The 57,671-nt window shown below is 46.3% G+C and carries 49 protein-coding genes and 1 pseudogene (2 of these 50 cut by a window edge); 20 read left to right on the forward strand and 30 right to left on the reverse strand.

What is annotated here, in order from left to right; genetic code table 11:
• The 9 genes from tkt to EZMO1_RS03805 all read right to left on the reverse strand — a co-directional run.
• Nucleotides 1-606 carry the start of a transketolase gene (tkt, locus tag EZMO1_RS03765; protein WP_034879755.1) on the reverse strand. 1,401 nt of this gene lie to the left of the window's left edge, so 606 of the gene's 2,007 nt are visible here — the first part of the coding sequence; its start codon is at nt 604-606; its stop codon lies beyond the left edge, outside the window.
• A 110-nt stretch (nt 607-716) separates the two neighbouring features.
• Nucleotides 717-1,670 (reverse strand): transaldolase, encoded by a 954-nt coding sequence (tal, locus tag EZMO1_RS03770; protein ID WP_034879757.1) that lies wholly within the window; start codon nt 1,668-1,670, stop codon nt 717-719.
• 74 nt (nt 1,671-1,744) lie between these two features.
• Complete coding sequence (locus tag EZMO1_RS03775) at nt 1,745-3,394, reverse strand: signal transduction protein (protein WP_034879759.1); 1,650 nt, start codon at nt 3,392-3,394, stop codon at nt 1,745-1,747.
• A gap of 53 nt (nt 3,395-3,447) precedes the next feature.
• A complete protein-coding gene (locus tag EZMO1_RS03780) occupies nt 3,448-5,037 on the reverse strand; it encodes an FGGY-family carbohydrate kinase (protein ID WP_034879761.1) in 1,590 nt (529 codons plus the stop codon).
• Nucleotides 5,038-5,546: 509 nt separating this feature from the next.
• Nucleotides 5,547-8,774 (reverse strand): galactose-binding domain-containing protein, encoded by a 3,228-nt coding sequence (locus tag EZMO1_RS03785; protein ID WP_034879763.1) that lies wholly within the window; start codon nt 8,772-8,774, stop codon nt 5,547-5,549.
• A gap of 104 nt (nt 8,775-8,878) precedes the next feature.
• Entirely contained in the window at nt 8,879-9,835 is a 957-nt protein-coding gene (locus EZMO1_RS03790; protein WP_051790759.1) for an ABC transporter substrate-binding protein, read from the reverse strand.
• Nucleotides 9,836-9,920: 85 nt separating this feature from the next.
• The gene (locus EZMO1_RS03795; RefSeq protein WP_222842188.1) at nt 9,921-10,910 is read right to left on the reverse strand and encodes an ABC transporter permease; all 990 of its coding nucleotides are present in this window, start codon (nt 10,908-10,910) and stop codon (nt 9,921-9,923) included.
• A complete protein-coding gene (locus tag EZMO1_RS03800) occupies nt 10,910-12,403 on the reverse strand; it encodes a sugar ABC transporter ATP-binding protein (RefSeq protein ID WP_034879768.1) in 1,494 nt (497 codons plus the stop codon). Before EZMO1_RS03800 ends, EZMO1_RS03795 begins: the two co-directional genes overlap by 1 nt.
• A 275-nt stretch (nt 12,404-12,678) precedes the next feature.
• Nucleotides 12,679-13,329 carry an L-fuculose-phosphate aldolase gene (locus EZMO1_RS03805; protein WP_034879770.1) on the reverse strand — a complete coding sequence of 217 codons (651 nt, stop codon included), beginning with the start codon at nt 13,327-13,329 and terminating at the stop codon, nt 12,679-12,681.
• Nucleotides 13,330-13,551: 222 nt separating this feature from the next.
• On the opposite strand from EZMO1_RS03805, the pseudogene EZMO1_RS27980 reads away from it, so the two are divergent.
• The 5 genes and pseudogenes from EZMO1_RS27980 to fucO form a co-directional block, all read left to right on the forward strand.
• Nucleotides 13,552-13,719 (forward strand): annotated as a pseudogene (locus EZMO1_RS27980) (DeoR family transcriptional regulator); the annotation flags it as partial.
• A 9-nt stretch (nt 13,720-13,728) separates the two neighbouring features.
• Nucleotides 13,729-14,301, forward strand: coding sequence for a DeoR/GlpR family DNA-binding transcription regulator (locus EZMO1_RS03810; protein WP_236632097.1), 573 nt, complete (start codon nt 13,729-13,731; stop codon nt 14,299-14,301).
• Nucleotides 14,302-14,349: 48 nt separating this feature from the next.
• Complete coding sequence (fucK, locus tag EZMO1_RS03815; RefSeq protein WP_034879772.1) at nt 14,350-15,768, forward strand: L-fuculokinase; 1,419 nt, start codon at nt 14,350-14,352, stop codon at nt 15,766-15,768.
• Between the two features lie 36 nt (nt 15,769-15,804).
• Nucleotides 15,805-16,236 carry an L-fucose mutarotase gene (fucU, locus tag EZMO1_RS03820; protein ID WP_034879773.1) on the forward strand — a complete coding sequence of 144 codons (432 nt, stop codon included), beginning with the start codon at nt 15,805-15,807 and terminating at the stop codon, nt 16,234-16,236.
• 15 nt (nt 16,237-16,251) lie between these two features.
• A complete protein-coding gene (gene fucO / locus EZMO1_RS03825; protein ID WP_034879862.1) occupies nt 16,252-17,400 on the forward strand; it encodes a lactaldehyde reductase in 1,149 nt (382 codons plus the stop codon).
• 100 nt (nt 17,401-17,500) lie between these two features.
• On the opposite strand, the gene EZMO1_RS03830 is transcribed toward fucO, so the two are convergent.
• Nucleotides 17,501-18,514 (reverse strand): LacI family DNA-binding transcriptional regulator, encoded by a 1,014-nt coding sequence (locus EZMO1_RS03830; RefSeq protein ID WP_152557075.1) that lies wholly within the window; start codon nt 18,512-18,514, stop codon nt 17,501-17,503.
• 135 nt (nt 18,515-18,649) lie between these two features.
• Between EZMO1_RS03830 and EZMO1_RS03835 the strand changes: the two genes are divergently transcribed.
• The 4 genes from EZMO1_RS03835 (at nt 18,650) to EZMO1_RS26515 (ending at nt 22,450) form a co-directional block, all read left to right on the forward strand.
• Entirely contained in the window at nt 18,650-19,714 is a 1,065-nt protein-coding gene (locus EZMO1_RS03835; protein WP_034873259.1) for an IS701 family transposase, read from the forward strand.
• Nucleotides 19,715-20,717: 1,003 nt separating this feature from the next.
• Nucleotides 20,718-21,221: an HNH endonuclease gene (locus EZMO1_RS03845; RefSeq protein ID WP_051790763.1), complete on the forward strand. Its 504-nt coding sequence runs from the start codon at nt 20,718-20,720 to the stop codon at nt 21,219-21,221.
• A gap of 98 nt (nt 21,222-21,319) precedes the next feature.
• On the forward strand, nt 21,320-21,790 hold the full coding sequence (gene tnpA / locus EZMO1_RS03850; RefSeq protein ID WP_061509261.1) for an IS200/IS605 family transposase: 471 nt from the start codon (nt 21,320-21,322) through the stop codon (nt 21,788-21,790).
• Nucleotides 21,791-22,291: 501 nt separating this feature from the next.
• Nucleotides 22,292-22,450, forward strand: coding sequence for a hypothetical protein (locus EZMO1_RS26515; RefSeq protein ID WP_160173990.1), 159 nt, complete (start codon nt 22,292-22,294; stop codon nt 22,448-22,450).
• Here the strand turns inward: EZMO1_RS26515 and EZMO1_RS03855 are convergent.
• The 9 genes from EZMO1_RS03855 to EZMO1_RS03895 form a co-directional block, all read right to left on the reverse strand.
• The gene (locus tag EZMO1_RS03855) at nt 22,447-22,842 is read right to left on the reverse strand and encodes a hypothetical protein (protein WP_145912458.1); all 396 of its coding nucleotides are present in this window, start codon (nt 22,840-22,842) and stop codon (nt 22,447-22,449) included. The two genes, EZMO1_RS26515 and EZMO1_RS03855, sit on opposite strands and share 4 nt — an antisense overlap.
• Nucleotides 22,820-23,083: a hypothetical protein gene (locus EZMO1_RS27190; RefSeq protein WP_034872260.1), complete on the reverse strand. Its 264-nt coding sequence runs from the start codon at nt 23,081-23,083 to the stop codon at nt 22,820-22,822. Before EZMO1_RS27190 ends, EZMO1_RS03855 begins: the two co-directional genes overlap by 23 nt.
• Before the next feature lie 14 nt (nt 23,084-23,097).
• Entirely contained in the window at nt 23,098-23,490 is a 393-nt protein-coding gene (locus EZMO1_RS03865) for a hypothetical protein (protein ID WP_145912459.1), read from the reverse strand.
• A gap of 381 nt (nt 23,491-23,871) precedes the next feature.
• On the reverse strand, nt 23,872-25,440 hold the full coding sequence (locus EZMO1_RS03870) for a nuclease-related domain-containing DEAD/DEAH box helicase (RefSeq protein ID WP_034872262.1): 1,569 nt from the start codon (nt 25,438-25,440) through the stop codon (nt 23,872-23,874).
• On the reverse strand, nt 25,441-26,979 hold the full coding sequence (locus tag EZMO1_RS03875; protein ID WP_034872264.1) for a hypothetical protein: 1,539 nt from the start codon (nt 26,977-26,979) through the stop codon (nt 25,441-25,443).
• Nucleotides 26,976-28,181 (reverse strand): AAA family ATPase, encoded by a 1,206-nt coding sequence (locus EZMO1_RS03880; protein WP_034872266.1) that lies wholly within the window; start codon nt 28,179-28,181, stop codon nt 26,976-26,978. Before EZMO1_RS03880 ends, EZMO1_RS03875 begins: the two co-directional genes overlap by 4 nt.
• Complete coding sequence (drmB, locus tag EZMO1_RS03885; protein WP_051789197.1) at nt 28,174-30,003, reverse strand: DUF1998 domain-containing protein; 1,830 nt, start codon at nt 30,001-30,003, stop codon at nt 28,174-28,176. Before drmB ends, EZMO1_RS03880 begins: the two co-directional genes overlap by 8 nt.
• A complete protein-coding gene (locus tag EZMO1_RS03890) occupies nt 29,996-33,202 on the reverse strand; it encodes a helicase-related protein (protein ID WP_034872268.1) in 3,207 nt (1,068 codons plus the stop codon). Before EZMO1_RS03890 ends, drmB begins: the two co-directional genes overlap by 8 nt.
• Before the next feature lie 135 nt (nt 33,203-33,337).
• Nucleotides 33,338-33,610: a hypothetical protein gene (locus EZMO1_RS03895; protein ID WP_034872270.1), complete on the reverse strand. Its 273-nt coding sequence runs from the start codon at nt 33,608-33,610 to the stop codon at nt 33,338-33,340.
• A 336-nt stretch (nt 33,611-33,946) separates the two neighbouring features.
• Between EZMO1_RS03895 and EZMO1_RS03900 the strand changes: the two genes are divergently transcribed.
• The 3 genes from EZMO1_RS03900 (at nt 33,947) to EZMO1_RS27195 (ending at nt 35,935) form a co-directional block, all read left to right on the forward strand.
• Nucleotides 33,947-34,597: a hypothetical protein gene (locus EZMO1_RS03900; protein ID WP_034872271.1), complete on the forward strand. Its 651-nt coding sequence runs from the start codon at nt 33,947-33,949 to the stop codon at nt 34,595-34,597.
• A 105-nt stretch (nt 34,598-34,702) separates the two neighbouring features.
• A complete protein-coding gene (locus EZMO1_RS03905) occupies nt 34,703-35,632 on the forward strand; it encodes a DDE-type integrase/transposase/recombinase (protein ID WP_201772121.1) in 930 nt (309 codons plus the stop codon).
• Between the two features lie 123 nt (nt 35,633-35,755).
• On the forward strand, nt 35,756-35,935 hold the full coding sequence (locus EZMO1_RS27195) for a hypothetical protein (RefSeq protein WP_201772122.1): 180 nt from the start codon (nt 35,756-35,758) through the stop codon (nt 35,933-35,935).
• A 98-nt stretch (nt 35,936-36,033) separates the two neighbouring features.
• Here EZMO1_RS27195 and parE read toward each other — a convergent pair whose 3' ends face one another.
• Nucleotides 36,034-37,926 (reverse strand): DNA topoisomerase IV subunit B, encoded by a 1,893-nt coding sequence (gene parE / locus EZMO1_RS03910; RefSeq protein WP_034872273.1) that lies wholly within the window; start codon nt 37,924-37,926, stop codon nt 36,034-36,036.
• A gap of 238 nt (nt 37,927-38,164) precedes the next feature.
• Here parE and EZMO1_RS03915 point away from each other — a divergent pair, with 238 nt between their 5' ends.
• Nucleotides 38,165-39,655, forward strand: coding sequence for an AMP-binding protein (locus EZMO1_RS03915; RefSeq protein ID WP_051789198.1), 1,491 nt, complete (start codon nt 38,165-38,167; stop codon nt 39,653-39,655).
• Nucleotides 39,656-39,723: 68 nt separating this feature from the next.
• On the opposite strand, the gene EZMO1_RS03920 is transcribed toward EZMO1_RS03915, so the two are convergent.
• The 4 genes from EZMO1_RS03920 to focA all read right to left on the reverse strand — a co-directional run bounded on the left by EZMO1_RS03920 (nt 39,724) and on the right by focA (nt 43,728).
• Nucleotides 39,724-41,121: an MFS transporter gene (locus EZMO1_RS03920; protein ID WP_222842189.1), complete on the reverse strand. Its 1,398-nt coding sequence runs from the start codon at nt 41,119-41,121 to the stop codon at nt 39,724-39,726.
• 369 nt (nt 41,122-41,490) lie between these two features.
• Nucleotides 41,491-42,108: a YqiA/YcfP family alpha/beta fold hydrolase gene (locus EZMO1_RS03925; RefSeq protein WP_034872274.1), complete on the reverse strand. Its 618-nt coding sequence runs from the start codon at nt 42,106-42,108 to the stop codon at nt 41,491-41,493.
• A gap of 14 nt (nt 42,109-42,122) precedes the next feature.
• Nucleotides 42,123-42,668: an LOG family protein gene (locus tag EZMO1_RS03930; RefSeq protein ID WP_034872275.1), complete on the reverse strand. Its 546-nt coding sequence runs from the start codon at nt 42,666-42,668 to the stop codon at nt 42,123-42,125.
• A 208-nt stretch (nt 42,669-42,876) separates the two neighbouring features.
• A complete protein-coding gene (focA, locus tag EZMO1_RS03935; protein WP_034872276.1) occupies nt 42,877-43,728 on the reverse strand; it encodes a formate transporter FocA in 852 nt (283 codons plus the stop codon).
• A 335-nt stretch (nt 43,729-44,063) separates the two neighbouring features.
• On the opposite strand from focA, the gene EZMO1_RS03945 reads away from it, so the two are divergent.
• Entirely contained in the window at nt 44,064-44,603 is a 540-nt protein-coding gene (locus tag EZMO1_RS03945) for a hypothetical protein (RefSeq protein WP_145912461.1), read from the forward strand.
• A gap of 227 nt (nt 44,604-44,830) precedes the next feature.
• On the opposite strand, the gene EZMO1_RS03950 is transcribed toward EZMO1_RS03945, so the two are convergent.
• Nucleotides 44,831-46,261, reverse strand: coding sequence for a S41 family peptidase (locus EZMO1_RS03950; RefSeq protein ID WP_034872279.1), 1,431 nt, complete (start codon nt 46,259-46,261; stop codon nt 44,831-44,833).
• Nucleotides 46,262-46,487: 226 nt separating this feature from the next.
• Nucleotides 46,488-47,648: a murein hydrolase activator EnvC family protein gene (locus tag EZMO1_RS03955; RefSeq protein WP_051789200.1), complete on the reverse strand. Its 1,161-nt coding sequence runs from the start codon at nt 47,646-47,648 to the stop codon at nt 46,488-46,490.
• Between the two features lie 107 nt (nt 47,649-47,755).
• Here EZMO1_RS03955 and EZMO1_RS03960 point away from each other — a divergent pair, with 107 nt between their 5' ends.
• Nucleotides 47,756-49,348, forward strand: coding sequence for a hypothetical protein (locus EZMO1_RS03960; protein ID WP_145912462.1), 1,593 nt, complete (start codon nt 47,756-47,758; stop codon nt 49,346-49,348).
• Between the two features lie 52 nt (nt 49,349-49,400).
• Here the strand turns inward: EZMO1_RS03960 and EZMO1_RS03965 are convergent, their stop codons facing one another.
• Nucleotides 49,401-49,772 carry a hypothetical protein gene (locus tag EZMO1_RS03965; protein ID WP_034872283.1) on the reverse strand — a complete coding sequence of 124 codons (372 nt, stop codon included), beginning with the start codon at nt 49,770-49,772 and terminating at the stop codon, nt 49,401-49,403.
• A gap of 435 nt (nt 49,773-50,207) precedes the next feature.
• Here EZMO1_RS03965 and EZMO1_RS03970 point away from each other — a divergent pair, with 435 nt between their 5' ends.
• The 3 genes from EZMO1_RS03970 to EZMO1_RS03980 all read left to right on the forward strand — a co-directional run bounded on the left by EZMO1_RS03970 (nt 50,208) and on the right by EZMO1_RS03980 (nt 51,817).
• Nucleotides 50,208-50,648, forward strand: a complete 441-nt coding sequence (locus EZMO1_RS03970; protein ID WP_051789201.1) for a helix-turn-helix domain-containing protein — start codon at nt 50,208-50,210, stop codon at nt 50,646-50,648.
• Nucleotides 50,649-50,707: 59 nt separating this feature from the next.
• Nucleotides 50,708-51,247: an IS630 family transposase gene (locus EZMO1_RS03975; protein WP_051789202.1), complete on the forward strand. Its 540-nt coding sequence runs from the start codon at nt 50,708-50,710 to the stop codon at nt 51,245-51,247.
• Between the two features lie 240 nt (nt 51,248-51,487).
• Complete coding sequence (locus EZMO1_RS03980; protein ID WP_034872285.1) at nt 51,488-51,817, forward strand: hypothetical protein; 330 nt, start codon at nt 51,488-51,490, stop codon at nt 51,815-51,817.
• Nucleotides 51,818-51,942: 125 nt separating this feature from the next.
• Here the strand turns inward: EZMO1_RS03980 and fusA are convergent, their stop codons facing one another.
• Nucleotides 51,943-53,979: an elongation factor G gene (fusA, locus tag EZMO1_RS03985; RefSeq protein ID WP_034872286.1), complete on the reverse strand. Its 2,037-nt coding sequence runs from the start codon at nt 53,977-53,979 to the stop codon at nt 51,943-51,945.
• Between the two features lie 155 nt (nt 53,980-54,134).
• Between fusA and EZMO1_RS03990 the strand changes: the two genes are divergently transcribed.
• A complete protein-coding gene (locus EZMO1_RS03990; RefSeq protein ID WP_034872287.1) occupies nt 54,135-55,115 on the forward strand; it encodes a ribonuclease Z in 981 nt (326 codons plus the stop codon).
• A 27-nt stretch (nt 55,116-55,142) separates the two neighbouring features.
• Here the strand turns inward: EZMO1_RS03990 and EZMO1_RS03995 are convergent, their stop codons facing one another.
• Entirely contained in the window at nt 55,143-56,327 is a 1,185-nt protein-coding gene (locus tag EZMO1_RS03995) for a hypothetical protein (RefSeq protein ID WP_145912463.1), read from the reverse strand.
• Between the two features lie 283 nt (nt 56,328-56,610).
• Between EZMO1_RS03995 and EZMO1_RS04000 the strand changes: the two genes are divergently transcribed.
• Nucleotides 56,611-57,231 (forward strand): BamJ family beta-barrel-assembly machinery protein, encoded by a 621-nt coding sequence (locus EZMO1_RS04000; RefSeq protein ID WP_034872289.1) that lies wholly within the window; start codon nt 56,611-56,613, stop codon nt 57,229-57,231.
• A gap of 237 nt (nt 57,232-57,468) precedes the next feature.
• Here EZMO1_RS04000 and EZMO1_RS04005 read toward each other — a convergent pair whose 3' ends face one another.
• Nucleotides 57,469-57,671, reverse strand: the end of a protein-coding gene (locus EZMO1_RS04005; RefSeq protein WP_034872290.1) for a YfaZ family outer membrane protein. Its footprint extends 358 nt past the window's final position; 203 of the gene's 561 nt are visible here — the last part of the coding sequence; its start codon lies beyond the right edge, outside the window; the stop codon is at nt 57,469-57,471.

Here is a 57,671-nt window from a genome sequence, read left to right on the forward strand (position 1 = left end):
TGGCGTGTCATCGGTAAACCAGCCTTCAACATCTCCGTCAATGGAAATACCATTGTCGTCATAAAAGGCAATTAGCTTACCCAGCCCCAGAGTCCCGGCTAAAGAACACACTTCATGGGAAATGCCTTCCATCATGCAGCCATCACCCATGAAGGCATAGGTGTAGTGGTCAACGATCTGCAACGTTCCCCGATTGAACTGTGCCGCCAGCGTTTTTTCGGCAATAGCAAAGCCTACAGCATTTGCAATCCCCTGACCTAAAGGCCCCGTCGTGGTTTCAATGCCCGGTGCATAACCATGCTCGGGATGCCCGGCTGCCTTTGAGTGTAATTGACGGAAGTCTTTCAGGTCATCAATGGACAGTTCATAACCACTCAAGTGCAGTAGAGAGTAAAGCAGCATCGAACCATGACCATTGGACAAAACAAAGCGATCCCGGTCAGCCCAGTCCGGGTTAGCAGGATTATGCTTGAGGAAATCGCGCCACAGCACTTCAGCAATATCTGCCATTCCCATTGGAGCTCCGGGATGACCCGATTTGGCTTTCTGAACAGCATCCATACTCAAGGCACGAATAGCATTTGCCAGCTGTCTTCTTGTCTTCATTTTTTATATCTTGAATTAACTTTTAATGGTTAAGGGATAAGAATTAAGGGTTGACCTTTTCAGACTGAAAAGGTCAGGTTGGTGAAATTGAGCGCTACAGCTTTTGAGTGCTACAGCATTTGAGTGATGAGCGTTTCCAACTTTTTTTGATCGATGGCAAAGTTTCGAATGCCTTCCGACAGCTTTTCAGTCGCCAACGGGTTTTCATTCATCGCCCAGCGGAACTCAGCCTCATTAAGCACTGCTTTACTGGTTTTGCCCATACCTTGGTGCGCAAAGAGTTTTTGCTCCAAAGATTCCTGGCATTGTTCAAGCTCATCAAGCAGGTCAGGGCTGATGGTCAGGCAGTCGCACCCTGCTAACTGGCGAATTTCGTCAATGTTTCGAAAGCTGGCTCCCATCACGACCGTTTTATAATCATGCTCTTTGTAATAATTGTAAATTTCCGACACCGAGATAACGCCGGGGTCTTCAGCCGGAGCGTAATGGCTGGTTCCAGTACTCTTTTTGTACCAATCCAGAATGCGTCCGACAAAAGGCGAGATAAGATACACGCCCGCTTCTGCACAAGCCTGCGCCTGAGCCAAACTAAACAGTAATGTCAGATTGCAGCGAATACCTTCTTTTTCTAGAATTTCAGCCGCTTTAATGCCCTCCCAGGTAGAAGCAATTTTTATTAACACACGGGAGGTATCTGCGCCTGCCTGTTTGTATAAATCTAAAAGGTCACGCGCTTTGCCGATGGTTGCTTCTGCATTAAAAGACAGTCGTGCATCAACTTCCGTTGAAATAAAGCCGGGAACAACGCCTTGTATCTCTTTGCCAATACCCACCGCCAAATAGTCGCAAGCATGAGCAGCCTGTACTCTTTTGTTGTCTGACTGATAACGAGCGTACTCCAGTGCTTTTGTTAACAGCGCATTATATTGTGGCAGAGTAGCGGCTTTTAAAATCAGTGAAGGATTTGTGGTGGCATCCACCGGCTGATACCGTTTGATGGCATCAATATCACCCGTATCAGCCACTACTTTAGTAATGGTCTTTAATTGTTCTAGCTGATTCATAAATCAATAGGGTTTTACTGGAAGGAAAAAAAGTGTGCGCGACAGCAGTTGCTGCCACGCACACCGAGGGTAAATCAGATGTCAATGTTACCAGCGACATGAACTTTCATGTTCTGAGTCAAAGCCTGGGCAACAAACGCTTGTACCACTTCTTTCAGGTTTTCCTGAGGAACATAAGCCACGGAAATATGATTACTCTGATGGCCCGCCATCAGGTCATCACGACCAACACCGTCCAGCACACAGTTCATAAGTGGCCACTCACTATTGGTGCTGTTTGAACGACGCAAGAACTCTTCCTGTGGCAGTTCATAAGCAGTACCTGTACCAATATGCATGTGAACGTCAGTGCCTTCATAATGAGCACGAGCCCAAACAAAGGTACCGGCTTTACACTGGCCAGCAATACTGGAACCACCCAGAGGGAAGAACATGGCAGGCTGGCGGTAGCCTATGGCACCGGCAATGCCGCCTTTGATATGTTCAAAAGGAACAGAACCGGAAATTTCGAAATCCCAATAGAAAGTACCTTCAAATTCACTACCCCAGCGAATATCATGCAGCGTTGTTTCGCTCGGCAGACCCAGACTATCCAGCAGTCGGAACAGCATGGTTTGAGGAATCGCAGTGCCCATGTCCACTTCGTTAATGCAAGGGATTGGCTTGCCTTCACGGATAATGCTGCCATTTTCTCCCTTAATCGGATAACGCTCTGTAGAACCGATGGCACCTTCGGCAAAATCAGAGGCTGCACAACTGTCTTTCAAGCCTTGCTGATATTGAACGCCAACACTGGTCAGACCAAAACGCTCGGTGACACGAGCCATAGCGATCATCATAGCGCACTGTTCCAAAACCTGTTCGCGGGTCAGTTCTGTTGCCGCATCGGTTCCAAATTTAAAGTCCATGCCGCGATCAATGTAGAACTGCAGACACTCTTCACGCTCTTCCTGAGGTACCAGGCTCATTTCGTACAGCAAGGCTGACTGAGACAATGGCTCAATTGGCATACCAATTTTAATCAGGGATTCCTGAGGAAATACGCCATTCATCATGCCCATGCAGAACATGTCGAAAAGCCCCATAATTTCCTTGTTGTCCAGTATGTATTGACCCACCTGCTGGCCTACTTTTCCAGCTTCGGTCTCCATGACAGAGTGTTCTTTTGTCACTTCTTTCAGATAACTGACATCGTGCTCAATCTTGCCGCTTTCGAGCCAGCTCTGAAGACCTGAATAGAAAAAGTCGTCATCAAACTTTTCTGACCACAAGCGGCTGTATTCACGGCCAAGGCTGTTTAGAGTGCCAGCCATACAAAGAGCCCCTACCAGGCCAGGCCAGGTGCCGTCGAAGTTAGCAAGTAATAATACCGGACCTTCATGATGAACCAGTGAAGGGGCCAGGTGATGGGAATATTGCCAGGCTGTCATTAAAACAATCAGCGGAGCCTTTGGATCTATGGAGGCCATCACGTCAGAGCCTTCGCGCTGGTTGCTGATAAAGCCATGTCCCAGATCTTCCTTGACCGGATGAGCCCGACGAACGCTAAAACCAAATTTTTCTTTCAGGGCAGCTTCCAGCTTGCCTTCAAAGTGATTCTGAACTTCCCAGCAATTTTTGTTAGCGGTTTCGCGCAAATCACCATTAACAATGACAAATACTTCTTTTTCGTCGAGTGTCTGGCGCACTTTGGCTTCTGGCAGATTTAGCTTTAAAGAGGTCATACAATTCTCCCGAGCCCTTCATTTTGGGCTGCTGTTTTTTGATTCTGGTGGTATTAAAAATCTTTCATCATTGCCTTGTACTTCATTTGGTCTTCATACATTTCGTGGAAGACTCTGTACTTGGCGTCATGAAAGGGTTTGGTTCGATGATCAGGCGTGATGACTTGCCCTTTTGATGACATGGTTGCCATCGCCGCCTTTAGGTCAGTAAAGTCACCACAAGCTGTTGCTGCGAGCATGGCTGACCCCAAAATAACCGCTTCGTCTTCAGCTCCAAGAACAATTTCACAACCAGTTACATTGGCATGCTCTCTCAGCCACAGTGGATTCTTGGTGCCGCCGCCACACATGTGGATACGGTTAATTTGGTGCCCGGCGCTGTTCATGGCTTCAATAATATGACGCGTACCATACGACACAGACTGAATAGCGGCCATATAAATCCGGGCTAGTTCAGTCAAATTTTTATTAATAGAAAGACCTGATACCATACCTTTCAGGTGTGGATTGGCTCTTGGAGAGCGGTTGCCATGGTGGTAACCCAGTAAATGAAAATTAGACAAAAAGTGAGGATCTTCCTTTTCCAGACGCTCAACTTCTTCATTCAGGATGTCATAATGGCTTCGTACCTGCTCCTCAGCCATTTTCATCAGTTCAGGGTAAAAGGCACTGTCTTTAATTACATGATCTATAAGGGAGCCCGCGGCAGATTGCCCTCCTTCGTTTAGCCAGGTGCCAGGCACCATGGCTCCCCAATAGGGGCCCCAAACACCATTAACAAAAACAGGCTCTTTGCTTACTGCCATATGACAGGAAGATGTTCCGCCTATAATCGCTAATGTTGACTCGGGCTTGTCACCAATAACACCTACACCTCCTGCGTGTGCATCAATGATGCCTACGGCAACTGTCGTCAGCATGGTTAAACCCAGCTCGGCCGCGGCGATATCACTCAGCTGTCCTGCAGGCGAGCCCAGATCGAGAATTTGATCACCTAATTTTTCTCCTGTAATCAAATCGTCCAATCCGAGCTGCTCAAGTAAAGACATATCCCAGCTTTTGTTGTGTGCAAGATAAGTCCACTTACAGACCTTCGTGCAAACGCTACGGATATCTTTACCACTGGCGCGGTACACAAGGTAATCTGCCAAGTCAAAAAACTTAGCTGCCCGGCTATATTGTTCAGGAAGTTGGTCTTTCAGCCACTTGAGCTTTGGCAGCTCCATTTCCGGGCTGACTTCACCGCCAACATACTGCAACACTTCACTGTCTGACTGGTTTATTTCAGTCGCTTCAGCCATTGCGCGGTGATCCATCCACATAATAATGTTTTGGTCATCTGAGCCGGTCGGAGAAACACTCACCGGTTGATCATTGTTGTCGATTGAAACCAGTGAACAGGTGGCATCAAAACCAATGCCTTTGACCTGTTCAGGTTTGACACCTGACTCATTGATCACAGAGTTAACAACCTTGCAAACTTGCGACCATATATCGGACGACGATTGTTCAACAAAGTCGGGAGCAGGTCGGAACTGTTTAATAGGGCTGACAGCCTGAGCCAATTTTTGACCGGTAGCATCGAACAGACCTGCTCTTGCGCTTCCTGAACCAACATCGACCCCAACGTATAGGTGTTGCATATTGTTTTTCCGGATCTAGCTAATACGAGTTAGCTATGATCGTATCTGTCATAGATTATCGATTCAAGCGCTCTTGCGTGTTAACCGCTGTTAAGGTTGATACAAGTCAACATCTACGATTTTTTATGATAACAGTGAAAAATGAGTCAGGTATCCGCACCTCAGTCACAAAGCTTACATGTTTCAGGGAAGAGGCAACTGTATCGGGAAAAGCCGACTGCGCAAAGAAAATTAAATACTTTATTAAAGCCGGATGAAGCAGGCAGTTGATTAATAAACTGACAAAGTAGAGCAAATTTTTTGGGTAAGCGTTATACCAGTTATGCAGTTGAACCGGGAGAGGAATCGCAAGACTCCTCTCCTTTCTTTCAACTTAATTAACTGATGTTACGCACCTTAAAGGAAGGAATCAGGGCTACAGAGCAATGACCTCGTTCGGAAATCTTGATGATTCGTAGAGGGTGCGTAACTCCAGTTAATTAAGAATATTTACAGCTATTCTATGGCGCTCAAGAACCAAACACCTGTACTTCCGCAAGAGACAACACACTCTCTTCATCAGCGGATGTGTTTGATAGTTGGATTCGCACATACCGGCCAGTTCTGTTTATGGCTACTTCCGTGTTTCTTCCAACTGCGCCGCTTATATAAGTATCGAGAACGCCGTCCTGAGACTGGGAATCTTCCACGGTGGTTCCGGAGAATGGTTCATCCGAAATAAACACATGAAAGTCTGACAGCCTGTTCGAGCAGCAATCAGTGCGATTCCAGATTTTTACAACACCAATATCTTTTATACTGCCAAGATCCAGTGTCCAGTAGGGTTGACTCTCCATGTCTGTATGTGTGATCTCGCCCAAACCGTAGGAACCGCCGGTATTACCATTAATGGCTCTGCTTGCATCATTACCGTTCCATGTTGATGATTGCGTAGCTGTACCATCCAGAGCGTGATTTTCCGGCGTTGCCTGAATTTTAACCCGGGCAATACCAAAATCCTGTCCATCGGTATCAACGATATTAATCCTCAAGTATCGCGCCAGCGGACTGTCTGACAAGTACAAGTGATTAATGGCCTGCTTGTTTGTGTTGATGGTTGTCTTGGGAATGTAAGACTCTCCATAGCCTCTTGGTGTATAAAAGCTCTGGGTCGTCCAGTTATTGCCATCGTTTGATGTTAACAGCTCAAAGGTAATACCTTGCTTATGGTATTCAATTGACTGATCTGAATCGATTGATGCAAAAGCCAGATTCACCTGACTGATTTGTTTCGAATCACCAAAATCAATTTGCCACCACGCTCTGTTTGCGCCGCTTCCCGGAGTCCAGTAACTGCCAGATTGGCCATCGATTGCATGACGTGCGGTATTGGAATTATCCGATGCTGTAGCTTCTTTCCCAACAACCAAGCCAAACTCGGGAGGAATGCTACCCTCAGGCAAAGGAAGGGCTGGCGGCAGCCCTTTTACAATTGAGCTAATTGTTCTTTCTTTAGGTGAAGAGAGCCTTCCTGCATTTTCTACGACAGATTCAAAAGCCGGGTCGTAGTTTGCATTGCCACCAGACCAGTCGTTGTTGTGCAAGGTATGGAACTGGGCACCTTTTATGTGCTCATTGAGTCTGGGGCCGGTATTGTTGTAAGAAACGTTGTCGTTTACCTGAAAACCTCTGGAGCCATCATCCAGATAAACAGCACCATTCAAGTCGTACGCGCCGGTAATAACGTTTCCGGTAATACGACTGTTTATATTTGAAGATAAATTATAAACGCCACCACCATCGTGCCTTACTTGCATTGGCTTATCGATTAAATTGTTGATGACCAGCGTATCTCTTTGCTGTGTTGCACTGTTATAGCCTTTGCCGGTATTGTCATCAATAAATGCAAACTGATCAACATCGTAGCGACCCCAGCCCCATCCAACTGAAATGGCTGAGTAGGGCATATTAATCACATCGTTATTAATAACAACTGTACGTGATGCCCATACACTTGAGATACCTGAAGTGTCGTCATACTCTCTACCGGTGTTTTGAATCAGGTTGTTGTCTATCAGATTATCTTTGGTTTTATAAGAGTCATCTGGAACATGGCTGTCCTGTGCGTGACCAACCCAGACGGCACTGCCTGAAATATCCTCAAATATATTGTTAAATACAGTATTGTTTTGAGCGCCGCGTCCCAGCTCGAGAGCAGTGGCTCCCAAATGCTTGAAGGTGTTGTTTCTGAACGTGATATTATCAGAGAAATTGAATCTTACATTTCCCGGAATTTGTTCAATACCTTCAAAAGCGTCCTCTATGGTTATGTAGTCAGTGTCTTTCATATGAACACCAGACTGAACGGACAAGTATCCGTTTTCACCATTGGGGTATAACCAGGTAGCGTAAGAGAACTGAAGCCCTTCAAAGTTTACATGACTGACGCCATTGCCTTCTATTAAGTACTCAAGCCTTGGTATTGTCACTTCTACTGCATTCGAGCCTGTAAGGGTTTCACCCGGTCTGGGCTTGTAATACAGAACATTGGAAGGTGATGAAGCACCAGTGAATACCTCAACTTCCGCAAGGGACAGAACATTGTCACCATTAATTGCGGTGTCAGGCAGCTGGATACGAACATATCGACCCGCGCGATTGATATCAAACTCTTCGCTTACACCGGCTTCTCCTTCGAAAACCTTCTCGGTGACTCCTGGCTGTGTCTGCGAATCACTGATTGAGCTGCCAGTAAAAGGATCGTCAGATACAAAAACATGGAAATTCTTTAGGCGATCGCTGCAGCAGTCGGTACGATTCCAGATTTTTATGGATTCAATGGGGTTGACATCGCCTAAATCCAGCGTCCAGTATGGCTGACTTTCCAAATCGGTATGAGTCACCTGATTGTGTTCCCAGATACCGGATGTATTGCCGTTTATAGCATGACTGGCAATACCGTGACTCCATGTAGACGATTGAGTTGCAGTGCCCGAAGTAGCAATATTGCCAGAGCTGCCAGCTGCTGACGAATCGAGGTACCATTCGCCTTCTGTATCCAGTAACGCCAGATTGTTTTCTACCCAGGCAACCCGTGCATTTTGATCAACAAGGCCAAAAGGCCCCATTGCTGACGCTGTAAAAAAAGGTTCATTCAGTGTTGCTTGATTGCCAGAAACCGAGCTAACACCGCCACGGTACATTTTCCACCGATAGCCAAACACCAGCTCAATATCCGATGGGTTTTTCCATGACGATACGTCAGCCGGAGTACTGTAACCCGTCGCGTTTCGATACCAGCCTGATCCATCTACAGATCTGGCTCTGGTCGCTCTTTGACCATCAACATAAAGCTGCCTGGAGACAATGCCTTCAGGCACCGGTGCTTCCCATATGCCATTGCCATCAGGGTCACTCCAGCCTGAGATGACAGTGCCACCACTAATGATTGCAGTTTCTCCCGGAGCGGATTTGTAGGTAATCGAATACCCATTGCGACCCGAATCAATCTCGTTAAGTTCAAGCGTGGAAGACAATTCATAAGTGCCCCCTGCAAGAATAACGTTTACGTTATCCGTCAAGGGGGCCAAAGATCGAATATGGTCTCTGGCTTTGTGAAGACTTTTCCAGGGAGCGGATGAAGAAGCGTCTCCTTTAATGTCATTGCCTGTGGGCGATAGATGAATATCTATCGATGCAAAAGCTGTTGAAGCTCCCAGCAGTGCCATAGTCAGAGGTATGGTTTTATTGATACGCATTATTTGCTTTTTTCTTTTTGAGGTTGGTGGTTGCACAGTGCGGCTTTTGAAGATGCAAGAGTGTGAACTTCTAAAGCCGCCTATTTATAAGGTGGGATTTGTTTTTAACCGAGCGGTTTGATTATTTTCTGTATTGCCTCGTCATTAATGTTTTCATCCGTTACCAGGACAGCAGGAACATCGATTACTTTTTCCACCTCGTTTCCATTCAAGGCGTCGTGCAATACTTTCATGCCCATGTAACCGATCTGGAAAGCATCCTGAACAATAACCCCCTGCATAACACCGGTTTCCACAAAATTCACAATGGCATCACTGGCATCAAATCCGACAACTTTGATCTTGCCAGCCAGCCCCTGACTCTGAATAGCGGTAGCCACCCCCATCGATGACCCTTCGTTGGTGCCGTAAACAGCCGATAAATCAGGGTTGGCACGAACAACATCCATGGTTTGGTTCATGGCTCGCTGGGGGTCTCCATCGGAATACAGAGGGCTGAGAACTTCAATATCCGGATATTGTTGCTTAATTTGTTCAACAAACCCGTCAATTCGATTAATAGCTGACGATGTACCCGCATTGTGGGCAACAATAGCTACTTTACCTTTACCATCAAGAATCTGAGCCAAGGCATCAGCAGCCATGGCACCAGCGGCTTTATTGTTAGTGGCAACAAAAGACACCGGAATATCGGAGTTTACACCGGCATCAAACGTCACAATCGGAATATTCTGAGAATGCGCACGTTCAACAGAAGGTATCAGTGCATTAGCGTCCAGTGCTGCAATCAGCAAACCATTTGGCCTTCTGGCCAGTGTGTTTTCGATGAGTTGTATTTGCTGGTCTATTTGTGTTTCATCAGAAGGACCAACAAAACTGGTTTTGACATTTAATTCTTTGGCTGCCGAGTCTGACCCCATTTTAACGGTTTGCCAGAATTCATGCATAAAGCCCTTACTAACAACAGGTAAATAAACGTCTTGCTTGGCATAAGAATGGCCGGGTGTTGCCATCAAGCCTGCAGCAATAAACAGAGATGCAGTCAGAGCACGAAGTTTCATGATTTCCCCTCACTTCAGTTGCAAGTATCCTGTTCAGTGAACACACTTCAGGAATAGTCTCTTTCGAATTGATTTTTTCTGTGTTTTATACGGAACGTTTACGAAGGTTGTCCAGATAGACCGCAGCCACCACAACGGCACCCGTTGCAACCATTTGCCAAAACTGGGAAACACCCATCAGGTTTAAGCCATTTTTAAGAACGCTCATGATAAAAGCGCCAATGACAGTTCCGCCGATGGTGCCAATACCGCCAGCCAAACTGGTGCCACCTATAACCACCGCTGCAATGGCCTCCAGTTCATAACTAACACCTGCTGAGGGTTGGCCGGAATTAAGCCGTGCTGCGAGAATGAGGCCTGCAATACCGGTCAGCAAGCCACAGAAGGTATAAACCATTAATTTCACACGCTGGACATTGATACCAGACAGTCTGGCTGCTTCTTCGTTACTGCCTACTGCATAGATATAACGACCAAAAACGGTACGACGGAGAATGTATGCAGCAATGAATGCAACAACAGCCAGATAAATCACAGGGTAAGGAATTACGTCAAACAGCTTACCGTGTGCCAACATGCGAAATACTGGATAATCCAAAAAGTAAATGGCGCGACCATCCGTAAGCACCATATTCAACCCCCGAACCGACATCATCAAACCCAAAGTGGCAATAAAGGGTGGAATGCCAGCTTTTGTCACCAGCGCCCCGCTGACCATACCGCAAGCCGTAGCAGCGGCAATACCTATCATGATGCTGATTGCCAGAGGAATGCCGGAAGTGGCAGCAATACCGGCACACACACCGGAAAACGCCATCACAGAGCCTAAGGAGAGATCGATGCCTGCTGTGATAATGACATAAGTGACCCCGATGGCCATGATGCCGATAACTGCAGTTTGCAGGGCAATGGTCATCAGGTTATCGACTGACAGAAAATAAGGGCTGCCAATACTGAAAAATGCACAGAGCAATATGAGGCTCAGCAATGGTGCCAGCTTCATTATTAGTTCGCGGTTAAGGGTGAACGCTCTTTCCTGTTTATGTTCTGCTTCAGTTCCTGTGTACATAGTCATCAACTCTCTAAAGCCGCGTATTTCATAATGGATTTTTGATTCGCCTGCTCTCGTGTCAGCTCTGCAGTAATTCGACCATGACGCATGACCACAATTCTGTCGGAGAGTGCGAGTACTTCCGGAAGCTCCGATGAAATCATGATGATGGATTTACCTTGCTTCACCAGTTCATACATCAACTCATAAATTTCATACTTTGCTCCCACATCGATACCCCTGGTTGGCTCGTCGAAGATAAGAACATCGGTGTCTTTGCAGAGCCACTTGGCAATGATGATTTTTTGCTGGTTGCCACCACTGAGATTGCCAGCCAGCTGTTGGAGGTCGGGGGTTTTGATTCTGAGGCGTTTGCTAAGTTTGCTGGCTACTTCAGAGCTTTTCTTTTCATCAATGATGCCTGCCGGATTGCAATAACCCGAGTAATTACTGAGCAACGTATTGATTTCAACAGACAACCCGAGAGCCAGCCCTTCATGCTTTCTGTCTTCGGTCAAATACCCAATACCGGCCTCTATAGCATCAGGAATGGAGTGTTTAGACAGCCGTTTTCCATTTATAATAATTTGTCCACTGCTGACAGGATCTGCCCCGAAAATAGCTCTGGCAACCTCTGTTCTGCCAGCGCCCATCAGGCCGGAAAATCCGAGGATTTCACCGCGGTGCAGATTAAAACTGACATCGCTCAGTACATCTTTACGACAAAGGTCTTTTACTGTCAGTACGACTTCATCACAAACCGCGGACTGGTGAGGTGGGAAGATATCGTCAAGGTCTCTGCCTACCATCATGCTGATCAGCTCATCCAATGAGGTATCCTGATAGTTAACAGTGCCCACATAGCAACCATCTCGCATGACTGTGGCCCGGTCTGCAATGGCTGCCAATTCTTCCAGTCGGTGAGAGATATAAACAATACCTACGCCACGATTTTTGAGCATTTTCGTAACCTTGAAAAGGCTTTCTATTTCACTCTCCGTCAGTGCTGCGGTTGGCTCATCCATAATGAGTATTCTGGAGTTGCACGATAATGCTTTTGCAATCTCTACCATTTGCTGCTGGGCAACGGTCAGGGTGTTTACAAGCGTTTCAGGGGCAATATCCAGATTCAGGTTTTGGAGAATTTCACTGGCAGCACAATTTTGGCTGTGCTCATCCAGTCGCCAACCTTTACGATGCTCCCGACCAATGAATATATTTTGAGCAACCGTAAGGTCGGAGCAAAGGTTAAACTCTTGATGAATAATACTGATGCCAAGGTGTTGCGCTGTAAGTGGATCGGTGACGTTAACAGCCTGACCATCCAAAAATATTTCACCATCGTCTTTTTGGTGAACGCCGGAAAGGACTTTCATCAGGGTGGATTTTCCGGCACCGTTTTCACCAAGAAGGGCGTGAACTTCGCCTTTTCGGATGTCGAAATCTACCTGGTCCAGAGCAATAACGCCGGGAAAACGCTTGGAGATATTTTTCATTATCAATAGGGCGTCAGACATAGGGTTGACCCCTTAATTTACGAAATAATAAAAAAGATAATAGTCGTTTATATGTGATTTTTTTTAAAAGCATTTATTGCACGCATTTATGCTAATTCGTGATAGCAAAAAGGCTATATTTGTGCCCGTTAATCATCAATACTTATTTCGGTCAATCAATCATTCATTGACACAAATCACCGTTTTTAACCAGAAAGTGACACCTGCATAGACTGCTTACTGAACACTACAGAATTTTAAAACACCGGGTCAAAAGACCCGGTTTCATGAATGATTCAGCTCTTTTCTCTTAATCCATAATGTTTAAATTTGCCCAGTACCACGGCAATTTCATCGTCGGAAAGCGTCGGGATTTCCAGTCCTGTTTGCAGTAAGTTAGTGTAAAGCTTGGACAGGGTTTCAACTTCTTCTGCCAACCAGACTGCTTTGGCCAGCGTTTCTCCGGCAGCGGTCATGCCGTGATGCTGCATCAAGATGGCATTTCTTTCAGCAAAGCCCGTGGCAACATGGTCTGACAGTTCTGGAGTACCGTAGGTGGCGTAGGGAATACAGGGAATATCTTTACCGCCTGCGGCAGCAATCATGTAGTGAATGGCTGGAATAGCCTTATTCAAAATTGATAGCGTGGTGCTGAATTGTGCATGATTGTGAACAACGGCATTGAGATCCGGACGCGTTTGATAAATGATCTGATGGAAGCGCCATTCACTGGAAGGCACTTTGTTATTGTCATAAGTGCCATCATTACTGACAAAGACAATATCATTTTCTTCCATTTGATCGTAAGCAATGCCGGAAGGTGTAATTAACATTCCATTATCAAAGCGGCAACTGATATTACCGGCTGTTCCCTGATTCAGGCCTGATTGATTCATGCCCTTGCAGGCTTCAATTATCTTTCCGGACAGGTCGTATCTGATACTCATGGGTAGTGGTTCCTTGCTGAAATAATGCTCGGTTCGCGCCAATGGTAATTGTGAGTGTTTTACACTTCGGGATGACCGAATGTGACCGATATTTTTTAAATATACGATATTGCTTTTGTTTTATTCAATAGAAATTTTACTTGAGCAGTAAGTTTTAGACTGTATTTTAGGTGATTTTTCTTTCTGTTAGGCTGTTTGCATCACTATTGATGTAAATCAAGGATGACCGATTGCGACCGTTTTATTGTAGTTTGCATTGAGAGGTTCAAAGTGAATAAAGAGTTAAACAATCGCCTTAGGGGTATTGTGAACCGGGTTGATCATTCCGGCTCTGTCAGCGTGAAAGATTTGGCTGTGCAGTTCGATGTTTCGGTTGAAACCATGCGCAGAGATCTGAGAGTGCTGGAAGAAAAAGGCCTGCTCCGTCGTCAACATGGAAGTGCACTGTCGCTGGTAGGCGACGAGGTGGGATTGGCATTTGGGCAAAGGGCTGATGAGCAAGCGTCAGAAAAAAATGCTATAGCACAAAAAGCAACAAGCCTGGTTCGGGCTGGTGACGCCATCATGCTGGATGCCAGTTCAAGTAGTTGGTATTTGGCAAAAGTGCTGCCTGATATGAAGTTAACCGTGATCACCAATTCAATGCGAGTAGCCTTCGAATTGGTGTCACGACGAAAAATCAAAACACTAACCATTGGTGGGGAATACTCGGAAAAGTACGGTGCTTTTCTCGGGCCGCTTGCAACATCACAGGTTGGTAACTTTTGTGCGGATATTCTGTTTTTTTCCTGCACCGGCTTTCAGGAGGAGTCAGGCGTCTGGGAAAGCAACGAAGCTAACGCTGCGATCAAACAGTCAATGTTGAGAAGTGCAGAACGCAGCGTGCTGTTATGCGATTCGTCAAAGGTTGGGAAATCAGGCCTGATCCGCCTTTGCAAGACCGATGATCTAAGCCGGGTTATTAGTGAATAAAACGCACCTTTCTTTTTATACGACACTAGATATGTGTTAGGAGTTACTATGGCGCAAGACCTTGTTATTGTACTGGACTGCGGAGCCACTAATGTCAGGGCAATTGCTGTAGACGCTGAGGGCTGTGTAGTCGCCAAGTCTTCCAGGTCGAATGAGACTGAGCCAGCTCCAGATAACCCTTCATGGCATGTTTGGCCGCTGGAACGTATTTTTGAAAAATTCAGCCTTTGCTGTCGTGAAGTATTGAATGAGGTCAGCCCTGAGCAAGTAAAAGGCATCACTGTCACAACATTTGGTGTAGACGGAGGACTGGTTAACAATGTTGGCGAGTTGGTTTATCCCGTCATTAGCTGGAAGTGCCCTCGCACAGACGCATCTATGCAACGGCTTAAGGAATATTTTAATCCTGACGAGGTCGCATTGGAATCCGGCGTTGGGCATTTCGCTTTTAATACACTGAACAAGCTTATTTGGTTCAGGGAAAATCGACCTGAGTTGCTGACAGATGCCCACGGATGGATGTTCATAAGCTCACTGTTTACTCACAAACTGACCGGACGAATGACCAATGATGCCACAATGGTTGGGACGGCTCAGCTTACTGATCTGAAGTCGCAGGCGTTCAATGGAAACATTCTTTCTGTACTTGGTCTTGACGCTCACTTTTTTCCTGAAGTCGTTCAAGCTGGCGAAGTGATCGGTGAACTGCTACCTGACCCTGCCGACAAGCTGGGTCTACCAGCCGGTATTCCGGTTATCTCCACAGGACACGATACGCAGTTTGCTGTCTACGGCTCTGGTGCCAAAGAAGGTCAGCCAGTGTTGTCTTCTGGCACTTGGGAAATATTAATGGCCCGTTCCGGACATATTGATCAATTGTCGTCAAATGTATTTGATGATGGATTTACCTGCGAATGGGACTCTCATGAAGGCGTTTATAACCCGGGCATTCAATGGTTGGCGTCAGGTGTACTGGAGTGGATTGGCAATCAGCTGTATACCGGGCTGGAAGGCGCTGAGAAATACACCAGCATGATTAGAGAGGCTTCTGACGTACCGCCCGGGTGCAATGGGGTGAATTTTAATCCGGATTTTCTGACAGGTCGCAACGGCAAGTCTGACGGCTCTATTTGCGGACTTACTCTCAACACTGGCCGTGGTGCTATTTATCGTGCAGCTCTTGAAGGACTGTGTACCAAATTAAAAGGCAGCCTTAAACAGCTTGAAGATATTGGCGGCTTTTCAACGTCTGAATTAATCCTTGTTGGCGGTGGTTCCAAAAACCCTCTTTGGAATCAACTCAAAGCCGATACTCTTCAACTGCCTGTTAAAGTGCTCAAAGAATCAGAAACAACGGTTTTGGGTGCTTCAATGTTTGCAATGGCTGGTGCGGGTTTGTTTGAAAGTCCCGATGCTGCACGAATGGCGTTCAATATTCAATATGAAACCGTGCTCCCAAGCTGTTAACTATTTTACAAAAAAACTGTAAAGGAAGAAGACATTATGTTGAAAGGAATATCTCCGCTGGTATCACCGGAGCTGTTAAAAGTAATAGCAGAAATGGGACACGGCGATGAATTACTGATTGCTGATGCGCATTTTCCTGGTCATGCCTTGAGTAATCATGTTGTTCGTGCTGACGGTGTTCCGGCAGATCAACTGCTGAAAGCTATTATTCCTCTTTTCGAACTCGATGCGTATTCGCCTCCACTTATTATGATGAGCCCAACCGACGGTGATGAGCTTGATCCAGATGTCGAGAGAAGGTACCGAAAAGCGCTATTTGGTGATGAGGCTGGACTGGATATATGCCGCGCCGAGCGCTTTGCATTTTATGAAAGAGCACAAAAGGCTTTCGCAGTAGTAATGAGTGGTGAAGTCGCCAAGTACGGCAACATTATTTTAAAAAAGGGTGTAACACCTGTTTATAAATAGTAGGAGTTGTTTGTTATGAGTTTTGCATTAAATATGCCCAAACTTAGTCTTTCGGGTTCTGGCGCTGTTGCTGATGCAGTAGCGCATCTGAAAAAACAGCCTGTAAAGAAAGCTCTGATTGTTACAGACAAGACTTTGTTGGAGCTGGGTGTTCTTAACGCGTTACTGGCCGAGCTTGACAAGACTGGCGTGGCTTCTTACCTGTTTGATGACGTGATGCCCAACCCGACCGCCCGCCTGGTGCGTAAAGGGGTTGAGGTTTATCAGCGTGAAGGTTGTGATTGTTTCATTGCAGTAGGTGGGGGGAGCCCTGTAGATGCTGCCAAAGCAATTCGCATTATGGCTAGCAATGACGGGGATATCTGCGATTATAATGGCATTGGAAAAGTTCAGAATAGCGGTGCTTATTTTATTGCTATTAACACGACAGCTGGTACCGCTGCTGAAATGACATCTAATTCAGTCATCACTGACGAAGACAATAAAGTCAAGATGGTGATCATTGACCCTAAACAAATCCCGGATATTGCTGTAAATGATCCTGAGTTGATGACTGACTTGCCTGCCTCTGTGACGGCAGCGACTGGAATGGATGCGCTGACTCATGCCATTGAAGCATACGTTAGTGTGGGGGCACATACACTGACTGACCATAGCGCATTGGAATCCATTCGCATTATTAGTCAGTGGTTACCTGTTGCTGTTGAGCAGGGTGAAAACCTGATGGCACGGGATAAAATGGCTTGTGCTCAGTTTTTGGCAGGCATGGCTTTCAATAGCGCAGGTCTTGGTTTGGTACACGCTATGGCGCATCAGCCCGGTGCGACTCACGATCTCCCACATGGTGTTTGTAACGCTATATTGCTACCTCATATTTGTGCATTTAATGCTGCGGAAAATCCGGAAAAATTCAGAGCAATTGCTGAAGCTATGGGGGGGGATACTCTGCGCCTTAACGATGCGGAGGCTGCCAAGCTGGCAGTCTCGTTGATTAAGAAACTCTCTGATCAGGTGGGGATTCCTTCCGGTTTTGGCAAGCTGGGTGTGAAAGAAGAGGCTCTTGGTCGCTGGATTGAAAAAGCCTTGAATGACCCTTGTTATGGCGGGAATAGCAGGTCAGCGACTGCAGAGGATATTTACGAGCTGTATAAACAAGCACTTTGATAAACCTTCAAACTCCAAATACGTTCTAAATGAAATAGACCCACGCTTCCGTAAGAAGCCGGGTCTTTTTTAGAAGGTGCTCATATGATATTGAGAGGTTTTACTTCTCTATAATTATGGGCTTAACAATGTGAAGCTTGCTTTCAGAGGCTTCTTTGTTAAGTAACTGCTTCATTAATTTTATGCTCAGCTCTGACAAGAGTTTTGTATTTTGTTTCATGGAAACGACTGGGTTTGGGCAAAATTCCAGCATAGGGTGGTCGTCGAAGGAGCCTATCACCATATCCGGGGCAATTTTGCCGTATGTTTTATGAAGGTACTCCATTGCACCCTCTAAAATAGGCAAAGAGACGGTGACTATACCGAGTGGCGCCCTTCCCAGCCGCTGGCAAATCTGCTGCATGATCAGATAGCCATTCATACGCTCATTCTTGCCATGAAGGATGATCTCATTATCCGTCAATTTAAAGCCATTACTACCAAGCCCAACGATCAACCCTTTTAGTCGAGCCTGGACAGACGGCAGGGATATACCGGCTCCTAAAAAAAAGAGTTCACTAGCCATGTTTGCCAACTTTTTCCCAATGACCACCCCACCGTTGTAGTTGTCAGTAGCCACTACAGGGAAGCTTGATATACCAAAGTCACGGTCAAGGATGACAATTGGCTTTCCATTCTCATTAGAGCCAAGAGCTGTTTGCCGCTCTGCTGAGGAAGGTGTAATGAATAGCCCGTCAACGCCTCTTGCCATGAGGTTTTTGAAAACACTTTCTTCTTTTTCTTCATCATCACCACTACAAGCTGTTATTAGCTGATAGCCTGCAGCACGACAATTGGCCTCAAGTTCTTCAGTCAGGAAGGCGAAGAAAGGGTTGGTAAGGCTTGGGATAATCAGTCCGATGGTTCTTGTCTGTTTTAATTTCAGGTTGCGGGCGGTCTGATTGATGGTGTAGCCGTGTTGCTTAATAATGCCCTGAATTTTATCGCGGGTTTTTTCACTGATTCTGTATTTTTTGTCCTGCCCATTGATAACGAGCCTGACTGAAGTGACGGATACGCCCGCAAGCTTTGCTATTTCGTCTACAGTCTTAGTCATAATAAAGCCATAACCCAACTACCCAGAAAAATAAATCTTTTATTACTGCCAGATTACAATATCTCTGCAAAGTCAAGCTATCAGCAATTAGCACAGGATTGCCTCTGAAAAACTCATGTTACGCACCCAGAAAAATCTGCCATGCTTTAGAGCATGAACACAGAGCTGTTTGAGCTGTATAGCGATTACCTGCTGTCCTCATTCGGCAAAACGACAGCTACACAGCTGTCATCTTTGCTGGACGGCGCATACAGCCATGATCAGGTAACACGCCTTCTGTCCCGTAATCACTTCGACAGTAAGACTCTTTGGCACCATGTTAAAGCCGTTGTGCGTCAGGAAGAGCGCGATGATGGAGTACTTATTGCCGACGACACTATTCAGGAGAAACTCTACACTGATGAGAACGACCTGATTGCATGGCACTTTGATCACACCTTTGGTCGTTCGGTAAAAGGTATCAACCTTCTCAACTTTGTTTACCATGTCGGTGATATCTCTATTCCCGTGGCCTACAAGCTTATCGAAAAGCCTATTCAATACTCCGACGTAAAAACTAAAAAAGTTAAACGCAAGGCTGAAACCACCAAGAACGAAGACTTTCGGGAGATGCTGAAAGTTTGCTGTGATAATCAGCTCAAATTTCGTTACGTGCTGGCAGATAGCTGGTTCTGTTCTAACGACAACATGCTGTATATACGACACGAATGCGATAAGCATTTTGTCATGGCCAGCAAGTCAAACCGGAAGGTTTCGCTGAGTGAGGAAGATAAAAGTCGGGGGCGCTCACAGCGCATAGATTCCATTGATTTCTCAGAAGAAAAGCCTATCAAAGGCTGGATTGCAGGCGTGGACTTCCCCGTTCTGCTGTTCCGGCAGGTCTTTACAAACAAAGATGGCAGTAAGGGCATTCTCTATCTGATATGCAGTGATCTTGAGTGTGACGCAGAGGCTTTGAAGGCGATCTACAAAAAACGGTGGAAAGTTGAAGTCTTCCATAAAACACTCAAATCTAATGCGTCAATGGCCAAGTCACCGACTTATACAGTTTTGACGCAGAGTAATCATCTGTTTATGTCGATATATTCGGCATTTCGTCTCGAGGTGCTGGCTAATAAGCTTGATTTAAACCATTTTGAGTTGCGGGCAAAGCTTTATCTCACTGCATTGAAATCATCGTTCCAGAAACTTCAGTCGATGAAGGGGTGCGTAACATGAGTGAAAAATTAGAACTGTTGATCTGTATCAAATCAGACTACATATGTCAGGGCAAAAATATGATCACAAATTGGACAGTGCTATGGCCCCAGAGTCTGTAAACTCTCCTTCTCTCGATCCCGAAGAGTCTCGCCAGATTTTCATTCCATGGATACAGGGTGTTCCTTCCGAGCTCGAACTCCCTGAAAGCCGGATCGTCGCACTTGACAGTAAAACGGTGAAAGGCTCCGCATGGAACAAAGGAAAAGATTCCATACACATGATGAATACTTGTTGCACTGAAGCAGGATGAGTCAAGTAGATATGTCCACATTGGAGCTTTTGACCTGCAACTTGACTTAACCTCAGTCAGAGTATGCCATCAACACTTTACCCATAAAATGTTGATGGATACATCATGACCAAAACACAACTTTAAATAAGCTCCGCTCTTTTTGCACACCACTTTCAGAAATTTAAGGCATTCGTTCTGGAAAAAGGGCGCTTGCTTTTCTATTCCTTTGCCTCACCCCCTACACAGATGGACAAGAGGGATACAAATACGACATTTATAAAGCAGCTCGTGAACAATTAGCTTTTCAGGCATGGGAAAAATCAGACATTGGTAGCGGTGAAATTATTTCTGCCACTCTTCAGACTATAGAGCTTACAAGCCCAAATAATAATCTGGTTTCATGGCAAGCCAAGTACGGTGAAGACAAGCGCCCTCAGCAGCCAATGTATGTGGCACAGGAATCTGGATAAAATCGAAGGTTGTCTTTACAGGCTATACCACACGTCGAAAGAAGTTGATTCATTTGAAGAACTGACAGTTATTTTTGGTAGAACGTACCCGCTCATAAGCTATTTATTATTCATAAAAGATCGTTCTCAGTTTTTATCCATTTCGCCACATTACATGGACAGAGCTTTTGAGTTGCTTGGTGCAGAGTTCAAAACTAGTCATCAGTGCTCGTGGGAAAATTATTTTGTGTACCTTTAGCTCATTCATGATCTGAAGGTGATGCTGGCAGAGCTGCTGAATACAGAAGTGACCTTGCTGGATGCTCACTCTTTTGCCTGGATTTTATCAAGCCAGATGGAGAAAGAAGGGAAGCTGGGTGATTTGGTAGAGGTGCAGGAGAATTTGGCGACAGAAAGGGAAAGCAAGGTCAAAACTCGTGTTGGTCAGGAGAAATTCCGTAGTGACCTCCAGGATTATTGGTCAGTCTGTGCTGTTACTGGGTGTTCGAAACTTCTGACAGCCTCTCATATTAAACCCTGGGCAAAGAGCAGCCCTTCTGAGCGACTTGATCCTTTTAACGGACTGTTGCTATCTCCGGCATTGGATCAATGCTTTGATGCAGGGTATATCAGTTTCGATAATGATGGTGAAATTATGATTTCACCTCAGCTGGGGGATCAGAGCCGGGAAGCTATGGGGATTGACGCGTCCATGAAGCTTGCAACTTTTGATAATAGGCACAAGGAGTATCTGGACTATCACCGGAAGCATGTTTTCAAGTGAGAGCGGCTTTCAATGCGAAGCCTAGGGTCTGATTCCCCGCAGCTTGCTGCGATTCTGCGGCGTTAGCCGCAGCATGGGTTTGTGTCTACATTGGAGAGATGGTTAAAAGCAGTTTTATCCGAAAATCTCACAATGTAACTGTACTTATGTATCATTTAGTCTGCCCTGCAAAATATAGACGAGTAGTGTTCAGTGCAGATGTAGACGACACACTTAAGAAAGTTTGTTTAGATATAACTGACCGTTATGAGATATATTTTTTGGAAATTGGAACAGACAAGGATCATGTCCACTTTTTGATACAGTCAGTACCAACGCTAAGTCCTAAGGATATTGTCCAAACGGTAAAAAGCATTACGGCGAGAGAAATATTTAAACGCAACCCAGAAGTAAGGAAGGAGCTATGGGGTGGTGCGTTATGGAGTTCCGGTTATTTTATGACGACAGTAGGGCAGAATGCTGGAGAAGACGTAATAGCTAAATATGTTAAGAATCAAGGAAATAACGACTATCAACAGCTATATAGGTCACCAATGAACCCAAATCAAATGAGCTTGTTCATGCAGTGAACTTGCGACTATGCATAGATACCTCGCAGCTTGCTGCGAGGTAGTTCAAGTGTGCCGAGCATGTTGCACAGCTTGGGGGTGAAAGTCCCCTGCCCAGCCAGATGAGGGCGAAGGGCTAGCGAAGCACAAGGTTTGTATCGCGAGGTGCAGACTGAAGGCAGTGTGGAGCAAAACTGCGAGCTGACGAATAGAAATCGGATATGAGGCTGTCTGCGTGAGGACGAGTCAGCATGTGATGACGAAGTCCCATACTCATCCGGACACTCGGACAGTAAATCCGGCAGTTGTGCAGGGAAGGCGGTGTAACTTACCTCGGGAGGTCTGTCTGGTGTCTGATATTTCAGACTGAGGTCATCGTAAGATGTCCTGATCGCCATACAGAAGTCAGCAGACGGCATAGTAGCTGGCGAAGTCAGTGAAGGCCTGAACGGTTAGAGCGGTGATTAGTTTCTGTTTCTCGATATATCGGACGCAGACAAAGGCCAGCAAACACTGGTGCTCATGCCAAGCGGTGACGGCGGAACCGAAAGCTGCAAGGTCATAAGAGCTGAGACTATATCGGCATTACAGGATTACAAAAGCCCGGCGGGTGGTGTGAGTCATATGTCTTGTATCACTGACCCTTCCATTGTCATGTTTGTGCTGATGGTAGACGCTTAACTAACCGAAACGCCCAGTACGGACCCGTACGCTGGGTGTTGTGGGAGGAGTGGAGCCGCGAGGCTCCACCCTATCCCGATTATTTTAAGTTTGTCTTTTTCGGCAACAAATTTCTTAATATATGTTTCCTTCCTTAAAGCTGATTTTTTTTGTTTTTCAGACAGTGTTGATATTGGTGTTTTGAGTTTTTCTTTTGTTGAACTGGATATTCTTCCAGAAATAAGTCTTATTTGATCATCCATCCAGCTCTTATAGAATTCATCTTTTGTTATATGGAGCTCTTCGCCATCATAACGATCGGAAACGATCATTTCTGTTTCGCCTACTGAGATAATAACGTACACTCTACTCTTGAATCGGTACTGCATTTCAGGTTCTATTGGAGCTTTCATCCCAAATACCTAACATTGTTGAGCTATTTAATTCTTCAAGACATATGTCAAATTCTAAAACCCTATTAGCTAGACACTGGTAAACATAGACTATGGCTTGATCTCTTTTTATTTTTCTTGATTTGCTTATTTGTTCTACTATCTTTTTTAAAGATATTTGACAGTTTTTCGTATCAAGAATGAGTTGTTTAATTTTTTCTATGATTTGTTTTTCAGGTGTTTTACCTAAGTGCAATCTCATTTTTTGAAAGTTTTTTAAACGAGCCCCTTTTCAATATAATCGCCTGTAACCAAAATGAAATTAAAATCCATATCGTTAAAGGTTTTTTCTATTTCATAAAATTTATCCTCTTCCTCTTCAGACATTTCAAAGCCTTTGGGCTTTATTTCATAAAATGTTGGTTTGAATATGTAGAAGTCAACTAAAAAATCTGCAGTGTATTGATGACCAATTTGATACAAATCATATGTGATAGTTTGCGGTTGAGAAATGAAACCTCTTACACGGCTATCAGCTTCCAAAAACTCAGCGAAATTAAATTCATTTGGTGATTCTGTTGCCAGATGCATACCCATTTTTTTACTTGGATACTTGAGACGATGATTGCCAGGAGTTAACTTTCTGGTACCTAAGTACTGTTCAAGCAAGGGAGTCGTGAGTTTCGGCTCCTATAAACAGAATCAAAAACATCTGATCTATTTATAGAAGCGAAACTCATTTTGTGCCAATCTTTTCTTAAATTCTATGCCATACTATAATTGAAATATGACAATCTTTACTTAAAAAACCAGCAGTCATGTTGGAAACACCATAAGCTGGTGAGTAATTGCCTGTAACACCTTGATTTTACGTTCTTAAGTTAACCATAAGCCGGTGAGTTTTTTAACCATATGCTGGTAATTTCTATGACTTTAAAACCATAAGCTGGTATTTTCCATTAGCACTAAAAACACATACGGTTACGACCACATAGATCGCAATACAGTGTACTGTTTGTCACGGCGTTGGGTGAAGAACAATATCCTCGTTTAACCCCAAAAACAATATAGCTTCACTTTGGCCCTGCTCATCCCAACATAATGCAAGGAGCAGCTATCATCACCAGATAATGAAACTGGGTCAGGAAGATCTAATAGAATAACAACATCACTTTCAAGACCTTTAAAATGCTTTATTTCTGCAAATGTTATCCCTTCGAAGGGGTATTTTCTGACTTTATAATCATCTAATTCAGCAATATCGACGGTTTCATCCTTGGCCAGCTTTGAGAGCAATGACCGACGCTTTCTGACAGATGAGAGTAAGGTTATAGAGCTCTTGTCTATTTCTGAATATCTTAATTCCTTTAAAAGTTCTGAAAGGTGATTGACCAATACAGCCTCATTGCCCCGGTATTCGGTAACCTCTGGACCTTCAACAAGCGTTGGTTTTCCTAGATCGCAGTTAAGTGAAGCTTGAATACTCGTCAGAATATTGCTCGTATTTCGGCAGTTAATGTTAAGACGAAGATAAGCAGGATTATTTTTTGTTCCTAGCCAGTCCAAAGCACTCTCATCTACGGATGACAAAACATTAGCCTGATTATTAGCATCGTGAAAAAAGTACCATTGCCCCTTATCCAACCCTCCCGTGACAACATGATCCAAAGCATTGAGGTCCTTATTGTTTAATAGGTCTTGCCCCTCATCAACAATTAAAACATCAAAAGTATCAAGCCCTGAACGCCTCATCGCTGCAGAGAGCCCATTGACTGTTGCGACCACTAGATTTTCTGACTTGATCCTTGTCATTAAATAATGGCGTAGCCAAGATGACTTGCATGCCAAAAGTACTGTTTTTCCATGCGCGATAAAACGCCGGGCCATCTCTGCAGCCAGGAAAGTTTTTCCTGTTCCTGCTCCGCCGGAACATAAAACACGCCTATTATCCATTGCCATATCAACATAGTGATACTGTTCTTCTGTCAAACTAACCGATGAGTTATTTACACTCTCAATTTGATCAAACAGCGGCTGAACTACTTCGAAGTTTGGTCGTAGGAAGGTAGCAATGGCATACACATCCTCCTTTGAAAGCAGGTTGGCATTTGCTGGCCGTTTATAGTTCCAGTACTCAAATAAATCACTCAACCATTTATCAAATTGTCGTAAATCGGTGGAATCACAGATCATTTCCCGGTCCCACTCAGCGCCAGGTTTATTCCATACCACATTAGGGAAGGCCACTGCATAGCCTATCGGGATACGTGTTTCCTCAAGCTTAACAAGCTCTTTGATTTTTTGGTTAATCGCATGCACAGCACCATTTGCCTGCTTGAATGGATCTGAGATACGGTGAACACCATGCTTATTTTCTGTAGACCACACACCATCTTGGAAGGATATTTTACCTCCTTTCACTTCGAGTACGAACAAGCCGAAGGTACTTACGATAACAAAATCTGCTTCCCCCTCCCGCTTTTGTGCATGACTTGTCAACGCCAGAGAGTGGAAGGCGACATGATCAGCTCCTTCCACTTCTGCTGCTTGAAGAGCCGAAAATACCTGACCTTCAGCATAACTGTTATTGTCGTATGGAATGTTCGGGATAATCTTCATTTATGACTTTTTCTTAAATGCATCAATGATTGGATTGAAGTTAAAAAGCTCACTGGCATTACTAATTGTTTTTATGCTCATGAATTTTTCGAGCGAATCAAATATAATCTCTGCCGTAATCTTTGGCTCTGCTCTAGGTTTTACCATGGTCGTCCAATTTACAAATTCATCAATCGACACATCCATATGACGGCTGAACCACATATAAAAATCGCGCTTTTCATAATAATTTGTATTGCCAGATTTAAAGCACTTGTCGTAGAGCATCAGCGGTCTCGACGGTTCAGGAAAACTTATCACATTGCTCTTATCTTGTTCATGCATATACTCCGCCATTTTGAATGAAACCCAGGTAGATAAGTCCTGAATGCCTCTGATTGCTGATGGAACATTGATAAATCCATTAACCGCCCCAAAAAAAAGAGCCAGCAAACAGTAATCCTCTTCTGTAAATCTATTGTGATAGTACTTCAGCATGGTTTCAGAATGGTCACGCACAAAGAACATAGTCAGCAATATAAATATTTTCGAACGTCCCGGCTCTTTGGCTTCATAATGCTTAATAGTTTTCTCAAAAATGGTATCAGAATCATCGGTAAGTGTTCGCTCAACAAGCCCGGTCAAACTATTAGCTATACCTGCACAGTCTCTGGCATAGCCAGCAGGCAAGTGTTCATCTTTCAGAAGCTGGAGAATGTCGTATCGTGCTTCATCAACATTTGTCTGATCAGAAATACAACGAATGATTTGGCTATACAATTGAGCAGTTTCACTCGAGTTGTCATTTTTCCCAAAAAATTCTAACAATGGCGCTATATTCTTTTGTTTTTCAGAATCTATATTGTTAGCTGCAAAATCATGAAATGTTTGCGAAGACTGTCGTCCATTTTTCGTCTGGTAATATAAAAGGATTAATGCGCCACCATATGAGAAAGCTTTATTATAGTTCAGTTTTCTGTTTGGTACCTGCTCACTGAGAGACTTCGTTGCAGTTAACTCACTTTCAGCTCCTAAAGCTAAGTTGCCCTCTGCTCGTTTAGGCCCTTTAAAAAGAGCTGCCTTGTTGGTGACAAACTTTCCGCTGTTGCTGCCATAAGCGCACTCGTACTTGATCGCAATAGATTTTTTAGTACCTACATCCTTTAAAATAATATTTTTGATGCAGCTCAGTGGAAGTGGCGCAGGCAACAACACCTCAGAAAATGTTTGCGAGTCATCAATGTTGCCTTCGATATTAAATGGGTGATAGGCACCTTTTTCAAGCTCTTCTGTGCGATAGAATGCCGAGGCAGTAATCTGTTTAATATCAAGCTCAAGCAAGCACTCGGATAGGTTCTCATCTTCACTTTTAGCAACTTGCAGTGCACCCAATAGATTGCTTTGAGGGTAACAAGGCAGGTAGCCATCAGGCGTATCACACATGGCATCATTCACATATGCGCTCTTAGGGAACCCGTTTTTGTCAACGATTAAGCCGCAATTGAGAAAGAATTCCAAGTTTTCAGTATTTGTAACAATAAACCAGGCAGTGGCACTCATAACTGTCGCCTCTTTAGTAACTCGATTTCCGTTTTTTTCCCATTATGCTCAATGATGACGGTTTCATCTTCAGGGGGGAGTATCTCTTCCAGAATACTCGTTTGGCTTGAGCTTTTCAGCAGGTAGAGCCTTTCCCTGGCTCTCGATGACATCACGTATAGCCGCTTCATTAAGCTCTCTTTGTCATTTGAGATGGGCTTGAACCCATCAACTAAGATAAACACGATATCGAACTCAATGCCCTTCACTGACTTATCGTTCAGTACAACGATGCCACCATTGCCAAAATCGATATTGACACTTCCCTTTTGATCCGAGAAATACGTACTGACTACTGGAGCCGAATATTTACGGCTCTTGTCATCTTTCTGTAAGTCCTTAGTCCACCATTCTCGCTTATTTTCATTGGCTACAAAAAAGCCTATGAGTTTGCTGGGGTCTCTGTCATATTCGCTGAGGATCTGCTCTTTTACGCGATCGATTGTTTTGTATTCGAATAAAATGGGTGTGTTTACTGAAGGTCTGTTTGGAAGCCGTGGTTTAGGACTGGTTTTATCTGTGTAAAAATAATTTGAAAAAGCAGCTATTGCTGTCGTGTTTCGCCAGTTCTCTTTCAGCTCAATTACGTCACTGTTTTCAAGCCCCAAAACCTCTTCAATATCTTTTCTTGATGAGTTTTCATCTGTAATTTGCTGATTCTGATCCGCAACAACAAAGAAATTTTCGATACTTAAACTTTCAATACATTCATACCAGTCGGGGGGTAAATCCTGACCTTCATCAATAATCAGGCTATGGTCTGAAAAATTAGCGTTGTGTTGTTCAAAGCGTTCGGATACTTTTTCGTAGTCTGGCTTATGTGCTTCAATCTCTGGCATCTTATCTGTGTGGTAGGTTTGTGCAGTACCGCCGACGATATTCCAGTGAAGATCATAAAGCCAGGACATTGCGGTGCTCATGTTCCCCGAAACATCATCACCCAGTAAGATTTTATTGGCATGATTAAGCACATGGTTGAATGTCAAAAAATGTACATTTTGCTTATTTTCTAACTCTTTCATTCTCCATAGTGCGACCACTGATTTACCTGTACCGGGAGCCCCTACTACCAAATATTGCCCATCCGCTGGAAGTCGTAATACTCTCCTCTGATCTTTAGTTAGCTCATCTCGTCTGGGGAGCTTAAAAATTCGTTTAGCCATCTATGTTTCTCATTACATCTCGTAGAGAAGGTATTCCCGATGCGGAATTTCCCTTAATAAATACACGGTCTAAAAAAACGTTGTTATAGCTGCAAGACGTGTCAGGCACCAATGCACAGGCATGGCAAGCCGCGCGGTTTAACCATGAGGGACCTTGCCCCTCCATTTCCCCACAAACCGGGTCTAACGAACACCAGTCCGCCTGACGTAAAGCAGCATCAAATAAGCGCATGAATTTATCAGGTCTTGCCAAGTCAACGATACCACCCAGAGAGCCAGCAACATCTGCCACTGCTGTATAAATAAGAATGCCTGCCATATTATCAGAAGATGAGCAGTAAATTCGTTCTTGCAGAGAGGCTGCTGGGTAGCCTGCTGTAGATTCAAGCTCCCGGATCAAAATATGAGCCAAAGTATGAAGCATGATAAAACGAGGCGATGGCGTGGCATCATCAGGCAGTAGCATATTCGAATCTTGATAGCGCTGTTCAATTTCATTGGCTCTCTGCCGTAGAGCCTGGGTTGATTCCCACTCCTTGAGTTTCTCTGCATCAAGGGTAAAAAATATACCCTCGCCGAATAACTCTATTGCTGGCAACCAGTCAGCCTCATTGACCAGATCAGGCGGAAGAACTGGAATAGGCTGATGTGCCTCAATATCGCTTGCCGCTCTGGAGAATCCCTTGAGTACTTCAATCACCCGAAGTCTGTCCACCGCCACTAACCGGTCTACTAATCTGGCCGAAGACTGCAGTTCTGAGGCCTCTTGGAGTTCATCTATGTACTTCAGCCAATCCGACGTCATGTGTTGAGTTCTAAAATCCGCGCTCTCATGGAAATCTTCCGGAGTAATCAGAGCAAGGTATTCATCACCCAGCATGTCTCCGGCTACTATTTCAGGCTCTAAAGAAGTGGTCGTTGTAACCTTGTTTTTAAGAGCCGCCATCAGTTCGGATTCAGTGCAGTGAAGTGCGCTTATGGCTCTTTTGATTAATTTCTTGCGCTGCAGGTTGCGGGTTGCGTTTTTAATGTCATTTATTAACTGGGAGTTAAGCTCCAGCTTATATTCCAAAGAGTTTTTATCGATGTTTGACTCTGGAGGAATAACGAGAGCCTGTGCATTTTGGGGGGTGTAGACCCTGGGATCGTTCACTTCCATAATCGTATAAGTTATCTCACTTTCAAGAAGGCTAGGAAATTTCTGCTTTATCTGAAAATGGTTATTCAGCTTGAAGTCAGCCTGCTCGAAAACAGCCTGCGACTTACATTTCTCACACTTAACAATTTGTTTCCCTCTTTGCCCGCTAACCACCTTCAAATAGCTATTTTCACGATCAGGCACACAGCGTTTTTTGCTATTTCTATGACAAATAAGATGCCATGGTACATTGACGAGATCTCCGAAACTGCTTGTTGCACACCAGGTCAACTGCTCCAGATTACCTGATTTACATTTATTGCAATTGATCTGTTCATCAATCGCTGCCTCACTGGTACACCAGGGTTCGAAAAAAAGAAGGTCACACCTATTACATTTCATCCACGAAGGGAATCGCTCTGTTGGAATTGTAGCTCCATGAATCTTCAAGTTTTTCGAATCATCAAATTCTGCTGTCGGTGGCAATAAAAGCCTTTGATGAATTCGAAGGTGCTGCTTTACACGCTCAACAGCGTACAGTTGAGTCATCTTTTGAGCTGACCAAAACCTTGTATCTTTAACATTCATCAGCCAGTCATTTTGATCACGTACAATGGAACCTACGGCAGCATGACTTGTTAAATGAGAAAACCGAACAGGAGTAAACCAGTTTTTATCAATCATGATATTTGTCACCTGCTACTTCAAAGAGAGCAGTCTTTTCAACATTTCTCATTGAGTTCAACGTTTTCCAAAGCCCTGAGGCAAACTGGCTGTCTTCAAATGGAGCAAGAAGACCATCAGTGGACTTGTCATTTTGTTTATACCTGAGGTTAGTGACCTCTGATGCCTCTTTTTCCCATTCTTCTGCCAGTCGGTCCAGATGCGCGAGAACCTCAGCTTCAGTGGCTTTACGTCCATTAAGTGCATGTTTGATGCGAACCTTTAACAGGCGAAGTACTTTTGCCACTTCTGGCTGATCTTTGGCAAAGTGCTGTGCGTCAGTATTTTCCAGCAAGCCATGCTCACAGTGTCTCACGGCAGATACAAGGGCGGCATGCAGTGCCCTGCTCCTGACTTGCGAAGTGAACGGCGTCAAACTTGAAGGCTCTACAAATCGGTAGAATGATCTGTGATATGCCCTGAAGTTTTCATAGTGAGAAAGACTTCTGGCCTGAGTCTTGTAGTAATTTGCAAACACGATCCCAGGCGTTTTCCCCCTGCCTACCCGACTACTTGCCTGAATATACTCTGCTGTAGTCAACGGCTGACCATTTATAACCATCAGTGCCAGCCTTGGCTCGTCCAAGCCAACCGATACCATGTTCGTGGCCAGCGTAGCATCAAGAGCATCATCCTTTTCGCATGTCGAGCTTAGAGAGTCAAAAACCTTTGCATTGGCATCCGCCGTTTGATTACTGGTGAGTGATTTTATATTGAGTTCACGAGCCGGAAAGAATTGTTTATACAGCTTGAGGAAGTCTTGATTATCGGAAATTTCGTCTGGACACTTTCCATTAAAGAAACCAGGGAATTCATTTAATTTACTGGATAGTGACTCAGCAATGCCTGGCTCTATGGTTTCGGCTTCTTTGAAAAAATTCGATAGCAGCATACGATTCTGAATACGGGGAATGCCGCTCTGAAAATTCGTTCTGCTATTACCTACCCCTTTAAGACTCCCGTGATAGATCAGCTGAGTCCACCAAGCATCCTTCAGTTTGGCTTGATCGTAGAAAAGAGCTTGTGGGGCGGCGACTAAGGTACCCGCCAGATCATCAAGACAATTCTGTCGTTGTCGACCAAAGGCCATGTAACCCACGTAGAGTCTTCCTGGCTTTTCACTCAACGGCACTTCGCGTGCAAAGTAAGAGTCCTTTTGGCGAAGTCCTACGGGGGGGAATACGGCCATATCACGCCCGAACAGTGCTTTAACTTGCTCAGAGGCTTGGCGAATAGTTGCTGTTGAAGCAATAAACTTGGGATATACGCCGCGAGAGACAAGGATCGCCTCGAGACCCACCTCGTAAATCCCAACAATAGAACCCAACGCACCTGAAATGAGGTGCAGTTCATCTTGAATGATCAGTTCCGGTGGTCGATGGGTATTACCGCCAAAAAAAACACCTGCCCGGTTTTCCCAGGGGAGTCGGGCAAACTTATCTACTGTTGCAATCAATAAGCTTGGTGGTTTCTGGTAGAGTGCTTCATCGACAACATTGAAAGGTAAAATGTTATTTTCGTCACAACCAAAAGAACATTTCTGGTTACTACATGAGAGGTGAAAACTTGTTTCAGTCGCCTTGTAATTCTCTTTTGTAAACGCGGTGGCACACCAGGGGCATTGCTGCAAAACAAACTTACTAAAGTTACCCTTACTGTGTTCATCAAGCGCCTGAATAAAGGTGTTGGGTGAAGATTCACCTCCTAGCCACAACCCTACGCTATACGGCTCTTCGCCAAGTGCGGGGGTCTCCCGTCGTATGAGCTCTAATGCAGACACAACCTTGCAGGCACGAACAAATTGCTGAGAGGTCAATAGACGCAGAGTGTACCGCATGATGGCAGTAGTTCCTCCGCCACTGGCGGAATACTTCAGGCGACGATAGACAAAAACGAATGCCATTACTCCCAGGTAAGCTTCTGTCTTACCTCCGCCGGTAGGGAACCAGATCAAATCAACCCAGTCCCTATAGTCGCAGTCCTCATTAATGGAAGACTCTAAAGCCATAAGAAAGAAAGCAAGCTGAAAAGGTCGCCAACTGTATGGGGTCTTGGGGATATTAGTACTACCAAGCTTCATTTGGGCAAGCATTGCCTGATTGGCTAACGAGAAAGCAAGTTGTGCATCTTCATTTTCGCGCAATAGAGAAATGCTACTTCGCATCCGTATTTCAGCGGTTTCCATACGGGAAATGAGACGGTGAGCGGTATCTTGCTCATCATCTTCTTCAGATGCTGCAAGGTCCTCTTGTGTTTCTATCCAGTCGGAATAGTTATCCACAAACTCATCAAGCTGATCAAAAACACAGCTATTGGACTGGATTGACTTGAGGAATTCAAAACTCAGCACTTCCGTAAATTGACCGCTGGTGTTTGCAGTGACCTGAGGTACTTCGACGGTAGGCATAAATTCACTGAATATCTCCACTTCACCGCTGTCATCACTCCAATTCGTCGCGACGCCGTGACCGATGGCATAAACGTGTTCATCTTTGTAGCGGAGTTCGAGCTCTTGCTCTTCTTCAGTCAATAACGCCTTGCTAACGCGCGGATAGTTCCGAAGAGCGTTTTCTGGCAAAAAGCACCTTAGTTGAGCTTCGAATAAAGAATTTTCAGCTGACTTGTCACGTTCCTTTTCTTTTTGATTTAGTTTGACTTGCTGAATATTGGAAAGAGTCACTGTCACGATTTTACCATCCCCATGGGGACGGACATTGACATCGACCCTGGCACGTCCTTGACAAACAACATGTTTCGATGGGGCTTCAAGCAGCGCTTCAATTTCTTCACCACCATCATCCACAAGAGGGTGTTTCTCCCAATGCCGAACGCGGTTAGGTGAGCCTTGATCCTTAAACCTGACAGCGCTGAAAAAAACACGCAAAGACTCTAAGGTATTATCGATATAGAATGAAAAGCCCATAGATGAAGGGGGCTGGTACTTCGTTTTCTTGGCTGACGAAACCTCCTTAGTATCGCTATCTTCTTCATCGACTTGATCGTCGCTTTCATATTCCGAACCTGTCGGGTAAAGAATCCCTGTTGTGTAGCGATTAAAGGGGTTGGTTTCAAAAAGTAAGTCGTCTTTTAGTTTTTCCCCGGTTAAACACTGCTTCACCCAGTTAACAAACTCTAAACGAGCCTTGGTGTAATCAGCCATGGCGCTTAGTTCCTAATCATTCGTTAATTTTGTCTTAATAAGTCGAAATAATGCACCATCGTACTTTATTTGTGCTGACTCCGTTTATTCCTTAAACACACAATTTATTGGATACTACATGAACAGACCATTCTATCATGTTGATTCCAGCATAACTTCAGTCCCTTCCCTGCTTAAAATGAAGAACCCACAATGCTCAGTGAACAAACCAATCTCATGATGTTCTGGCGCATCAATAACCAATGGATAAAACAATTTTGCTGAGGAGCCGTCTTCAAACGTGACATTAGCAACCTTATCGGCTTCAAAGTCGTAACTCCAAAGTTCACATCTATCGTTAATCCCTTTTGATAGTAGGAAATCTTTGATTTTCTGCTGCCACCGCTTGGGCAAATCACTGTGCTGCATTGGAAATACTTAGTCTGTTGATGTAGGTGAAAAGAGAAATGCCGATGAAACAGGTAGGCGAGAAAATGACCACTCTGGGTAAGAGAGACCAATCGCCTTTCCTAAGCAAAATGAGAATGGTGTCGCTTGAGCAAAACTTTGACTCAGAGTGGGAGTGACAAAAAAATTGAATTTAGCATTTATCTTCTTGGAAGTCTGCGACCAATCGAGGCATAGGAAAAAGGGTGATAAAGCCTCAGCCTAAGCAGCTTAAAATCTCCTCATGACTGCCAGAAGTCATAACAATAGAAGACAGTAATATGATATGAAATACAATCAAGCTGACTTACCCCAAACATGAACGATAGCAACTTCAAATTCCTGAAAGGCGTCAACGACATCCTCTACCGCCTTGCTCTTGCCGCAGAACGCAACTATCCGGATGACCCAAACACCACCATGGTCAAGCTGCGTATGTTTGGTGAAGCATCAGCTAAGCATATCGCCAAACTCCTCTGCATCGAAATCCCTGAAAAACAACATGAGCTACTCCGGGAGCTGGCAAAAATCCCATGGGTAGACGACTCCATCATCAGCGTTTTCCACAAACTGAGAAAGCTGGGCAACATAGCCGTTCACGATTTTCATGATGATCTGGGTGATGCCGAAAACTGCCTCCGTTTATCGTTTCGTTTGGCAATCTGGTATTACCGCCTGGTTAAGCAGGATTCTGATTTTCCAGCTCCCATGTTTGTGGTGCCAAAAAGCCAGCAGGACGACGGTCTTCAATCAGAAGTTCTTAATCTGAAAGAAGAGCTTCAAAAAGCTCTCAACGTCAAAACCGAAACCAAAGAAGAACTGGCTGCTAAGGCAAACCAGCTGACACAGGGGGGCCCCGGCATGTTGCATTTTGATTTTTTGATGATTCTGGTGGGCATGAGTACCACCTCTCACTACAGCCTCATATGTATTGAGGGTAGTAGAGAGGTGGCAGTCTCACCAGCTTGAGTCTTCTCCAATATGAAATGAGCCTAAAGAAGCAGAATGTTTCCAACATGAAATGAGCCTCGCATATTTGGGTCTTTCGTCCATGATTACTGGATGAAAATCATTATGAATACGAGGTTCATTAAGACCCTTCAGCAGGTTAAAGAACTGCTCGATCAGGCACCGGTGCTGGAACCCGGATGGGAGTCAAAAGATGAATGTTATCAATGGGTTGAGGAGGTTCTCAGGCATTTCCGATACAGATTGCTTAACCGCTCAGAAAAGGGGCTTATCAAACGATACCTGACAGTTGTTACAGGCTACTCAAGGGCGCAAATCACCCGTCTTATCCAGAAATACCTTGCTACGGGCCACTTAAAGCGCAAGCAGCATACTAACAACGGTTTCAGTAGTCGGTACAGAAAGGCTGACATAAGACTTCTTGCAGCTACAGACAGGCTTCATAATGGCCTGAATGGGGCTGCTATTAAAAAGATCTGCGAAAGGGCTTACAAGCAGGGTGACAAGAGCTATGATCGACTGAAGGGTATCTCCATCTCTCACATATACAATCTAAGAAAGTCGAAGACATACCGAAACATCCGGACGCCTAAAGACGTCACCAGACCGACAAACAAGGCAATTGGCACACTACAAAAGCCCAGGCCAGAAGGACAACCTGGCTTTATCCGTATTGATACTGTGCATCAAGGTGATCAGGATAGAGTCAAGGGCGTCTACCATATCAACGCTGTCGATGAAGTCACTCAATATCAGGTAGTTTGCTCTGTTGAGAAGATTAGCGAGACATTTCTAATCCCTGTACTGGAAGAACTGCTAGCCACTTTCCCCTTTAAATTAAAGGGTTTTCATTCAGACAACGGTTCAGAATACATCAATGGTCGTGTATCGGATTTGCTTGAGAAACTCCGTATAAATTTCACAAAATCAAGAGCCAGAAAAACAAACGACAATGCACTTGTAGAGAGCAAGAACGGAGCCGTTATCAGAAAAGTGCTGGGTTATACTCATATTCCTCAGGAGTATGCGACTTAAGAAGTAAATGAATTCAACAGAATTCACCTTACGCCATATCTTAACTTTCATCGTCCATGTTTTTTTGCTGAAACAGAAACAGATGCGAAGGGCAAAGAAAGAAAAAGATACCGTTATGAAAACATGATGACACCCTACGAAAAATTCAGAAGTCTTCCCAATAGCGAAAGCTATCTGAAAGACGGAATTACTTTTGAAGAGCTTGAGGAAAAAGCTACAAGCATGAGCGATAATGAGGCAGCGCAACAGTTACAGGTTGCCAGAGAATCACTGTTTCAATCAATATTTGAACGAAAGGCCTGAAAGCACTGGCTTGACGCCTCTTTCAGGCTCATTTTGGGATTAGAAAATACTGCTTGTGGTAAAAACTCACCAGTTTATGGTGTTTCCATCACCAGCAGTCAGGAAATATCCACCAGATCCCCTTTCGACTCCAACCAAACCTTCCTGTCAGACGATCTTTTCTTGGCCAGTAACATGTCCATACGCTGTGTAGTTTCGGTAATGTCTTCATCCAGAGACAACTGAACCAAACGACGGGTGTCGTCAGACATAGTCGTTTCACGCAGTTGCAACGGGTTCATCTCACCCAGTCCCTTAAAGCGTTGGACGTTTACCTTGCCGCGTTTTTTCTCGGCCTTGATGCGTTCAAGAACACCTTCTTTCTCATCTTCATCCAGTGCATAGAACACTTCTTTAGCGACGTCGATTCGATACAGTGGCGGCATGGCTACATAAATATGACCGCGTTCCACCAAAGGACGGAAATGTTGGACAAACAGGGCGCAGAGCAGGGTGGCAATGTGCAGACCGTCGGAGTCGGCATCGGCAAGGATACAGATTTTGCCGTAGCGTAAACCGTCCAGTTTGTCAGAGCCCGGATCAACACCCAGTGCAACAGAGATGTCGTGTATTTCCTGAGAACCCAGAACTTCGCTGGAATCCACTTCCCAGGTGTTCAGGATTTTACCGCGCAAAGGCAAGATTGCCTGATACTCACGGTCACGCGCCTGTTTGGCAGAACCGCCCGCAGAATCACCCTCCACCAGAAACAGCTCGGTGTAGTTGAGATCCTGACTGGCGCAGTCGGCCAGCTTGCCGGGCAGAGCAGGGCCCTGGGTGACTTTTTTGCGAGCTACTTTTTTGGATTTGCGCATGCGCTTCTGGGCATTGTTAATGCACAGTTCGGCAAGCTGCTCACCCTCAGCGGTATGCTGGTTCAGCCACAGACTGAAGGCATCTTTGGCAACGCCGGAAACGAACGCTGCGCATTCACGGGAAGACAGGCGTTCTTTGGTTTGACCCGAGAACTGCGGGTCAGCCAGCTTGGCAGACAAGACAAAAGCGCAGTTTTCCCAGATATCATCCGGCCCCAGCTTTACACCACGGGGCAGCAGGTTGCGGAATTCACAGAACTCGCGAATAGCATCCAGCAGTCCGGTACGCAGACCATTAACATGGGTACCACCCAGCGGGGTTGGAATCAGGTTGACGTAACTTTCGGTGAGCAGTGTGCCACCTTCAGGCAGCCATTGAACCGCCCAGTCAACAGCTTCCTTGTCACCTTTCAAGGAGCCGGTAAAAGGCTCGGATGGCAGTGTCGGGTATTCGTGGGTGGTGCCCCGCAGATAATCCTTCAGGCCGTCTTCGTAATACCACTCAGTGGTATCACCGGTGTGATGGTCAACAAACTCAACACGCAGACCCGGACACAAAACGGCTTTGGCACGCAGAACATGCATTAGTCGGGAGACCGAGAATTTTGGGGAATCGAAGTATTGCGGATCAGGCCAGAAACGAACGGTGGTACCGGTGTTGCGACGGCCGCAGGTGTCGATCTCGTGCAGGTCTTTATCTTTGAAGCCGTCTTTAAACGTGATCAGGGATACCTTGGCATCACGTCGAACGGTGACTTCCAGAACACTGGAGAGTGCGTTTACTACCGAAACGCCCACACCGTGCAGACCACCAGAGAACTGGTAGTTTTTGTTGGAAAACTTACCACCGGCATGCAACCGGGTAAGAATCAGTTCGATGCCTGAAATACCGTGTTCCGGATGGATATCCGTCGGCATGCCCCGGCCATCGTCAATGACTTCCAGAGAGTTGTCTTTGTGTAAGATAACTTTGATTTTGCTGGCGAAACCAGCCAGAGCTTCATCGACACTGTTGTCGATAATTTCCTGGGCCAGATGGTTCGGCCGGGTTGTGTCGGTGTACATACCCGGACGTTTACGCACCGGGTCCAGACCACTGAGTACCTCAATGGCTTCTGCGTTGTATTCGTTACGCATGGAATCCTTATCAGCTGGAAAGCATGATCAAAAATGCAGTGATCGCGATAGTGTATCGTCAGTTCCAAATGCAGGCAAAAACACCTGATCAGTCAGACGGCTTTTTGCACTAAGTTACAGGTTAGCGACGTTTTAATTTCTTTATCGACTATTCAAGTATTCTGATACTTCTGAACACTGTAAACCTGCCTTGGTGTGGCTATACTTTCGCCACTTTTACAATAAGGTTACTGGTCTGATGCCGTTTCTGTCACAGCTTATTGGACACCCTGCCGACAGTGTTGCAGTCATTGACGAGACTGGTGAACACACCTATGGAGAGTTAATCGAACAGGCCAGAATTCTTTCCGCTGTACTTAAACAGCAGATTGAAGCCGAACGTCCGTTTATTGCTTTTCTGGCTGGACGGGATGCTTTGTCAGTGGTGTCTTTGTTGGCCATCTGGCTGGCAGACGGCATTGCTGTTCCACTGGATCCGATGATGCCTGTGCCCGAATGGGAATGGCGGATCAGGGACGTTGACGCAAATTATCTGATTTATGCACCGGGCAAGGAGGGGGATGCCAACTACCTGATGCAGCGTTGTGGCATTGCTATCATTAAAGCCACCGGTCATGAAGCCGCTCCGCCTAACCTTATTACTCTCGATCAGCAAAAAGAAGCTGTTGTTATTTATACCAGTGGTACCAGTCGTTACCCGAGAGGTGTCGTTCACACCTTTGGCTCCATAGAGGCTCAGGTAAAAACCCTTTGTCAGGCATGGAACTGGTCACCGGAAGACCGGCTGTTGCATGTTTTGCCCATTGCCCATATTCATGGACTGGTTTGTGGTCTTTTATGTACATTGGCAGCCGGAGCCAGTTGTGAGTTGATGCCTTCCTTTAAAACAGAAAGTGTCTGGGAACAGCTGGCCAGCAGGCGATTTTCGTTATTCACTGCTGTACCGGCTATTTATCAGTACATGCTGGACTCGTGGAGTAAATCGACCGAACAACAACAGGGTAACTGGCAACGGGGAGCCAGTGCCCTGAGGCTGGCTATTGTCGGATCATCACCTTTGCCTCCTTCGGTGCACAATCAGTGGCAGAAACTGACTGGCAAACCCCTTCTGACTCGCTATGGCCTGACCGAGGCAGGCATGGTGTTGTCTCAACAGGAACATGGAGAGCGCCGGCCGGAGTGTCTTGGCAGTCCTTTACCAGGCGTCAGTGTTCGTCTGGTGGATGAAAGTGGCAATGAAGTCAATGGTGTGGGGGAGCTGGAGGTTCGCAGCCCGCAAATGTTTAAGGGTTATCACGGCAAAGACGATCTGAATCAGAGGGTGTTCGATCACGGCTGGTTTCGAACCGGTGATATGGCAATGCTTGACCACGAACAGTACCGATTGCTGGGGAAACGCAGTATCGACATTATTAAAACCGGCGGCTATCGGGTGTCAGCACTGGAAATTGAAGCCATGCTGGATGCCCATCCCGGCATTCGGGAGTGTGCCATTTTGGGCACGCCCTGTGACCGGCTGGGGGAAGCGATCTGCGCCTGTGTTGTACCCTTGTCCAGACATATTGACCTGAAGGAAGTGCGGGAGTGGCTCTGCATGGAGGTCGCATCGTACAAGCTGCCCACCAAAATGACCCTGCTGGAGCAGTTGCCCAGAACGCCTTTGGGAAAGATTGACAAACAAGGACTGAAAAGAGAACTCAGCTCGCCTTCGCAGACCTTTCTTACCTGATGATATACCTTCGGTGTGATGACTGAACGAACGGGCGCTGTCGTCCAGTCATCTTCATTACCATTCCTTCAGTGGTTAGCGGGTTCTGACTTTGCAGAAACTCGCACAAAATGCGTAGTGAACAGTCGGTATAGCCGTTTTTTGTTTCCAGAACGCTTGCCCGATGTTATGGGTACGGTGGCGGGCTGAGGCTGGGCGAACTGGAAATTAGGGTTTGGGTGCATGTTTTCCCATACCCACAATAGTAATAAAAGTATCAGTGCCAGAGCGCAGGCTGCGGCCAATAGTTCAAAGCAGGCATCCCAGCCAAACAGATCCAGTACTTTTCCAAGCACAAGATTGGCAGACGTAGCGCCGAACAGGTAGCCAAACAGTCCGATGAATCCTGCTGCGGTTGCAGCAAATTGCAGTGGCACCAGATCGATAATATGCACATGTACCAGCATCACAGGTCCATAAATCAGAAAGCCGGTGGCAATCATGGACATCATGGCGTAGGTGGTATTACCAGCCGGACATTGCCAGTAACAAAGCAACGAAATTAACACCAGTGTGGTAAACAGTGCATTGACAGGAGCCCGTTGGCCTCTGAAGTGTTTGTCACTCAGGTAGCCGCAAATCAGGGTGCCGGGGATAGCAGCGTATTCAAAGGCAAAAAATGCCCAGCTTGAGGTTTGAAAGCTGAAGCCTTTAGATTCCTGCAGATAGACAGGAGCCCAGTCGATAATGCCGTACCGGACAAAGTAGATACAGGCATTGACGACAGCCAGCATCCATATAGGCGGTAGCTTCAGGCAGTGCTGACCAAAAAGCCGGAAGGATTGTCTGAAAGAATGGCTACCTTGTTCAATGCCTGACGTTTCTGCTGATTGTGTGGAATGTGCGGGAGGCAGGCCACAATGCCCCGGGCTGTCTCTGAGCAGAAAATAGCAGCTGATCGCTATCACGATGGCAATGGAGGCCGGAAAGTAAAACAGGCTTTGCCAGTCGCAGAACAAGGCAACTGCCAGTATGGCAAGTGGTCCCAGCAGGCCGCATCCTGCGTTTTGCGACAGACTCCACAGGCTCATGGCAGTACCGCGTTCCTGACGTACAAACCAGTGTGCGATCAGTTTGGCACTGCAGGGCCAGCCTGCCCCCTGCAGGCAGCCATTCACAGCCATCAGACCGACCATGACCATTAACGGAAGTTGCAGAAGCGGCAGGAATCCCAGACTCAGCGAAACGCAGCCTGACAGTATCAGGCACAGAGGCATGAGTTTGCGAACATCCAGCCGGTCGGCAAACGTTCCCATAATAAAGTTACTGATGCCATAACTGAGTGACAGGGCACACAGCGCCATCCCCAGCTCTGTTTTGCTGTAGCCCTGATCAATAAGATCGGGCATCACCATGACGAAGTTTTTCCGCACCAGGTAATACGCGGAATAACCCAGGAACGTACCTCCAAGTACCTGCAGGCGCAATCTTGAGTATCGTTCATGCTGTACCCTTGAGTATCCGTCAGGCACAACGGAGCACTTTAGAAATGACTGCATACGGCGTTTGATATCCAGATGATAAGATGCGAAAAACTGCTTCAGAACAGTAGGCTGAAGAGTCAACGGGTAGAGTGGTCTGTTGAACGTTGGATTTCAGGTCGTGTCAGTGATGGCTTTCTTCTTTCAATAAACAACAGTGACCAGCTATTGAACGGGGTTTGTCAAATAAGCTGGTAAACAATGTAGCACCGGATTGAAATTTTGCCGTATAAATGTTGACCGAAGGGAAAAGTGTGCTGAAGTGGTGTTGATGTCTTTTTCAACCTTCAAAAAAACTGACCAGTGCTATGACGTTTATAGCACCGGTTTTTCTGACAGAAAATCGAAGATGGTGGGCAGCATGTCATCATAATGCTCAAAAGCATGGCTGCCGCCTTTCTGAGTAATGATATGGCTTCTGGCATACTTTTCCTGAGCCTTTCGGTAGTCCAGGGTTTCGTCACCTTCCTGCACCATCAGCAGAATGTCACGGGCGTTGTCGAGCCAGAAGGTTTCAAGCGACTCTAATGTGGCCACATGCTCTGTGGTCAGCTCCCACTCTTCACCGGTGTGAAAATTGGTTTGTTTGCCCAGGTACTGCCGGAACAGTTCGTAAGGACGAACCGCCGGGTTTATCAGCACCAAACGGGTGACAATATCCGGATGCAGATAGATCAGGCGCTGCATCAGCCAGGTGCCATAGTAGCCGCCCAGAGAACTGCCAATGATATAGACAGGGCGCATGCCGTATTCACGACGAATGCGATCAGACATCAAACGTCTGGCCTGCTCAGGATGGCAGGGTAGATCGGGCACCCATAAGTCAATGTCCAGTTTGTTTTTATGGACGTAGTGTATTGTCTGCTGAGCTTTGGTGGATCGGGATGAACTGTTTAATCCGTGCAAATAGATAAGCAGAGGCGTTTTTGTCATTGTTTGTCCTGCTGTTATCCCATTCTTGTTATCAGGGTGTCCAGCAATGGCTCCGGTTTTTCGTCAACCGACAGTATATCGGGCAGTGATTGTGTTACATAGCCCTCGGCATTAGCGTGATCCATAAATTTCAGCAAATGATCAAAATAGCCACTGACGTTTAATAGTCCGGAAGGTTTGTCATGGGCTCCAACCTGCAGGAGCACTATGTACTCGAATAACTCATCAAGCGTTCCGGTGCCCCCAGGCAGGGCAATACAACCATCGGAGAGATCACACAGCATCTGCTTTCGTTCATGCATGGTGTCAACAATATGCATTTCTGTCAGCGACTCATGGGCTTTTTCCAGATCAACCATCATTTGAGGAATCACGCCGACCACCCGGCCACTCAGTGACAGAGCGTGATTGGCGATGTGACCCATTAAGCCAATATTGCCTCCGCCATAAACCAGAGTGATATCTCGCTTTACCATGGCTTCCACAAGATCAAGTGCTGCCGCTTTATACTCCGGACGATGGCCGGTATTGGCACCACAGAAAACACTGATACTGGTCATTGAGTCTCCTTGATAAAAGGTTACGTGCATGAAGGCAAAAAGACGGAATACGATCAATAGTATCAGGTGAGTTATGACTTTGCTGTTATAAAGCAGAAAGATAAAGGGAGAGCGTAAAGAGAAGAAGCAGCCAGATAGAATAAACCCCTGTAAAGATCAGGGGTTTATCAGAAAACATAAGTCGTAAGTATCGACCATCAACAACGGATCAGTCGCGCAGGTGTACGAACCAGTTACTCAGGCCAACCATAACACCACCGCCAAGAATGTTGCCGATAGTAGCAGGGATCAGGTTCATCACCACCATGTTGTACAGGTTAATGTTGCTGAAGTATTCAGCCGTGTAACCGGTATTGGCCCAGAACTCAGGTGTTGCAACGGACTTGATAAAGTAACCCATTGGCAGCAGGAACATGTTGGCCACGGAGTGCTCAAAACCTGCAGACAGGAAGCAGGCAACGGGCAGCATGCAGGCAAACATTTTACCCATGGCATCGCGGGAACTCAGCGTCATCCAGTAAGTCAGGCAGACAACCAGGTTGCACAACACGCCCAGCAACAGCGCCTGCACAAAAGTGTGACCCAGCTTGCCGTTGGCGATATACATGTAGTTAATGCCCACTTCGCCACCGGCACCTTTGAACTGGCCAACCGCCATCAGCATGGCAACCAGGAAGAAAGAACCTGCCATATTGCCGAAATAAACCAGTGACCAGTTTTTGGTGATCTGGCCAATATTGATACGACGGGTTGCACGCCCCATCAGCAGCAGAGTGTTACTGGTGAACAGCTCGGCACCACACAGCACGACCATCATCAGACCCATGCTGAACGACAGACCGCCAATCAGTTTAACCATACCGTAAGGCATGTCGCCGGAGCCGGTGGTGACCACGGTATAAAACATACCAGCCAGAGAGACAAAAATACCGGCAAGAATAGCCAGCACAAAAGTCACCTCAGGGTGTTTTTTGGTTTTACCAACGGCGGCATCTTCTGCCAGACGGGCGATTTCAGAGGGAGGTACAACTCCGGATTGTGGCGAGTTACCAGTTTGCATAACGATTTTCCATGGGGAGTGAGCAGTTGATCGTGTGTGCAGGCTGTTCTGGCTGGTTTGTAAACAGCGGGATGATCTCCGTCAGCACACGGTCAGCAAAAGCGCGAAAGTTTATCAATGGTGTCATTGCAGAGTCAGAAGGTGGATGTACGCCTTTTTTTTCGGAGTGTACGTACATAGTAGTTGATCTTGAGTTAATTTCAGGAGAGGATAAGTAGACGGCTTCCATCTTTCGTCAACACACTATCTTCAACTTGCGGAAAGCCTTTGGGAATAGAAGTTAAATTCCTGCTTATCAGGACCTGTTCGTGTCATAAAGCCCGGGGGGAAGGGTGATGCACCGTAGTCCATTGATGATTTCTGCAGTTTTTTTGCTGGTGGGCACAGTCCATGCGGCTGACCCTGTGTTGCCTGCTCAGAACGATTCGATCAATAAAGCACCTGTTAAAACCAGTACGTTTAATGTGCGTGCTTATCCCGGTCATATGTCCGATCTGCAGGCTGCTGAAAAAGAGTCCAAAACCCATTCAACCGGCCTTGTGATAGACTACTACCCTTTTGAAACCAGTGGTTTCAGGGTCTCTGCGGGGGCTTATGGCAGTGATCAGAATCATGTCACTGACTCCTATTCTGCTGTGGGTAACAAGACGTATCTGGGGGTTGGCTGGAAGAAATTACTGGACGACGCCAACCGTCTGGACGTCAGTGTTGAAGTGGGTGCGTTTTTCGGTGAAGAGAGCCGTCTGGAATCTTCCCAGCTGGGTAATTCCGGAAATAGCGACACGGGTGATATTGTAGACAGTCTTGATGCTTTAGAGTCGGCGGTGAAAACCGTGAGGCCAATGATCAGCCTGGGTATTCATTACCGTTTCTAATCATGCGACGCATCTATTTGTTTATTGGTTTTTTCTTTTTTTGTCTGGCACTGTTTTTTGCTGCTTATGGTTATTATCTACTGATTCGTGCACCCGGTAGCGATATATCTGCAATCGAGTTTATTGAAAAGGTTATATCGAAAATCATTCGACTCATGATCAAGTGAGAGTGGTATTGCCAGACGCTTTACAGGTAGTGGAGGGCGACCAGTGCCGCCCTCGCATCGTTATTTAGCTTCAGCCACCTGTGGCTGGTTGCTGGCCTTTTTCGACTTCTCCTCTTTTTTCCAGGTAGCAATGTGCATGCCTTTCAGTACGTTCAATGCCTGACTCAGTTGATAATCTTCTTCAGCAAGACTCTTCTCCACCTTGGCGTCTTTGTTATCCTCAGCTTTGGATTTCTTGCCTTTGCCATTGGTCAGGTGCCCCTGAAGATTGGCTTCTTTGTATTGTTCAACAGATTCTATCGGTGTCACCTTGGCGCGCGGCAGGACAATATCCGGCTTAATGCCTTCTGCCTGAATAGAGCGACCGCTTGGCGTGTAATAGAGGGCAGTGGTCAGTTTCAGACCACGCTCGGAATCAGCGCTCAGAGGCAGTACGGTCTGAACTGAACCTTTACCAAACGACTGGGTACCCAGCAATACCGCACGGTGATGATCCTGTAAGGCACCTGCCACAATTTCTGAAGCAGAAGCCGAGCCGCCGTTAATCAGAACGACCAGAGGCACACCGTTGGACGGGTCTGTGCTTGAAGCATTAAACTTCAGGTCGGAATTAGGAAGGCGACCCTTGGTGTAAACAATCAGTCCTTCTTTAATAAAGCTGTCTACGACACCAACGGCGGCCTGTAGAACGCCTCCGGGGTTGTTCCGCAGATCCAGCACAAGACCTTTCAGTTTTTCATCTTTCTGGGCTTTCTTCAGCTTGCCCAGGTGCGCCAGAAGCTCTTTATCTGAATCGGACTGGAACTGGCTCAGGCGAATATAACCATAACCTTCTTCCAGTGTTCGGGAGCGAACGCTCTGCACTTTGATGATGTCACGTTTAACCGTAATTTCCAGCGGCTTGGGTTCACCTTCACGGACAATGGTCAGTTTGACGGGTTCACCGGGTTTGCCTCGCATCCGGTCCACCGAGTCCATCAGGGTCATTCCTTTCACGCTGGTGTCATCCAGTTTGATGATCAGGTCACCGGGTTGAATGCCGGCTTTTTGTGCCGGAGTATCATCGATGGGGGAAATGACTTTGATGAAGCCATCTTCCATTCCAACTTCTATGCCCAGACCACCAAACTGACCAGAGGTGTTGATTTCCAGTTCTTTAAAATCATCCGGTTTCAGGTAGTCAGAGTGAGGGTCAAGGCCGGAAAGCATGCCTTTGATGGCATTTTCAAGCAGGGTTTTGTCATCCACCTCCTCGACATAGGCCGTTTTTATGCGCTGCATCACCTCGGTGAACGTTCGCAATTCTTCCAATGGCAAACGGCCTTTCTCACTGGCTGCCTTGGCACTGTCTGCGGGCTTGCTGGTTTGGGTTTGCTCTGTGGCAGGTTGTTTTTCACCAGCAGGTGCTGTCCAGCCAATGGTTGAGTAACCGGTTGATAAGGCCAGAATGCTGGCTAATAACAGCCGGTTAAAGCGAAAAGTCGTTGTCATGAATGCTCCTGCAAACTGTTATGAGAGTTCAAGTATAGGAGGCTGGCGTGATTGCATGGCGTAGCCATAATATTGTACTCGTCTATCAAAGAATTGTGTCCATCTCTTCAAATCGGCGCTCTTATAAAAGTGCTCTGTATAAAAGTGCTTTGTATAAAGAGTGCCCTGAAAACAGAACTGTCGCTCTATCTTCTATCGGTTGTCCGTTGTGCATCTTCAACTGAAGCTATCGAGTTTGCAGCCAGCGGGAAGGGTTTTGCGGTTTGCCCTGGTGACGAATTTCAAAGTACAGCCCGGGTTGTTCCAGTCCACCGCTTTGTCCTGTCAGTGCCAGAGGTTCTCCGGCGAGCACCGTTTCTCCTTCGGCTTTTAACAGCCATTGGTTGTGAGCGTAGAGCGTCAGGTATTCATCACCATGATCCAGAATGATCAGCTGACCAAAGCCTCTTAACCAGTTAGAGAAAATGACAGTACCGTCATGAACGGCATTCACCCGGGTACCGGAATCCACTGCAATTAAAACACCTTCCCAGCTCATGCCGGTTTCAGGGCGTTTTTCCTGATAGCCGTAAATGACTTCGCCCCGTACCGGCCACTGCAATCCACCCTGATTGCTGGTGATAGGTTGCAGGGCAGCTCGGGCAGCCAGTTGCGACAGAATGGTTTCCAGCTGATCCCGCTGCTGGTCAAGGCTTCTCAGCTGCCGGTTACTTCTGCTCTGGCGCTCGCGTAGCTGGCTGACCAGACGCTTGCGCTGTTCCTGAACCTTGTTAAGGTCATCCCGCTGTTTTTGCAGGCTGTTTCGCTGTCGGGTCAGGTTAGCAATCATTTGCTGCTGTTCGCGGGTGTTGTCGTCAATTTCCCTGAGGGTGTTTTCAAACGCGGTAATAGCATCCAGCTGAGCCTGCTGAAGGTGCTTTAAGTACGTCAGATGACGTGAAATATCTTCAGGATTCTCCTGATTCAGCAACAGCTTAAGCCGGTTATCCCGGCTGGCAAGGTAGGCTGAATGAACACTGTTGGCGATGTGGTTTTTTTCTTTATTTTTTTTCGCCGTCAGTTTCTGCTGACGGCGCTGGAGCTTTTTTATCTGTTTATCCCCATCCTCCAGCTGACCTTCCAGAGAGCGAATAGACTGGCGCAGCTGGCTCATTTCCTCTTCCGAACGTTGAAGTCTGCGTTCTGTTGAAGATCGCTCTTTATTGAGTTTGTCCAATAGTTCTTTAAGTTGCTCGATATCGCTGCTAATGGTTTCCAGCTGGGCTTCGGTGGTTGCCTTTGTTGCTTCATCTTCTGTTGCACTGGCAAAGCAGCCGGGACTGACCAGAGAGAACAGGGCAACCAGAGAGAGCAAAAGCACTGGCGGCGTAGCGGTGGGTTTCATCATTGAACGTTACAGGTTGTTTATTTAGTACCTCAGTATGCCTTTAATCAAACCTGCAAAACAATGACAAAATCTGGACGCCGGAGCAGACCTGGTCAATACTCGGCCAGGTGAATCAAGTACATAACCATAGTCATATATCTATTGTTATCTGGCTATGCTTCAAGAATCACGCATTTACTGAATTTGATATTGCCATGTTCATTAATTTCAAAGTATTGGGGCGCTGCTGTTCTCTCTGCAGCTTCTGTTTTATGTTTCTCGCTGCGGCGACCGGACAGGTAAAAGGCCATGAAGCTATTCATGCCGCGATTACTGTCAAGCCACTGTTGTCCCAAACCGGTACGCATTGTGCACTGATTCAGCCACTGGATGCGTCGGCCATCACTCTTCTGGAAACACGCCGTATTGATGCTCTGATCGGAGCGGGTGGTGACGAACCATTTCCACTGGCTACTGAAGTCAGTATCGGATTGTTAGCCTCAGACGTGGGGGAGAATGGGTCAACCTCCACTGTTCACCTGACATACAACACTCTGTCGAATAAGATTAATGCCGTCTGGAACATGGTGATATTCGCAGTCAGCGCTTATCTTCAGCTACCGGAAAGGGCCGGTGATACTGTAATGACGGTGGATACCCTGCTGGTAGGGCGAAATAATGAAGGCATACAATTTATATCTGCCAGTGGACGGGGGGAAGGCAAAAAAACGCAGGTTACGCCGTGCCATTCTCAAAATGAAGTAAATAAAACGGGTCAGCATTCTGGTCAAGGGCTTGTTGCGCAAAGGTTTCAGGGTTGTGGCAGTTCGGGTGGAAGTGGAGATGAACCACCGGACAAACCTAGACATACGGGGACACTTAATTGTCCTCTGTGCAATGGGTACTGTGACAAACTTGAAAGAAAATGCGCTCGTGAAAAAGAGATCAGAACTGTTGAGCGGGAAGTAATAGACAAAATTGCAGAATGCTTTGGCTATAGGAAGCCGCCGCAACTTTCAGGTAATCGAGCAGGTAATCGAGCACTATACACTCTACAAGATTATAGTACTCACAAGGGTAAAAAGCTTCAGTGTAGCAAAATAGATATTTTGGCTATGGCGCTTCAGGAGCTAAGGGCAGATCAACAGAGTGGAACACTACTACTTCAGCAACAGGTTGCTGATTCGAAGTCTGTTAATTCTATGGCATCAAAAACTCTGAATGTGCAATGGCAGCAAACTGCTTCGTTGCAAAATCCGTTTTCTCTGGCTCAGGCAAATACAGTTGTAGCTTGTCATGAAGATTTGTCGCATTTGGGGGCGGCTGCGTCGCATAATCAAGAGTGCTGCATGCTAAGGGAGGAGGAGATTCAGCAGTTGAAAGCAACACTGTCTCAGATGCAAATTGCACTTAATGCATTAAATATAGAATACGAAGAGCTGAAAAATGAATTTGATACTTTGGCAATAGCAAGCTTTTTAGAGGAAGATGAAGATGATGATGAGGCTGAAGAAATGCTAGCAAGAGAGTCGGACTCTCTCTCATTAATGCTGTCGAAGAGTCAGCAAAACGAGCAAAGGTTAAATTCTGAATTGGATAATCTGAGGCAAGAGATAAGTTTGTTAAAGCTGCAGATAGCTCTGTTGCAACAGAGGCAACAAAGAGCAAATGATGGAGTACCACGTGAACAGACAATATGCTGGGGTTATTGGCCCAACTGAGGATTGCTGCTTGCAAAAAGGTTATGAACAGCTTCTAACAGGTTACCATCGTTCACTCAACAACATAGGCTTCCACTTCCCCTCCACAATCCTGATAGCACTGGTCATAGTCACGTTCACAGGCAGAGGTGTTGGGGGAAGAGCAGAATTCGTGAAAGCCCATGAAACAACCGGAAGCCGCTTCTTTATCCTTGCTGCGCAGGCGGCAGTTTTCTTCCTGCATCCTGCGCATTTTTTCCTGCATTCGACATTGCTCATAATGGGACTGGGCATATTCGCGGCACTGGGTTCGGGAATTTTTGCAGATAGCCACGCACAGCAGCCCGTTGTCTGTGGTGGGTGGGAAATAGCGATAGCGAATGGTTGGCCCCATATCACAACCTGCCAGTAGTGCAGGGAATACAAGAGCCGCAAATTTTTGCATGAAACGTTTGTTCAAAGCACTTTTCACCCGCTTTTGTCCGTCACAGAACGATGGCCATGAAGATGAAGGGATGATTATAGACGGTATAGCATCAATCAGAAAAAAATCAGACTTCAGACATCCCAACTTCTTCAGAGCAACACTGATTAAAATGTAAAGGTTTTAAAACACGGGGCCGTTAGCTGGTAAAACCGTGAAAGTCGGCTTTAATTTCTGTGAGTCATATTCTCCGCCGCTTGCGGCGAACTACTTAGAGAACTAACTTCATATCCCGCCTCTCGGGGCGGATAGTTTGTTTTTCACTCACTATCTACACTACGATTTTCCGCATAGCTAACTAAATTGTTATTTATTTGATCAAGTACTTATTGACGTGAGCCAAAACTTTCCGAGTAAGTTTCCGGTATAAATTGCGCCTCTGTTTTTGAGGCGTATATGAGCAAAATCGACGGTCGTAAAATCCCACATCAAGTTCGTGAATCCATCCGCATGCAAGCCGTTCAACAATGGCTTGACGGCATTTCCGTTCCTGAGCTATCTGAACTTCACGCAACACATCTGTCTTGCGTGTATCTCCGGGTGAATCGCTATAAGGAAGGCGGTTTTGACGCTTTAAAGACTCGTCCAATTCATGGTCGCCCACCCAAGCTGAATATTGATCAACAAGAGCAGCTCACTCAGATTATTTCACTAAAAAATCCAACTGATTTTGGGTTCTACAAAACCATGTGGACAAGAGATATTGTCGCTTCAGTCATTAAGACTGAGTTCAATGTATCCATGCACCCTGCCGCTGTTGGGAAGATGTTGCGCCGCTGGGGGTTGTCGCCTCAGCGTCCTGTTCGCAAAGCCTGGCAACAGGATCAAAAAAAGTAGATGAATGGTTAACAGATCGTTACCCGGATATCCGGCAACAAGCTGAAGAAAGCAATGCCTTGATTTATTTTGCTGATGAATCAAGTGTCCGTTCTGACTATCACAGTGGTACAACCTGGGCTAAAAAAGGCTGCACTCCAATTGTTGAAGCAACAGGAGCACGCTTCAGTATTAACATGATTTCAGCGGTTAGCGCTGAAGGAACTATGCGGTATATGACGATCCCCGGACGCTTTAACACTGATGTGTTTATTTGCTTTTTAAAGCAGCTGGTTACTTCTCATGACCGCCCCATCATTGTTGTTACTGATGGCCCCCCGGCCCATAAGGCAAAAAAGGTGCAAAAATATATAGAGCAGGAGCCAAGGCTGCTTGGAGTTCATATTCTGCCAGCTTACTCACCTGAGCTGAACCCGGATGAATCGGTCTGGGGTTATCTCAAATCAGGCCATCTTGGCAGAATGACGCTGAGAACCAAGGGCCAGTTTCTTCGAGCAGTGCGGACATGCTTGAAATCCCTGCAACGTCTCCCACGAAAAATACAGGGATTTTTCAGGTCAGAACATACAGCTTATGCATGTTTGGAGACTTTTGTCTGATGGCTTTGGCACACATCAATACCTTTTAGGAGTATAGTTTTGGGATTTAAAAAAACGGTAGTGGCTTTCTTCGCATATTTATTGCTGACCAGTTACGCTTGTGCTAATCCAGTGTTGCAGAATCCAGTGTTGCAGGAAAACAAAACGTTCAACCCCTTGTGTCAGTAACGTGTTCATATCACCCATCCGGCATCTGACGGGTCTACGGGTGTCGAGTCAGCATCTGCTTTTGTTCATGCAGTGGCCTATGTTGAAAACAGCAGCTTTTATTCATTGTGGTTTACCTTCCCTGTTCCAGCGTTTGGCATTGAGGAAACTTTCCGGCCCCATGTTCCCGAGCATGAACGGACAATTATCCAGAAACGCATTTCGTTGACATTTGAGGTCAACTACACGGACATCAACAAAGCAACTGCGCTCTCAGATAAGTTTGATATCACCTGGGATAACTACACAATGATTGCCAGCAAGCCCTGGCAGGCTTATTTTCGTGTTGAGAAGTTCAGATGCAAAAAGGGGAACGCAGGTACTTCTGACAAGTCGGACAAAAAAATGGATACTATGTATTAATCAAGTGTCATCAGGAAATGTCTTAGTTGCTGATGGATTGAAGCTGTCCAACGCATAGGTAAATAAAGAGAGCCCGATGAAAGCGGGCTCGTGCTCGTATACATCATCGATGATTGAGATCAGTATCAGCTCTGCCAGGCTTTCATCAGCTCTTTCTGAATGGGCACTGGCAGGCAGTCATAATGCGAGAACTGCATACTGTACTCACCATCACCGCCGGTCATGGATTTCAGTGTATTGCTGTAGCCGGATACATTCGCCAATGGCGCTTGAGCGTGTACGGTGACTTTCATGTCTCTGCCAGCATCCGTACCGGTGACCATGCCACGTTCACTGGCAAGGTGTCCGGTAATATCGCCCATTGCCTGATTGGGAACGGTGATATCCATTTCAACAAACGGCTCCAGTACGACCGGATCGGCCTTCTGAATAGCATCCAGAAACGCTTTCTTGCCCGCAGCAACAAAGGCAATTTCCTTGGAGTCAACGCTGTGGTGTTTACCGTCGTAGACGACAACACGAATGTCCTGCATCGGATAACCGGCAATGGCACCTGAGAGCATGACTTCACGAACGCCTTTTTCTACCGCAGGAATATACTGTGTTGGAATGACGCCGCCGACCACTTCACTGGCAAATTCGAACCCTGCTCCTCTGGGAAGTGGTTCGATACGCAGGAAGACTTCACCAAACTGACCGGAGCCGCCATTCTGTTTCTTGTGTCGGTGGTGTCCTTCCGCTTTGTTGCGAATGGTTTCCCGGTAAGGAATGCTGGGGATAGCAGTGGCCACTTCCAGACCGTAAACCTTAGCCATCTTTTCAATGGACAATTGCAGGTGGGTTTCTCCTAGTCCCAGCAATACGGTTTCATTTTCCCGTTCACGGTGTTCGATGGTCAGGCTGGGGTCTTCAGCCACCAGTCGGTGCAATACTTCTGACAACTTTTGCTCATCGCCACGATGTGCCGGTGAAATGGCAAGGCTGGCCATTGAAGGCGGGAATTGCAGATCTCTCAGGTGATGATGATCTTCATCGTGAGAATCGTGCAACACGCCGTTAAAGTGCAGGCTGTCGATTTTTGCGACGGCGCAGATATCCCCCGGGAACGCTTCGCTGACTTCTGTCGTCTTGCTGCCCTGCAGTTTTAGCAGGTGGGCAATACGAACCGGCTTACGTGCGTCGCCAAGGAACAGTTGATCACCGTTTCGAACGGTTCCCTGATGAACTCTGAATACCCCCATTCGACCGATATAAGGGTCCATGGAGACTTTGAAGACATGGGCTATTGTGTGTAGTTCAGGGTCGGGAATCACTGACACGGGTTCTGCCTTTTCACCTTCACCTTTGAGGAACAGAGGTGGGTTTCCTTCTGCCGGTGTCGGCATCAGTTCGCACAACGTATGCAATAGTTGTTCTATACCCGCATCCGTTTCTGCCGAGGTGAAGCAAACAGGAATTAAATGATCTTCACGCAGTGCCTGTTCAAAAGGATCGTGCAGCTGGGGAGGCTGAAGGCTCTGTTCCTGCTCCAGATAAAGCTCCATCAATGCTTCATCCACCTCAACCACCTGGTCAATCAACTGGTCATGGGCTTCTGCCACAGAGCTCAAAGCCGTGGGTGTGTCGTATTCCGGTTCAAAGTAGCAGTCAACCATTCGACTACTGTCTTCTGAAGGCAGGTTGATGGGCAGGCACTGTGCACCGAGTTGATCCTGAATGTCCATTAACAGGGATTCGAGGTCAACTTCGGGCTGATCGCACTTGTTGATAATAATTAATCCGCACTTTTTGCGTTCGTGCATTTGTTCAAATGCCCGGCGGGTAACCGGTTCGATACCATTCTGGGCGTTAATGACCAGTGCTACCGATTCCACCGCAGGCAGAATGCTCATGGCGCGGCCAAAGAAATCGGGATACCCGGGAGTGTCGAGAAGGTTTACATGAGTATTGAAATGATCGAATTGAAGAATACTGGTTTCGAGAGAATGTCCGGCGGCTTTTTCCTGGTCGGTAAAGTCGGATACGGTGCTTCCCCTGCTGACCTCGCCTTTCTGGTTAATGGCGCCGGAGGCGTGCAGCAGGGTTTCCGCAAGTGCCGTTTTCCCGCTGCCAGCGTGACCCAACAGAGCTATATTACGAATGTGGTCGTTGAATGCGGCCATCTCATCTCCTCCTGGTCCCGAATAGGAATTGTTGTTCTTGCCTTCGAGTATATGGATGTGTGCTGTCGTTTATGTTGTCCTTGGTCAATGCTAAGTGTTTATACGTGTTATGCTGTAGCTGTTCATGTTGAGCTTTTGCGAGGGGTGACTAATTTATGAGACTGACTTTTTTAGGCACTTCTGCAGGCGCTCCTACTCTGGAGCGCAATGTAACGGCTCTGGCACTGGCTATTGATGAACAGAAAGAGTGGTATCTGGTGGATTGCGGTGAAGGCACGCAACACCGATTGATGCGCAGTCGCTACACGCTGTCCGGTTTGAAAACCATTTTTATTACGCATGTTCATGGCGATCATATGTTTGGCCTGCCCGGCCTGATCACGACCGCCAGTATGCAGGGACGAAAAGAACCTTTGACCATTTGTGCGCCAGACGGGGTTGAAAGCTTTGTTCGCCATGCCCTGAAGTGCGCCGATGTGTCGCAGTTACCCTTTTCTTTAAGGTTTCAGGCAACGGATGTGGAAGGCTTTGCGTATCAGGATAAACAGCTGGCTGTGACAGCTCATGAGCTGTCTCATCGGGTACCCAGTTATGCTTACCGTTTTGCCGAGTGTTGTCGCCCAGGTGCACTGGATCAGGACCGGCTTAATGAGTTGGGCGTGCCAAGAGGCCGGTTATGGGGCGAATTGCAAAGTGGTCAGTCGGTCACGCTTGAGGATGGCCGGGTGATTGAGCCAGAACAGGTTCGTCAGCCGCCTGAACCAGCCAGAATTGTGGTCATTGGGGGTGATAATGATAAACCGGCTTTGCTGCATAAAGCATTACAGGGGGCGCAACTGCTGGTACATGAAGCCACGTTTACAGAAGATGTTTTCCAAAAGGTTGGCCCAAAATATATGCACAGTACCGCAAAGATGGTGGCGGAAGCTGCCGAACAGGCGGGTATTGACCACGTTATTCTGACGCACATTAGCGGTCGATATCGACGAAAACCCAAGGCTGGCGAATACGGTGTTGAACTTTTGAGGTCGGAAGCGAAACAGTATTTCCGTGGAGCGGTCAGTCTGGCTGAAGACTGGGGCTGCTGGCAGCTGTTCAGGGATGGGAGACTTGAGCAAATAAAAGAAGACAAATAACGGAGGGCCATGCCCCTCCGTTATTGATCAGTATTGTTCAGCACCAGCCAGTCGTGCTGTCATGTGAACCACTGCATCGTAGGAGTGCTGTTCCAGGGATGTCTTGGATACCATTTTAAGTTGAAAGCCGTGCTTTTTTCCTTCCTTATTAACGTATGCCATGATTGCCGGGAATACATCGTAAATAACGGTGTTGGAACCAATAACCGGAATATCAATAATATCTGAAGCTTCACTGTCACTCTGGAATTCGTGAAGTAGTTTTTTTAGTACAGGAAGCTCACGGGTGATTGCCTTGGCCAGTTGCACTCCACCCTCTTTGATGAGTTTTTCAGTGATGGTGTGTAGCCAGATAGGCTGAATTCTCTTTTTAGCGAGCTCCAGGGTTTTTATGCCCAGTTCATTATTGTTTTTGAATCCATTAAAGTGGTTCGTAACTTCTTCCGCTGTCATATTAGGGTACAGAGCTAGCATTTCTTTCCTGAAGTCTACTCCTTCATTTCGTTCCTGTTCTTTACGAGAGCACTCATTACCAAAACAGGGTATTGGTGTTGCTGAAGTCGCTACTTTGGAATAAAAAAGGTCGCTAATGATAAATCCAAGGCCATATGTGCCACCTTTAGGAAGGTTTCTATTAACCCTTTGGTACTTGTCATTGGTGTATTGATATCGACTAATCGATTCCCATTTGCTGAGTGGCTTGTGTGATGATGGCTGAGCTAAAAACATGATGTCATAGGTAGCTTTAAACAGTGTCAGGTGTGGCTTGGGATCGACTTCGCCAGCGAGTTGCAGAATGAAATCCTGATCTCCACTGCCATAAATGGATTCTTTTGTAATCTTCAAACCATTAGTTGCAAAAACTTCGACAATATGATTTTTGGCCAGCTCTTCCCGCCTGCGGGTATTCTCTGGAGGAAACAGTTTTGGGTGAGTGCCGTGAATGGTTTCGTAACCTGCGACCGATATGACTACTGAAAATTCGGCATCTGATGCTTTCAAACCGGCTTCGTTCACCAGTTTTGCCTGCTCTACCATTATTCTTTCGGTGAGCTTTTTAGCGGTTTCAGGAAACTCCAGCTCAGGATGATTTTTTTTGGTAACGGCGATATTACCTGCGTAGCCTTTAAAATCCTGATCTTCAGAGAACGTCACTGCTGTTGAAGCCAGCAACTCATTACGCCCGCTATCGCCAGCTTTAACCAAAAGCATCTTCGCCTTTGAGTTTTCACTGTAAAGCAAGAAGTCGTATTTCTGACCAGCCAAGACGATGGGACAGACAATCAGAACAAGTATGCACGATAGTACTTTTTTCCAGAGTTTCATGGGTTAGAACCGACCTTTAGAGTTATCAACAGTAAAAAGTAGCCTATTCATGCCGAACTGCCGGAAAACTTTGATGTAGCTGGTCAGTATTCACCCCTGAACCATTCTTCTGGCAGTCGTGCTACAATCGCCAGCTTTTGTGAAAATCTCACTCAGAAGTGGAAATTTAATGTCTGAATACACAAGCATTGAAGAGCGCGTAAGCTACGGTATCGGCCGCCAGATGGGCGAACAGCTGTCCAGCAACCCGATTGAAGGCCTGTCCATTGACGCCGTTCTGGCGGGTCTGGCTGATTCTCTGAATGGTGCGGCGAGCGCCGTTGACCCCTCTGCCCTGCAGGAAGCGTTCAACGAAATGCACAAGCGCATTCAGGCTAAAGAAGCCGAGCGTGCAAAAGAGCTGTCTGCGGAAGGTGAGAAATTCCTGGCTGAAAATAGCAAGCGTGATGAAGTGGCTGTGACCGATTCCGGTCTGCAGTACGAGGTATTGGTTGCTGGTGATGCTAACGCTGAGAAGCCTGGCCCGACCTCTACCGTTAAAACCCACTACCACGGCATGCTGCTGGACGGCACTGTGTTCGACAGCTCTGTTGATCGTGGCGAGCCTATCGAGTTCCCGGTGAACGGTGTGATTGCTGGCTGGACTGAAGCTCTGCAGCTGATGACCGTTGGCTCCAAGTGGAAGCTGTTTATTCCTTACAACCTGGCCTACGGTGCTCAGGGTGCGGGCGGTGCTATTGGCCCATACGCGACTCTGGTCTTTGAAGTGGAGCTGCTGGCTGTTTCCTGATTGGAAGACTGCTGCCTATAAAAAAGCCATTGTGTTTTGCGACACAATGGCTTTTTTGCATGCGCTAAATAAGTACTTCGCCTTATGGAAACGAATATTTCTGGCCAATGGGACGGCTACTATGCAAGGCGCAACGTAGGGAGCATAGCTGGCTATGTGACCGGAGTTGCAACGCGGCAGAGTGGCTGAACCATTGAGTCAGAAATATACGTTTTCATAGGGTGGAGTACTTAATAGTCAGAACTTAAAGCTGAGTCCGAGATAAGCGCCATCATGCAGAGTACGGCTACCCCGATTGGACATCTTTGTCTCGATGTTACGATAACCCAGTGAAAGCTCGGCGCTTGGCATAGGAGCCACCACAAAGCGAGTATCAAACTGCTTCATATTTTTTGTTCTGTTAAAGCTCAGAATGCTCGGCGCATAGTAGTATTCTGCTT

The organism is Endozoicomonas montiporae CL-33, assembly GCF_001583435.1.
Lineage (GTDB): Bacteria > Pseudomonadota > Gammaproteobacteria > Pseudomonadales > Endozoicomonadaceae > Endozoicomonas_A > Endozoicomonas_A montiporae.

Excerpts from the sequence above, each read along its gene's own strand:
- tal (WP_034879757.1), bottom strand. The coding sequence starts at position 1,670 with ATGAATCAGCTAGAACAATTAAAGACCATTACTAAAGTAGTGGCTGAT.
- EZMO1_RS03775 (WP_034879759.1), bottom strand. The coding sequence starts at position 3,394 with ATGACCTCTTTAAAGCTAAATCTGCCAGAAGCCAAAGTGCGCCAGACA.
- EZMO1_RS03780 (WP_034879761.1), bottom strand. The coding sequence starts at position 5,037 with ATGCAACACCTATACGTTGGGGTCGATGTTGGTTCAGGAAGCGCAAGA.
- EZMO1_RS03785 (WP_034879763.1), bottom strand. The coding sequence starts at position 8,774 with ATGCGTATCAATAAAACCATACCTCTGACTATGGCACTGCTGGGAGCT.
- EZMO1_RS03790 (WP_051790759.1), bottom strand. The coding sequence starts at position 9,835 with ATGAAACTTCGTGCTCTGACTGCATCTCTGTTTATTGCTGCAGGCTTG.
- EZMO1_RS03795 (WP_222842188.1), bottom strand. The coding sequence starts at position 10,910 with ATGACTATGTACACAGGAACTGAAGCAGAACATAAACAGGAAAGAGCG.
- EZMO1_RS03800 (WP_034879768.1), bottom strand. The coding sequence starts at position 12,403 with ATGTCTGACGCCCTATTGATAATGAAAAATATCTCCAAGCGTTTTCCC.
- EZMO1_RS03805 (WP_034879770.1), bottom strand. The coding sequence starts at position 13,329 with ATGAGTATCAGATACGACCTGTCCGGAAAGATAATTGAAGCCTGCAAG.
- fucK (WP_034879772.1), top strand. The coding sequence starts at position 14,350 with ATGGCGCAAGACCTTGTTATTGTACTGGACTGCGGAGCCACTAATGTC.
- fucU (WP_034879773.1), top strand. The coding sequence starts at position 15,805 with ATGTTGAAAGGAATATCTCCGCTGGTATCACCGGAGCTGTTAAAAGTA.
- fucO (WP_034879862.1), top strand. The coding sequence starts at position 16,252 with ATGAGTTTTGCATTAAATATGCCCAAACTTAGTCTTTCGGGTTCTGGC.
- EZMO1_RS03835 (WP_034873259.1), top strand. The coding sequence starts at position 18,650 with ATGAACACAGAGCTGTTTGAGCTGTATAGCGATTACCTGCTGTCCTCA.
- EZMO1_RS03845 (WP_051790763.1), top strand. The coding sequence starts at position 20,718 with ATGCTGGCAGAGCTGCTGAATACAGAAGTGACCTTGCTGGATGCTCAC.
- tnpA (WP_061509261.1), top strand. The coding sequence starts at position 21,320 with ATGGTTAAAAGCAGTTTTATCCGAAAATCTCACAATGTAACTGTACTT.
- EZMO1_RS26515 (WP_160173990.1), top strand. The coding sequence starts at position 22,292 with ATGCCAAGCGGTGACGGCGGAACCGAAAGCTGCAAGGTCATAAGAGCT.
- EZMO1_RS03855 (WP_145912458.1), bottom strand. The coding sequence starts at position 22,842 with ATGAAAGCTCCAATAGAACCTGAAATGCAGTACCGATTCAAGAGTAGA.
- EZMO1_RS27190 (WP_034872260.1), bottom strand. The coding sequence starts at position 23,083 with ATGAGATTGCACTTAGGTAAAACACCTGAAAAACAAATCATAGAAAAA.
- EZMO1_RS03870 (WP_034872262.1), bottom strand. The coding sequence starts at position 25,440 with ATGAAGATTATCCCGAACATTCCATACGACAATAACAGTTATGCTGAA.
- EZMO1_RS03875 (WP_034872264.1), bottom strand. The coding sequence starts at position 26,979 with ATGAGTGCCACTGCCTGGTTTATTGTTACAAATACTGAAAACTTGGAA.
- EZMO1_RS03880 (WP_034872266.1), bottom strand. The coding sequence starts at position 28,181 with ATGGCTAAACGAATTTTTAAGCTCCCCAGACGAGATGAGCTAACTAAA.
- drmB (WP_051789197.1), bottom strand. The coding sequence starts at position 30,003 with ATGATTGATAAAAACTGGTTTACTCCTGTTCGGTTTTCTCATTTAACA.
- EZMO1_RS03890 (WP_034872268.1), bottom strand. The coding sequence starts at position 33,202 with ATGGCTGATTACACCAAGGCTCGTTTAGAGTTTGTTAACTGGGTGAAG.
- EZMO1_RS03895 (WP_034872270.1), bottom strand. The coding sequence starts at position 33,610 with ATGCAGCACAGTGATTTGCCCAAGCGGTGGCAGCAGAAAATCAAAGAT.
- EZMO1_RS03900 (WP_034872271.1), top strand. The coding sequence starts at position 33,947 with ATGAACGATAGCAACTTCAAATTCCTGAAAGGCGTCAACGACATCCTC.
- EZMO1_RS03905 (WP_201772121.1), top strand. The coding sequence starts at position 34,703 with ATGAATACGAGGTTCATTAAGACCCTTCAGCAGGTTAAAGAACTGCTC.
- EZMO1_RS27195 (WP_201772122.1), top strand. The coding sequence starts at position 35,756 with ATGATGACACCCTACGAAAAATTCAGAAGTCTTCCCAATAGCGAAAGC.
- parE (WP_034872273.1), bottom strand. The coding sequence starts at position 37,926 with ATGCGTAACGAATACAACGCAGAAGCCATTGAGGTACTCAGTGGTCTG.
- EZMO1_RS03915 (WP_051789198.1), top strand. The coding sequence starts at position 38,165 with ATGCCGTTTCTGTCACAGCTTATTGGACACCCTGCCGACAGTGTTGCA.
- EZMO1_RS03925 (WP_034872274.1), bottom strand. The coding sequence starts at position 42,108 with ATGACAAAAACGCCTCTGCTTATCTATTTGCACGGATTAAACAGTTCA.
- EZMO1_RS03930 (WP_034872275.1), bottom strand. The coding sequence starts at position 42,668 with ATGACCAGTATCAGTGTTTTCTGTGGTGCCAATACCGGCCATCGTCCG.
- focA (WP_034872276.1), bottom strand. The coding sequence starts at position 43,728 with ATGCAAACTGGTAACTCGCCACAATCCGGAGTTGTACCTCCCTCTGAA.
- EZMO1_RS03945 (WP_145912461.1), top strand. The coding sequence starts at position 44,064 with ATGCACCGTAGTCCATTGATGATTTCTGCAGTTTTTTTGCTGGTGGGC.
- EZMO1_RS03950 (WP_034872279.1), bottom strand. The coding sequence starts at position 46,261 with ATGACAACGACTTTTCGCTTTAACCGGCTGTTATTAGCCAGCATTCTG.
- EZMO1_RS03955 (WP_051789200.1), bottom strand. The coding sequence starts at position 47,648 with ATGATGAAACCCACCGCTACGCCGCCAGTGCTTTTGCTCTCTCTGGTT.
- EZMO1_RS03965 (WP_034872283.1), bottom strand. The coding sequence starts at position 49,772 with ATGCAAAAATTTGCGGCTCTTGTATTCCCTGCACTACTGGCAGGTTGT.
- EZMO1_RS03970 (WP_051789201.1), top strand. The coding sequence starts at position 50,208 with ATGAGCAAAATCGACGGTCGTAAAATCCCACATCAAGTTCGTGAATCC.
- fusA (WP_034872286.1), bottom strand. The coding sequence starts at position 53,979 with ATGGCCGCATTCAACGACCACATTCGTAATATAGCTCTGTTGGGTCAC.
- EZMO1_RS03990 (WP_034872287.1), top strand. The coding sequence starts at position 54,135 with ATGAGACTGACTTTTTTAGGCACTTCTGCAGGCGCTCCTACTCTGGAG.
- EZMO1_RS03995 (WP_145912463.1), bottom strand. The coding sequence starts at position 56,327 with ATGCTTTTGGTTAAAGCTGGCGATAGCGGGCGTAATGAGTTGCTGGCT.
- EZMO1_RS04000 (WP_034872289.1), top strand. The coding sequence starts at position 56,611 with ATGTCTGAATACACAAGCATTGAAGAGCGCGTAAGCTACGGTATCGGC.